Origin of the sequence: Aquimarina addita (assembly GCF_039539305.1) — a bacterium.
GTDB lineage: Bacteria > Bacteroidota > Bacteroidia > Flavobacteriales > Flavobacteriaceae > Aquimarina > Aquimarina addita.
On the sequence record NZ_BAABCW010000002.1, the window covers coordinates 346,029 to 403,699 of the forward strand.

46 protein-coding genes (1 of these 46 only partly in view) are annotated in these 57,671 nt (G+C 32.6%); 20 read left to right on the top strand and 26 right to left on the bottom strand.

The features are described from left to right. Positions 1-58, bottom strand: the 5' end (the start) of a protein-coding gene (locus tag ABD816_RS04225; RefSeq protein ID WP_344925034.1) for a hypothetical protein. 1,094 nt of this gene lie to the left of the window's left edge; the window shows 58 of its 1,152 coding nt (coding positions 1-58); it begins with the start codon at positions 56-58; its stop codon lies off the left edge, out of view. Between the two features lie 280 nt (positions 59-338). On the opposite strand from ABD816_RS04225, the gene ABD816_RS04230 reads away from it, so the two are divergent. Then, positions 339-2,147, top strand: a complete 1,809-nt coding sequence (locus ABD816_RS04230) for a helix-turn-helix domain-containing protein (RefSeq protein ID WP_344925036.1) — start codon at positions 339-341, stop codon at positions 2,145-2,147. Positions 2,148-2,440: 293 nt separating this feature from the next. Here ABD816_RS04230 and ABD816_RS04235 read toward each other — a convergent pair whose 3' ends face one another. From ABD816_RS04235 to ABD816_RS04265, 7 genes are all read right to left on the bottom strand, one after another. Next, positions 2,441-2,617 carry a hypothetical protein gene (locus ABD816_RS04235; protein WP_344925038.1) on the bottom strand — a complete coding sequence of 59 codons (177 nt, stop codon included), beginning with the start codon at positions 2,615-2,617 and terminating at the stop codon, positions 2,441-2,443. A gap of 86 nt (positions 2,618-2,703) precedes the next feature. After that, on the bottom strand, positions 2,704-3,993 hold the full coding sequence (locus ABD816_RS04240; protein ID WP_344925039.1) for an HlyD family secretion protein: 1,290 nt from the start codon (positions 3,991-3,993) through the stop codon (positions 2,704-2,706). A gap of 94 nt (positions 3,994-4,087) precedes the next feature. Continuing rightward, a complete protein-coding gene (locus ABD816_RS04245; RefSeq protein WP_344925040.1) occupies positions 4,088-4,279 on the bottom strand; it encodes a hypothetical protein in 192 nt (63 codons plus the stop codon). Between the two features lie 69 nt (positions 4,280-4,348). Beyond that, complete coding sequence (locus ABD816_RS04250; RefSeq protein WP_344925041.1) at positions 4,349-4,534, bottom strand: hypothetical protein; 186 nt, start codon at positions 4,532-4,534, stop codon at positions 4,349-4,351. A gap of 155 nt (positions 4,535-4,689) precedes the next feature. Continuing rightward, positions 4,690-6,876: a peptidase domain-containing ABC transporter gene (locus ABD816_RS04255; protein ID WP_344925042.1), complete on the bottom strand. Its 2,187-nt coding sequence runs from the start codon at positions 6,874-6,876 to the stop codon at positions 4,690-4,692. A 205-nt stretch (positions 6,877-7,081) separates the two neighbouring features. Then, complete coding sequence (locus ABD816_RS04260; RefSeq protein ID WP_344925044.1) at positions 7,082-7,240, bottom strand: hypothetical protein; 159 nt, start codon at positions 7,238-7,240, stop codon at positions 7,082-7,084. A 100-nt stretch (positions 7,241-7,340) separates the two neighbouring features. Continuing rightward, on the bottom strand, positions 7,341-9,005 hold the full coding sequence (locus ABD816_RS04265; protein WP_344925045.1) for a vitamin K epoxide reductase family protein: 1,665 nt from the start codon (positions 9,003-9,005) through the stop codon (positions 7,341-7,343). Between the two features lie 639 nt (positions 9,006-9,644). Here ABD816_RS04265 and ABD816_RS04270 point away from each other — a divergent pair. Then, complete coding sequence (locus ABD816_RS04270) at positions 9,645-15,167, top strand: alpha-2-macroglobulin family protein (protein ID WP_344925046.1); 5,523 nt, start codon at positions 9,645-9,647, stop codon at positions 15,165-15,167. Positions 15,168-15,301: 134 nt separating this feature from the next. After that, positions 15,302-17,692, top strand: coding sequence for a penicillin-binding protein 1C (gene pbpC / locus ABD816_RS04275; RefSeq protein WP_344925048.1), 2,391 nt, complete (start codon positions 15,302-15,304; stop codon positions 17,690-17,692). Here pbpC and ABD816_RS04280 read toward each other — a convergent pair. From ABD816_RS04280 to ABD816_RS04300, 5 genes are all read right to left on the bottom strand, one after another. Continuing rightward, entirely contained in the window at positions 17,689-18,012 is a 324-nt protein-coding gene (locus ABD816_RS04280) for a hypothetical protein (RefSeq protein ID WP_344925049.1), read from the bottom strand. The two genes, pbpC and ABD816_RS04280, sit on opposite strands and share 4 nt — an antisense overlap. Positions 18,013-18,612: 600 nt before the next feature. Beyond that, positions 18,613-19,515: a transporter gene (locus ABD816_RS04285; RefSeq protein ID WP_344925052.1), complete on the bottom strand. Its 903-nt coding sequence runs from the start codon at positions 19,513-19,515 to the stop codon at positions 18,613-18,615. Positions 19,516-19,646: 131 nt separating this feature from the next. Continuing rightward, a complete protein-coding gene (locus tag ABD816_RS04290) occupies positions 19,647-20,114 on the bottom strand; it encodes a CYTH domain-containing protein (protein WP_344925054.1) in 468 nt (155 codons plus the stop codon). Between the two features lie 74 nt (positions 20,115-20,188). Continuing rightward, a complete protein-coding gene (locus ABD816_RS04295) occupies positions 20,189-20,851 on the bottom strand; it encodes a Rossmann-fold NAD(P)-binding domain-containing protein (RefSeq protein WP_344925055.1) in 663 nt (220 codons plus the stop codon). Positions 20,852-21,264: 413 nt separating this feature from the next. Further along, positions 21,265-22,320 (bottom strand): T9SS type A sorting domain-containing protein, encoded by a 1,056-nt coding sequence (locus ABD816_RS04300; RefSeq protein ID WP_344925056.1) that lies wholly within the window; start codon positions 22,318-22,320, stop codon positions 21,265-21,267. Positions 22,321-22,529: 209 nt separating this feature from the next. On the opposite strand from ABD816_RS04300, the gene dinB reads away from it, so the two are divergent. The 4 genes from dinB to ABD816_RS04320 all read left to right on the top strand — a co-directional run bounded on the left by dinB (position 22,530) and on the right by ABD816_RS04320 (position 27,461). After that, positions 22,530-23,615: a DNA polymerase IV gene (gene dinB, locus ABD816_RS04305; RefSeq protein WP_425549107.1), complete on the top strand. Its 1,086-nt coding sequence runs from the start codon at positions 22,530-22,532 to the stop codon at positions 23,613-23,615. Between the two features lie 327 nt (positions 23,616-23,942). Then, positions 23,943-24,611 carry a succinate dehydrogenase cytochrome b subunit gene (locus ABD816_RS04310; RefSeq protein WP_344925058.1) on the top strand — a complete coding sequence of 223 codons (669 nt, stop codon included), beginning with the start codon at positions 23,943-23,945 and terminating at the stop codon, positions 24,609-24,611. A gap of 12 nt (positions 24,612-24,623) precedes the next feature. Continuing rightward, positions 24,624-26,639 (top strand): fumarate reductase/succinate dehydrogenase flavoprotein subunit, encoded by a 2,016-nt coding sequence (locus tag ABD816_RS04315; RefSeq protein WP_344925060.1) that lies wholly within the window; start codon positions 24,624-24,626, stop codon positions 26,637-26,639. 75 nt (positions 26,640-26,714) lie between these two features. Beyond that, positions 26,715-27,461 (top strand): succinate dehydrogenase/fumarate reductase iron-sulfur subunit, encoded by a 747-nt coding sequence (locus tag ABD816_RS04320; RefSeq protein WP_344925062.1) that lies wholly within the window; start codon positions 26,715-26,717, stop codon positions 27,459-27,461. A 168-nt stretch (positions 27,462-27,629) separates the two neighbouring features. Here the strand turns inward: ABD816_RS04320 and ABD816_RS04325 are convergent, their stop codons facing one another. Together ABD816_RS04325 and ABD816_RS04330 are read right to left on the bottom strand one after the other, a co-directional pair. After that, the gene (locus ABD816_RS04325; protein ID WP_344925063.1) at positions 27,630-28,448 is read right to left on the bottom strand and encodes a Rossmann-fold NAD(P)-binding domain-containing protein; all 819 of its coding nucleotides are present in this window, start codon (positions 28,446-28,448) and stop codon (positions 27,630-27,632) included. Beyond that, positions 28,441-30,834, bottom strand: a complete 2,394-nt coding sequence (locus ABD816_RS04330) for a M28 family peptidase (RefSeq protein WP_344925065.1) — start codon at positions 30,832-30,834, stop codon at positions 28,441-28,443. The genes ABD816_RS04325 and ABD816_RS04330 overlap by 8 nt, the downstream gene beginning before the upstream one ends. A gap of 259 nt (positions 30,835-31,093) precedes the next feature. On the opposite strand from ABD816_RS04330, the gene ABD816_RS04335 reads away from it, so the two are divergent. Then, complete coding sequence (locus ABD816_RS04335) at positions 31,094-31,564, top strand: CBS domain-containing protein (protein WP_344925067.1); 471 nt, start codon at positions 31,094-31,096, stop codon at positions 31,562-31,564. A 203-nt stretch (positions 31,565-31,767) separates the two neighbouring features. Here ABD816_RS04335 and ABD816_RS04340 read toward each other — a convergent pair whose 3' ends face one another. The 6 genes from ABD816_RS04340 to ABD816_RS04365 all read right to left on the bottom strand — a co-directional run bounded on the left by ABD816_RS04340 (position 31,768) and on the right by ABD816_RS04365 (position 40,355). Then, complete coding sequence (locus ABD816_RS04340; protein WP_344925069.1) at positions 31,768-32,118, bottom strand: hypothetical protein; 351 nt, start codon at positions 32,116-32,118, stop codon at positions 31,768-31,770. 132 nt (positions 32,119-32,250) lie between these two features. Next, positions 32,251-33,153, bottom strand: a complete 903-nt coding sequence (locus ABD816_RS04345; RefSeq protein WP_344925070.1) for a histone deacetylase family protein — start codon at positions 33,151-33,153, stop codon at positions 32,251-32,253. 6 nt (positions 33,154-33,159) lie between these two features. Next, a complete protein-coding gene (locus ABD816_RS04350) occupies positions 33,160-34,680 on the bottom strand; it encodes a hypothetical protein (protein ID WP_344925071.1) in 1,521 nt (506 codons plus the stop codon). A gap of 72 nt (positions 34,681-34,752) precedes the next feature. Further along, positions 34,753-36,819, bottom strand: coding sequence for a methionine--tRNA ligase (gene metG / locus ABD816_RS04355; RefSeq protein WP_344925074.1), 2,067 nt, complete (start codon positions 36,817-36,819; stop codon positions 34,753-34,755). A 350-nt stretch (positions 36,820-37,169) separates the two neighbouring features. Further along, on the bottom strand, positions 37,170-38,819 hold the full coding sequence (locus ABD816_RS04360; RefSeq protein WP_344925076.1) for a DUF1501 domain-containing protein: 1,650 nt from the start codon (positions 38,817-38,819) through the stop codon (positions 37,170-37,172). Between the two features lie 6 nt (positions 38,820-38,825). Next, on the bottom strand, positions 38,826-40,355 hold the full coding sequence (locus ABD816_RS04365; RefSeq protein ID WP_344925078.1) for a DUF1800 domain-containing protein: 1,530 nt from the start codon (positions 40,353-40,355) through the stop codon (positions 38,826-38,828). Positions 40,356-40,519: 164 nt separating this feature from the next. On the opposite strand from ABD816_RS04365, the gene ABD816_RS04370 reads away from it, so the two are divergent. The 8 genes from ABD816_RS04370 to ABD816_RS04405 all read left to right on the top strand — a co-directional run bounded on the left by ABD816_RS04370 (position 40,520) and on the right by ABD816_RS04405 (position 47,843). Continuing rightward, positions 40,520-41,434 (top strand): S66 peptidase family protein, encoded by a 915-nt coding sequence (locus ABD816_RS04370; RefSeq protein WP_344925080.1) that lies wholly within the window; start codon positions 40,520-40,522, stop codon positions 41,432-41,434. Positions 41,435-41,470: 36 nt separating this feature from the next. Next, entirely contained in the window at positions 41,471-41,830 is a 360-nt protein-coding gene (locus ABD816_RS04375) for a YraN family protein (RefSeq protein ID WP_344925081.1), read from the top strand. Positions 41,831-41,835: 5 nt separating this feature from the next. Then, positions 41,836-42,732, top strand: a complete 897-nt coding sequence (locus ABD816_RS04380) for an aldo/keto reductase (RefSeq protein WP_344925082.1) — start codon at positions 41,836-41,838, stop codon at positions 42,730-42,732. 292 nt (positions 42,733-43,024) lie between these two features. Beyond that, a complete protein-coding gene (locus tag ABD816_RS04385) occupies positions 43,025-43,978 on the top strand; it encodes a helix-turn-helix domain-containing protein (RefSeq protein WP_344925083.1) in 954 nt (317 codons plus the stop codon). A gap of 77 nt (positions 43,979-44,055) precedes the next feature. Continuing rightward, on the top strand, positions 44,056-45,039 hold the full coding sequence (locus ABD816_RS04390; protein WP_344925085.1) for a Vgb family protein: 984 nt from the start codon (positions 44,056-44,058) through the stop codon (positions 45,037-45,039). An 89-nt stretch (positions 45,040-45,128) separates the two neighbouring features. Then, positions 45,129-46,253 carry a helix-turn-helix domain-containing protein gene (locus ABD816_RS04395; protein ID WP_344925087.1) on the top strand — a complete coding sequence of 375 codons (1,125 nt, stop codon included), beginning with the start codon at positions 45,129-45,131 and terminating at the stop codon, positions 46,251-46,253. Positions 46,254-46,345: 92 nt separating this feature from the next. After that, positions 46,346-47,275, top strand: a complete 930-nt coding sequence (locus ABD816_RS04400) for a hypothetical protein (RefSeq protein ID WP_344925090.1) — start codon at positions 46,346-46,348, stop codon at positions 47,273-47,275. Between the two features lie 274 nt (positions 47,276-47,549). Continuing rightward, on the top strand, positions 47,550-47,843 hold the full coding sequence (locus ABD816_RS04405; protein WP_344925092.1) for a hypothetical protein: 294 nt from the start codon (positions 47,550-47,552) through the stop codon (positions 47,841-47,843). Positions 47,844-47,997: 154 nt separating this feature from the next. On the opposite strand, the gene mfd is transcribed toward ABD816_RS04405, so the two are convergent. Beyond that, the gene (mfd, locus tag ABD816_RS04410) at positions 47,998-51,375 is read right to left on the bottom strand and encodes a transcription-repair coupling factor (RefSeq protein WP_344925094.1); all 3,378 of its coding nucleotides are present in this window, start codon (positions 51,373-51,375) and stop codon (positions 47,998-48,000) included. A 134-nt stretch (positions 51,376-51,509) separates the two neighbouring features. Here mfd and ABD816_RS04415 point away from each other — a divergent pair, with 134 nt between their 5' ends. After that, complete coding sequence (locus ABD816_RS04415; RefSeq protein ID WP_344925095.1) at positions 51,510-51,935, top strand: DoxX family protein; 426 nt, start codon at positions 51,510-51,512, stop codon at positions 51,933-51,935. Positions 51,936-52,158: 223 nt separating this feature from the next. After that, a complete protein-coding gene (locus tag ABD816_RS04420; RefSeq protein WP_344925097.1) occupies positions 52,159-52,590 on the top strand; it encodes a tellurite resistance TerB family protein in 432 nt (143 codons plus the stop codon). A 31-nt stretch (positions 52,591-52,621) separates the two neighbouring features. On the opposite strand, the gene ABD816_RS04425 is transcribed toward ABD816_RS04420, so the two are convergent. The 4 genes from ABD816_RS04425 to ABD816_RS04440 are packed head-to-tail and all read right to left on the bottom strand — an operon-like array spanning position 52,622 to position 55,854. Continuing rightward, positions 52,622-54,160, bottom strand: coding sequence for an ATP-binding protein (locus ABD816_RS04425; protein ID WP_344925099.1), 1,539 nt, complete (start codon positions 54,158-54,160; stop codon positions 52,622-52,624). Between the two features lie 4 nt (positions 54,161-54,164). Continuing rightward, complete coding sequence (locus ABD816_RS04430) at positions 54,165-54,656, bottom strand: Rab family GTPase (RefSeq protein WP_344925101.1); 492 nt, start codon at positions 54,654-54,656, stop codon at positions 54,165-54,167. Further along, positions 54,643-55,467 carry a cell envelope biogenesis protein OmpA gene (locus tag ABD816_RS04435; protein ID WP_344925103.1) on the bottom strand — a complete coding sequence of 275 codons (825 nt, stop codon included), beginning with the start codon at positions 55,465-55,467 and terminating at the stop codon, positions 54,643-54,645. Before ABD816_RS04435 ends, ABD816_RS04430 begins: the two co-directional genes overlap by 14 nt. 24 nt (positions 55,468-55,491) lie before the next feature. Further along, positions 55,492-55,854, bottom strand: a complete 363-nt coding sequence (locus tag ABD816_RS04440; RefSeq protein WP_344925104.1) for a fructose 1,6-bisphosphatase — start codon at positions 55,852-55,854, stop codon at positions 55,492-55,494. A 446-nt stretch (positions 55,855-56,300) separates the two neighbouring features. Between ABD816_RS04440 and ABD816_RS04445 the strand changes: the two genes are divergently transcribed. Together ABD816_RS04445 and ABD816_RS04450 are read left to right on the top strand one after the other, a co-directional pair. Further along, positions 56,301-56,654 (top strand): DUF3887 domain-containing protein, encoded by a 354-nt coding sequence (locus ABD816_RS04445; protein ID WP_344925105.1) that lies wholly within the window; start codon positions 56,301-56,303, stop codon positions 56,652-56,654. A 27-nt stretch (positions 56,655-56,681) separates the two neighbouring features. Continuing rightward, the gene (locus ABD816_RS04450) at positions 56,682-57,551 is read left to right on the top strand and encodes a type IV pili methyl-accepting chemotaxis transducer N-terminal domain-containing protein (protein WP_344925107.1); all 870 of its coding nucleotides are present in this window, start codon (positions 56,682-56,684) and stop codon (positions 57,549-57,551) included. The last annotated feature ends 120 nt before the right edge of the window (positions 57,552-57,671 follow it).

The following is a 57,671-nucleotide window of genomic DNA, read 5'->3' on the forward strand; positions in this document are numbered from 1 at the left end:
ATATAACACATATTAAAAAATAGTAATAAAAATGTTTTTTTGTAATTTTTTTGTTCATATTCTAGGGTTTAATTATAAAAAAAGTCGTTGAGGATGGTTACAATCTATTTTTGATTATCGAAATAATATTCAAAAGTAAAAAATGGCAGTTCTTATTAGTCTCATCCTATCGGCTGAGACCTATTTGTTAAGTTTTTAGAGACTAAATCCAGATATACAACCGTAGATAATTTGTTTAATAAGAAAGGATTAATGAATAATAGCAATAGAATACATACAAACAACCAATATTTTATTTGTAATTTGTCTTTCTTTAATTAACTAAAAGACTATTGATCTTGAATTATAAACATCTACGATCTCTTACAAATATTTCAATACATAAAATACATTATAGTGCATTTATTTTTTTATTCCTTTTCTTCTTTAAGACACACTCACAATTTCCACCCAAGGAGATAAATTATAAGGAACTTGTTAAGCAATCTAATGGAGTTGATCAGGCATCCTTAACAGCTCAACTTCAATTAGGATATTACTTTGTATATAGAGGAAGAAATATAGATTCTACTTTATACTTTATTAAACAGATACAAAACTATCAAGCTCAACTTGATATGAAACAAAAAGCTACTTTGTTAAACCTACAAGGGAAGTATTATCTGGATAAATCAGAATTAGATAGTGCTGGGATATATTTTGATAAAAGTTTGAATATTGCAAATACCGTTCAGTATAAAGAAGTAATGTCAGATAGTCGTAATGGTAAAGCAGCTATTGCGATTTACAGTTCTAATTATGAAGAAGCGATCTCGTGGTTACTTGAAAGTATTGATATTTTAGAAGGATATGGTGACGAAATAGAAATTGCCGGATATGAATACAATATTGGAATGTTTTATGTTTTTACGAAAAACTACGAAAAGGCAAAATACTACCATTTTAAGAGTTTGAAACGATTAGAAAAAGCAAATGGAGATGTTACTCAAAGTGCTATGAGATACGGTGCTTTGTGCAATATTTATCTTAAAGAAAAAAAAGTTGATTCAGCACAATTTTGTCTTTCTAAAATCAGAAATAATGGTGACGAAAAGTACAATAATTACTTTTTTTTCAAAGGAGAAATAGCATTATCAAAAAACGAAAATCAAGAAGCAATTATAAATTTTAAAAAATCGCTGGACTTACTAGGTACTTATAGGCAAAAGGAGACAGCTATAAGGCATAATAGAATTGCATGGGCATATTTAAATTTAAAACAATCTGATGAAGCTTTACTTAGCCTAAATATAGCTGATAGTTTATTAAAAGATCATACATTTCCATCTCTAAAAAGAAAGCAAGATTCACTATACTTTGAGGTATATCAACTTCTAGGTGATTCAGAAAATTCTCTTCGATATCTCAAAAAATATCAAGAATCAGTAAATAAAAGCTTACCAATCACAAAAATACAGTCAGCCAATAATACAGAAAACAAATATCAAATTAATAAAAAAGAAAAAATAATCACTGAACAAAGTGATATTATGAATACATATCTGTCAAAAAATAAAATTTTGTATGCTGTCATTATAGTTGTTAGCATAGGATTTGGATTCCTCTTTATTAGTGCATATCAGAAAAAAAAGAAATTAAAAAAAGAAAAGAATTTTATAGAACTTCAATATCAGGAATTAAATAAATCGAATCTAGCATTGATTGAAAAACTGAAGAAGATTTCAGAAAATCTAAACTCAACTAATACACAAATTAAGTCATCCAGATATAAACGTTCTTCCCTTTCTGATCAGCAAAGAAGAGAATACATGGATTTGATTTTAAATTTTATGAATACAGAAAAACCATATCTTAATTCTGAATTAACGCAAAAGGAGCTTGCTGATCAACTTAATATCTCTACACATTATTTATCAGAGGTATTGAATAGTAATTTTGGTAAGAACTTTTACAGTTTTATCAATTTGTATAGAGTAGAAGAGGCAAAAAGAAGTTTAGAGAATGATTCAGAAAACCTTACGATGCTGGCAATTGCCTATGATGCAGGGTTTAATAGTAAAGCTTCTTTTAATCGAGTTTTTAAAGATGTAACAGGGGTTACACCTTCCTCATATAAAAATGAAAATATAGGAACGCCTGATCCATAAGTAATGATTCTCTTTTGTGAATTCAACTTGATTTTGAGGAACTTTTTATTGTAAAATATGCAGTTTTACTTTTGCGAAATTAATTCTAAGTAATCTTATTTCAAAATTAGCTCTAATTCTTAATCATGATTTGAAAAGTATATAGCTCTATGATTACTTTTCTTTATTAATGATTTCAAAATACAAGTGGGATTATATCTAGGTTAATATGTCACTAAAAAGCTCAGTTCATTTTAATAGAGGAGAGAAATTTCTCTCCTCTATTTCTTGGTTTTAGCCTATTAGGTAATCAATTACCACTGTATTGGATAATCATTATTTTGGCAAACTCCCCCTTGGTCAAAAACCATAATACATGTAAAATAAGGATCACAATCTCTTGTTGACTGGCATCTTTGATACCCTCCATTAATCGTCTTTTGTTCTGCTTTATTTAAAGCCTTTCCTAAATTTAAAATTGATTTTTTCATAATAAATGATTTATTAAAAATGATTAAATCCTTGAACATTTTAAAGACACTCAAGGAGTGTGTCTTTTCTTCGCGAGAGAATGTTTTTAATCGATAATGTTTTTTATTTGGTAAAAGAAACGTTCTATGAGTCTAAGATCTTCGGTAATGATCGCTGCAGTCCCTTTCATTTCCTGTTTAAATTCAATGTCTTTTCCGTAAGTAGTTTTTAATTTTTCAGGTAATTCAACATCTATTAAATAATTACCTTCTTCATCTGGTGTTAAAGAAATTGATTTTATAATGCCATTGAGTTCCCCAAACTCATCTGGAGGATAATTTGATAGCTTTATTTGAACTTTTTGATCAGTTTGTATTTTGCCAGAATTAGCAGTAGGTGCTTTTATTTTTCCAATAAAATTTTCACTATTTGCAGGAATTATGGTAAAGATTAAGTCATCATTTTTTACGGTTTGATTTTTATTCCAAAAAGAAAGGAAGGATACTTTTCCGTTTATGGAACTGGTTAAGGCGTAGGCCTTCTCCCAATCTTTTATCGATTTTTTTAGATATAAGAAAGATTGAATGGCTTTTTTTTGGAGTCTTATATCGTCTTGTGTTTTTTTGATCGAAGTTTCTTCCAGGTTTTTATTAGAGTTAGTTATCAATTCCCGAATTTGAGAAATAGAATTTTCAATGCTTTGATAGGATCTTTCTGCCTGTAAAAATTCAATCTCTTTTTGTCCTTTTTCTTTAGCAGAAATGACACCTTTTTCAAACATTAGCCTATTTCTTTCTAAGTCTTTTTTATTAAAATCTAATTCTTTTTTATTGAGCTTTTTTTGGGAAAATAAAATTTGTAAACGCCTTTTTGCTTCAATGACAGACATTTTATTGGCAAGAGACTCTGATTTATAAGGGGTCAATTTTTTGTTAAGCACATACTCCGAATAATCATTTTCAAACTGAGAAAAACTTGTAGTGATATCTCCTAATAATAAAGGAGGAAGCTCATCTATTGGAAAAGAGAAATTGGTCATATTAAAAGGAATAGTATCTACCACGCTTTTTAGTAATAAAACATCTTTATAAGAAGCACTGTTTTCTATAACAGCTAATACTTCTTTGTCGGTAACCTGTTGCCCATCATTCGTTAGGAATACTTCAAACTGTCCAGAAGATTTTGCGTATATTTTTTCAGGAGGAAAAGAGGTGGTTACCATTATTTCAGTAGCAATAACATCAGGATATTTTATAAACCAACTGATGAAAAGTAACATTAAAATAAGGGCAAAAATTAAAGTATTGCCATAGCGAATCATCCAATTAGGTACTTTAGTAAGTATTTCTTGTACTTCTTCGCTTCTAATTTCTATATCTTGAGGTGTTTGTGGCATTTTAATGACTAGTGTAATAAATATGATATAAGCTACAGAGGGAGATGTAAAGTCCCTCTGTACTATTTTTAGACTTTAAAATTAGTTTTCAGACTTAAAAGGGAACAAAACCACCATTTCCATCACAAGCAGCTAATCCCGCTTCAGTAGAGAAACAACGAGTACCTCTTTCGGCAGTCCTACATCGAATTTCACAAGAAAGACTAGTAAAATTAAAACCTCCGTTAATTGATTTTTGTTCAGCTTTATTTAAAGCTTTACCTAAGTTTAAAATTGATTTTTTCATAATTATATTTTTATAATTTAATTATTATTTATTTTCTAAAAGTTTGCTAAAAACTATTCGAAGTTTTTATTATCTACCAAAGCATTCAAAGTCAACCATTACTCTTGATTGGCAACTAGATGGTAAGGCACGATAGTCACTACACGTACCACAATGAGTAGCGGGTCCAGAGTTTGTAGTATCCGCATAATAACAGCCAAATGGTGGGCAAGCAAAATCACCTCCATTAATTGATTTTTGTTCAGCTTTATTCAAAGCTTTACCCAAGTTCAAAATTGATTTTTTCATATTATTTATATTAAAAAAATTATAAACTCCTTGAACAGTTTACAGACACTCAAGGTTTGTGTCTATTCTTCGCGAAAAATATTGTTAGGGTTAGTTTCGACTGAATTCAACTCCCTGTTTTTTTATTTGCCTAAGTCTAGTTGGTTCTTAACTAGATGATAATAGCTTCCTTTTAATTGTATAAGTTCTTGATGATTTCCTTTTTCTACTATTTTGCCTTTGTCTAAGACTACTATTTGGTGGGCATTTTTTACCGTACTTAATCTGTGAGCGATAACGACAGCTGTTTTATCAGAGAAAAACTCATTAAGTTTGCCCATAATCGTTTTTTCATTATGAGCGTCTAAAGCAGAGGTGGCTTCATCAAAAAACAGGAATTTAGGGTCTTTATAAACAGCACGTGCAATAAGTAAACGTTGTTTTTGCCCTGTGCTTAATCCATTACCTTCACTACCAATTTTGGTGTTATAACCTAAAGGTAAGTTTTCTATGTAGTCTGAAATGTTGGCTACATTAATAGCATGCATAAGTTTTTCTTTGTCTACATAATCTTCACCCACTGCTATATTTTTAGCTATAGTATCATTAAAAATATACCCTTCTTGCATCACCACACCACAATTTTTTCTCCACTCTTTTTGAGAAATATTGGTAAAATTGAAATTACCTATAATGATATCTCCTTTTTCTACTTGATAAAAGCCTAATAATAGTTTCATTAAGGTAGTTTTTCCGCTACCACTTGCACCAACAATAGCCGTGGTTTTATTTGGTGGAATCTCTAAGGTTAAATCTTTTATAACAGATTCTAAACCTCCGGTATATCTAAAAGAAATATTGTTTAGTTTTACGGCAGTATCAGTAGGGATATCTACTATTTTTTCATCTTCTGGGTTTTCTTCATTTTCCATACTATGTATTTCTCCTAATCTGTCTAGAGAGATTTGAGCATCTTGCACATCTCTCATAAAATTGATAAGTTGAGAAACAGGACCATTTAATTGCCCAACGATATAACTAATAGCCATCATCATTCCTAATGTGATATCTCCATCAATTACTAGTTTTGCAGAAAGTACGGTAACGAACATATTTTTAAGTTCATTAATTAAATTAGAACCTACAGTTTGTGTTTGTTCTAGTGCCAGATTTTTGCTAGCTACTTTAAATAAACGTGCTTGTACATATTCCCAATTCCAACGCATCCTTCTTTCTGCGTTATGCAATTTTATTTCTTGCATTCCATTGATCAGTTCAATTACCTTGCTTTGTTCTTGACTTACTTCTGAGAAACGTTTATAATCCAGCTCTTTTCTTTTTTTGAAGAAGAATAATATCCAAGTAAAATATAAAATACTTCCGATCACAAACACTCCAAAAATTTGCAAACTATAATAGCCTAAAACCAAACTGAAAATAATAAGATTTATAAATGAAAATAGTACGTTTAAAGAAGAGGTTGTTAAAATCCTTTCTATTCTTTTATGATCGTTAATCCTTTGTAACAGATCACCTGTCATCCGTACATCAAAATAAGAAATGGGTAATTTCATTAGTTTGATAAAGAAATCAGAAAGTAAAGAAATATTTATCCGTGTACTTAGATGAAGAAGTATCCAACTCCTTATGATTTCTAGTGAAGCTTTTCCTAGGAACAAAAAAAGCTGAGCAAAAAGAATAAGATATACAAAATTAAGATCTTGATTTTTAATACCAACATCTACGATACTTTGTGTTAAAAATGGTAAAATAAGTTGTAATAAACTACCTGCTAACAGTCCAATAATTAACTGAACAATGAATTTTTTATACTTAAAAAGGTATTTAAAGATAAAAGAGAAACCAAATTTTTCATCTTCTTCGAATTCTTCTTGATAAAATTTAGGAGTAGGATCAATGAGTAAAGCAATACCTTCTTCTGTATTTTCATTAGCATTATTACCTATCCAATGTTTTATGAATTCTTTTTTGGTCAATGTTATAAGTCCGTGAGCAGGATCGGAAATATAAATGGTATCATTTTTTATTTTATACAATACCACATAGTGGTTTTTGTTCCAATGTAAAATACAGGGGAGTGGTGCTTCTAATAATTTAGAATAAGACAATTGTATGCCCAAAGACTTAAAACCTACAGATTCTACAGCATCACTTAAGCCTAATAAACTACTGCCTTCTCGAGTGGTTTCACTGAGGCTACGTAACTGTTGGGTATTCATTGTTTTACCATAGTGTTTAGCTATGATTTTTATACAAGTAGGACCACAGTCTTTTGCTTCTGTTTGTTTATAGTTTGGAAATTTTTTCAAAGAATACAGTAATTATTTTTGCTTAAAGTTTGTATTTAAAAGAACCATGATTTTTTAGAACTTTAAAAAATCATGGTATTTTAATAAAAATTACTTATTGTAATTAATAAGGTGAATACACTTTATTGAAGCATAGCTCACTAAAAAGTATAATTCGTTTTTCAGTATTAAAATTTTTTTAAAAAAGGTGTATTTGTAATTAAAATTAATCACAGTATCCACCGTAAGAGCATGACCATTCGTAGGTTTCTGGATTTAAACATGCTACTTCAGGGTAATTACATACAGGGGCTCTTCCTCCATTAATAAATTTTTGTTCAGCTCTGTTTAGAGCTTTTCCTAAACCTAAAATTTGTTGTTTCATAATTGAAATTTTTAAAGTGTTTATTAATAGTGAACATTTATAGACACTCACTAAGTATGTCTACTCTTCGCGAAAAATATTTTGAAAAAATAAAAACCTTTTAAGCTTGTACCTCTTGTAATTCTAAGGCTTGATATGACTCTTCTAAATCTTCTATAAAAAACAATAAATCTTCTCTTTTATATTCTTTTGGGAAAGATTGACCATTGATTAAAATTTCAGGTGTGAAATTGATAGCATTAGCAGTACACCAATCTTTTTCAATTTGAATAGTTTCTAGGTATGACTGATCTAATGATTTGCCCCATTTAGAAATCCATTTTTCATAGCTCATGCCGCTATAAATTTCGTCCATAGCTTTTTTACATACTTGTTCACCTTTTTTGTTAAAGATTGCAAGAAGTCTAGTAGCTACAATAGCTCCGTTCGTTTCTGGATTATTTGTATCAACATTAAATCGAGGGATTATTTTTATAGAATTACCGTGCTTTTCAAGTATTCGATTCATTAAATGATGCACAGGCTTACAATGACCACAAAAAGGATTGGTAATCATTATAAGCTCAAGAGTAGTATTTTGACAACCAAAACTAATTTCTTTAGTTGCTTTAATTCTTGTGTCTATTTTGGGTGATTTTGAAAGTAAACTATGAAATAAGTTGAAATTTCTTTTAAATTTCACAAACTCAATTTTTTCTTTTTGTAGGTTAAGTACATTTTCTGCTAGAGGTTTCATAAAACTCCAAGCCAAGTAAATGGTAACAAAACTAATTATAGTAATAAGTATATCATTTCTATTCAATAGAAAAGGGTGATTATCAAAATGGAAATAAGAGATTAGGGCTTGTATCCATAAAATACCAACAATAGTTAAGCATAAACTGCACCAAGATTTTACTGTTTTATATTGATAGTATATTGAGTATAGCGTGATTGGAAGCGCTAAAAAACTTATGGTATATATAAGAGTTAACTCGTTAGAAAGCAAAGAAGCTAAAAGTAAGCTAGAAAAGTAGATGATACTGATGTCACTTAACTTATGATTTTTAATAATTTCAGCCCCTTTAGATGTCAGTACAGCGTTACAATCTTTTTTTTCACTTTGACCAGAGCAAAAGGCATTACCGATAAAAGAATTTTCTCCAAATTCTTGTTTTAAAATACTGTAACTAGTTATAATGCCCAGTACTGTAAAAAGTATGAAAGGAAAACCGCTGAGTTGGATATTCTTATCAATAAATAGGAAACCAATGGCAAAAATTAGAATAGAAAATAAAAGTATTCTTTTTAAGATGCTCTTACGTGGTGAATATTTTTCGTTTTCATCTTTTTCTACTGCGACAATAATTCCTGTGAATTTTAGTAAAAACTCCTCGATCGAAATAGTTTCCTCTTTTTTTATTCCTGAAAATATTTTGTACTCATTTTTACTCTTACTTATGGTGACTAAATCATTACCTCTGTCAGTATGTATTTGAGCAATAAAAATATTAGGTAACTGAGCTAAAGTGTCTATGTCAACAGGAACTTTAGCAGCTACATTTTCAATATTAAAATGATCCAATACGCCTGTTATAGCATGTAAGCTTGGGTATGATGGATGACTTTTTATTTGAAAAGTTAATTCCTTTTTATCATATGCGATCTGGTTTTTGGATAACAACTTTTCTACTAAGAGTATCTGATTTTCAGTATTAGAACTGCCAGCCTTATAAGATTGTGTGGTATTTTGTTTATTTGAGTTTGTGAAAAAATTAAAAGTCATTTTTATTTACAATATTTAGTTGCCTTATTACTGTGCATAGAAATTCTCAGGAATAAATCAACATATTAATAAATTGGTAAAAGGAAATTCGCATAACTACAGGCTATAAACTTTTCCCTTTTATGGTTAAGATTACTTATTTAATTCCTCGAAAGGGTACCATTCTATTTGTCTTGAGTGATTGATTTGATAATTTTTATTTCTTGATTTATGTTGTTAAATAGTGGATTCTATGATTAATGTTTTGGCAAATAAAAATGTTACATTGGTAATTAGAAATTAACAATATATTAGTATAAATGATTCTTTAAATATATCTGGAAAGTAATCACTAATAGCTATCTATTCTATAGGAGAAGGCAAAGTTGTTTTCTGCATTTATTACAAAATGGAAGAAAGCGGTTACGAAGGTATAGGTCTATTTGATCAGTAGGTAAGAGTTATAAGTGATAATAGTATTTTAAGAAAGATCTACAAAAGAGAAAGCAAAACATAAATAAACAATTATTGATCACTTTTTAGTCAATCCTCTGCGAATATATATATTGCTTTTATATAAGATAGTACATTCATTATTTTTGACAAGTTACTACCTGTAAAAAATGTAGTACATTTATAATGTAACCAAAAAAAAGTAACATGCGATTAACACGTCTTCTGTATGCTATAATCTGCATACTATTTATTTTTTCTTGTAACAAGAAAGATCCTGCTGCTATAGCGGCTGCAAATGCCTTAGAAATGCAGAAATATCAGGACTATATTTCGGATGTCTCAGCAGGAATGATTTCTGTATATGATAATGTATATGTAGTGCTGCAAACTCCGGTAGGAGGTTGGAGTGACAATCAGGAATTAGCTCCGGATGTGTTTTCTGTTTCTCCTAGTATTAAAGGAAAAGTAATAGCCGTTAATAATCAAACAATCTCTTTTCAGCCGGAAGATGCTTTTGATCAGGATACCGAATATAAATTTACCCTAAATCTAAAAGGATTAGTAGATGAGCTACCAGATGAACTGGATCATACATTTACATTTAGTGTACAAACACTTAAGCAACAGTTTTCTGTAATTACAGAAAACATGCAAGCATATAGCAAGGACTGGCAATATGTAGATGGAACCTTAACCACTAGTGATCAATTGGATTATGAGGTAGCGAAACAATTAATAACAGCGACACAAAAGGGGAAAAATGTATCAATAAAGTTTGGGCAATCCATTGCCAGAAGTCGTCAGTTTATTTTTAGAATTGATAGCATACAACGATTTGAAGAAGATTCTGAGGTAGAAATTGAATGGTCGGGAGATGATTTTGATATCGATTCTGAAGGAGAATATATGTTACAAATACCAGGCAAAAATAATTTTGCAATTATTGGTTTATCCGTAGCAAACTCAGGTAGTCAGTATTTAGAAATTAACTTTTCTGATCCAATAGAGAAAAACCAAAATTTTGATGGATTAGTGACTATAAAAGGAGTAGAAAACTTGAAATATTCTATAGATGGAAACGTTCTTAAAGTGTATCCTCCAAACGAACTTACTGGCTCTCAGGATATAACTGTTTTTCAGGGAATCAGAAGTATAGATAATTTTAGACTTAAAAACACATATACTAATAGTATTTCTTTTCAGCAGCCTAAACCAGAGGTTCGATTACTTAAGAGTGGTGTTATTTTACCAACTTCAAAAAATTTGAAATTCAATTTTGAAGCTATTAACTTAAGAGCTGTTGAAATTAGAGTATTAAAGATATATGAAAATAATGTTCTTCAATTTTTACAAAATAACGAGTTAGAAGGATCCAATAGTCTTAGAAATGTAGCTAGACCAATTGCTAAAAAAGTAATGGACCTTACAGAAAACGGATCTTTAAATCTTAGTAAGTGGAATGCATTTGCTATTGATCTTACTACATTGATTTCTCCGGATCCGGGTGCTATTTATAGAGTAGAGATAAGTTATAATAAAGCATTTTCGTTGTACAAATGCGAGGGGCAAACGGATGATTCCCCAATCCGGGAAATAGAAGAAAATTTTGATGGTGAAGAAGAGATAGAAAGTAGTTCCTGGGATAGTTATGGTGAAGATGAAAGTTATTACTATGATTGGGAGCAAAGTGATAATCCATGTACAAACTCCTATTTTTATAATAAAAAAGTAGCAGCAAATATTTTAGCTTCTAACTTGGGGATTGTAGTCAAAAAAGGATTGAATAATTCATATGCAATAGCAGTTAGTGATATTATAACCACAAATTCAGTAGCAAACGCGACCGTTATTTTTTATAATTTCCAACAACAGGAGGTAGGTAGAGCCACCACAGATGCTCGAGGAATGACTATGTTTGATGCAGACGCTTCTGTGTATTTTGCTATCGTAAAATCTGGAAAACAGCAAACCTATATCAAGTTAAATGATGGCAACGTATTATCCGTAAGTAAGTTTGACGTATCGGGAGTAAAACTACAGAAAGGAATCAAAGGATACCTTTATGGCGAAAGAGGTGTTTGGAGACCAGGCGACACCTTGTTTTTATCCTTTATGTTGAATGATAATGCGAATAAATTACCGTCTAACCATCCTGTAAAATTTGAGTTACGAGATCCGTACGGTAGAGTAACGTATCAGAAAATAAAGAGGAAGGGAGTTAATAATTTCTACAATTTTACAGTAAGTACCACAGATGATGCGCCTACAGGAAATTATCAGGCGAGTGTACATGTAGGTGGAGTGAGTTTTCATAAAGAAATTAAAATAGAAACAATTAAACCAAACCGACTCAAAATCAAAACTACCTTTGGTGATGAGGTGTTAAACGCTAATAAGAACATACAGGGAGAAATGGAGGTATTGTGGCTGCACGGTGCTGTTGCCAGAAACTTAAAAGCCGATGTCAATGTTCGTTTTAATCCAAAACGTACCAGTTTTAAAACCTTTTCTGATTACGTATTTGATGATCCATCGAGAAAATTTGGTGTAGACGAGCAGCAAGTATATGATGGCACCATTTCATCAGAAGGAAAAGCAACATTTAATTTTAAACCTAGCCTTGATAATCAAGCAGCAGGAATGCTGCGCGCCTCTTTTATTACAAAAGTATATGAAAACGGAGGGGATTTTAGCACCGATGTGATTTCTAAAGATTTTTCTCCATACGAAACCTATATTGGGTTAAAAGTGCCTAAAGGAGATAAAGCACGCGGTATGTTGTTAACAGATGTAGCGCATACTTTTGAAGTAGCATCTTTAGACGAGAAAGGGAAACCAAAATCTGTCAAAGATTTAGAAGTTACAATTTATAAGGTAAATTGGAGATGGTGGTGGGACACCTCAGAAGATAATTTATCTTCCTATAATGGAGACTCTTATCGTGATCAGGTATTCTCCACAAAAGTAACGACTAATAGTAAGGGACAAGCTACTTTTAAATTTGAGCTTGCATATCCTGATTGGGGTCGCTATCTCATCAGGGTTGTAGATCCTAAAGGAGGACACGCTACAGGAAAAGCTGTTTATATTGATTGGCCGGGATGGGCTGGCAGAGCACAAGAAGGTGATTCTTCTGCCGCTACCATGCTACTGTTTTCTACAGATAAAAGAAATTATACTGTTGGAGAAAAAGCGGCAGTAACGTTTCCGTCCAGTGAAGCTGGTAGAGCATTGATAACGGTAGAGAATGGTACAGAAGTATTACATTCGCAATGGGTGGTAGCAGAAAAAGGAGAAACAAGATTTGAACTGCCAATAGAAGAAACCTATACACCAAACGTCTATATCCATGTAACCTTATTACAACCTCATGGGTCTACAGCTAATGATTTGCCAATTCGATTGTATGGTGTGGTTCCTATCTCCGTAGAAAACCCTGCGACAAGGGTGCTGCCAAAAATTGATATGCCTGATGTATTACGACCAGAAGAAACCATGACGCTCAAAGTTAGCGAAACAGCTGGTAAACCAATGACATATTCAGTCGCAATAGTAGATGATGGATTGCTGGATCTCACTCGTTTTAAAACACCAAATCCTTGGAATACTTTTTATGCCAGAGAAGCACTAGGAGTGAGAACCTGGGATATGTATGATGATGTGATTGGTGCCTATGGCGGAAGTATAAATCAGGTATTTAGTATTGGAGGAGATGACGAAGCCGGAGCAAGTAAGTCTAAAAAAGCGAATCGTTTTAAACCAATGGTTGTGTATTTGGGACCTTTTGAATTAAAAAAGGGAGAAACAAAAGCACATCAGATAAAAATGCCTAAATATATTGGTTCTGTACGTACAATGGTTGTAGCGTCTGATATAGATAATGAAGCCTATGGTAGTGCTGCTAAAACAACACCTGTTCGTAAACCATTGATGGTATTGACATCCATCCCGCGTAAAATTACTCCTGGTGAAAAAGTAACCATCCCAGTGACAGTTTTTGCTATGGAGGAAAAGGTTAAGAATGTAAATGTAACAATAAAACCACAAGCAGGATTTACAGTAATTGGAGAAGCTACTAAAAAAGTGGTATTTCCTTCACCTGATGAAAAAATGGTGTATTTTGATATTGAAATATTACCTGGAACTACGATTACAATCATAGAAGTAGTTGCAAGTGGTCATGGAGAAAAAGCATCTTATGAGGTGCCAATTGATATTACCAATCCTAACCCAATGACAACCGCTGTAACTTCTGTTATTTTAGAACCTAATAGTGAAAAAGAAATAGATTTTGCTGCTTTTGGTATTAATGGAAGCAATACCTCTACAATAGAATTATCATCGTTACCAGCTATGAATTTTGAAAGTAGACTACAGAGTTTGATTCAATATCCTCATGGATGTGTAGAACAAACTACTTCTGCTGCATTCCCTCAGTTATACTTAGGTACTGTCTTCAATCTTTCATCTGCAGAAAAGCAAAAGATTCAACAACACGTAGAAGCTGCGATTACCAGATTGAAACGTTTTATACGCCCTAGCGGTGGTCTTTCTTATTGGCCAGGCAATAGTGACACTAATGATTGGGGAACCAGTTATGCTGGTCATTTTTTATTAGAGGCAGCTAAAATGGGCTATACCTTACCGATTGGTTTCAAAAGTAATTGGGTTACATATCAACAACAGCAGTCCAAGCAATGGAGAAGTGGAGGAGATGATCTGGCGCAGGCATATCGTTTATATACACTGGCATTAGCAGATAGTCCTGACTTGTCGTCTATGAACCGATTAAGAGAAACATCAGGGATCTCTAATGATGCAAAGTTGAGGTTGGCGGCTACTTATGGACTGATTGGACAGAAAAACGCGGCAAAACAAGTATTGAATAGTGCTACTATTGATTTTCAACCCAAAAATAATAATCTCTACACCTATGGCTCTATAAATCGTAACAGAGCAATGGCTTTAGAAACATTAGTACTATTAGAGGATAAATTTAAAGCACAAAAAGTAGCTGTAGTACTTGCTGGTCAGTTGTCATCAAAAGAGTGGATGAGTACTCAAACGACCTCTTATGCGTTACAATCTATGGCTAAATATGCCGCATATGTAGGTGGAAAAGGAGTAGCAGTTACCTACATACTCAATGGGAAAACAGCCAAAATAACATCAGATAAAACATTAGCAACTTCTGGTGCATTAGTCATCAATAAAGAGAATAAGCTGATGCTTAAGAATACTAAAGATAATACCATCTTTGTGCAATTGGCTACTAGTGGAATTTTACCGGTTGGCGAGGAGAAAGTGTTCCAAAGTAATTTTAGAGCAATTGTAGATTATAAAAATAAAACAGGAAAAATAATAGATGTTTCCAAATTAACTCAAGGAACAGATTTTGTAGCAGAAGTAACGATCACTAATACTACCAGTAATTCTTTAAAGGATATTGCCCTGACAGAGATTTTCCCATCAGGGTGGGAAATAGTAAACACCAGATTTACTGATTTTGGAGATTTTAAAGCTAATAATGTCACTTACTCGGATATTCGTGATGATCGGGTGAATTTTTATTTTGATTTAAAGCCAAAAGAAAGTAAAACAGTAACTATCTTACTCAACTCTTCTTACTTAGGAAGATATTATTTGCCAGGAGTACAATGTGAAGCCATGTATGATAATGAGTACGCAGTGCGAACCAAAGGGAAATGGGTAGAGATCGTTAAGTAGCAGAAAGCTGTTTTAAGGAATAAGTTTTAATTGATTCTTCCCTGGCGGATTTTATCTATCAGGGAAGAAAAAATAAATCTTTTGTCACTTTTTAATTCATATTAGCACTACAGAACTCTAGAAGTCTCTCATTTATGAGTGTAATAGCAAATAACATTTTTATAAAAAACAGATTCTTAAGTAGGATCATCAATTGGATCAAAAAGTATCCTAAACTTCTTGTTATTATAGGGTTATTGTTAACTTGGTATTATTTTTCATTACCAAAACCGCTTTTCAATGATCCTACTGCGACGGTGGTAGAAACAAGAAGAGGAGAATTATTAGGTGCTAAAATTGCAGTGGATGGGCAATGGAGATTTCCGGCAACTGATAGTGTTCCAGAAAAATTTAAACAGAGTATTATTGCTTTTGAGGATCAACAATTTTATTGGCATCCCGGATTTAATCCCGTAGCAATTGCTCAAGCAATACGAAAAAATATCAGTGCTGGTAAAACGGTTCAGGGAGGGAGCACGATTACACAACAGGTAATACGATTATCTCGAAAGGGAAAGAAACGTACCTATTGGGAAAAGTTAAAAGAACTGCTATTAGCAACACGATTGGAGCTAGGAACTTCTAAAGATGATATCCTAAAACTATATGCTTCTCATGCACCTTTTGGAGGAAATGTAGTAGGTATTGATATGGCAGCATGGAGATATTATGGAGTCCCAGCATATCAATTATCCTGGGCAGAAAGTGCAACCCTTGCTGTGCTGCCTAATGCACCTTCTCTGATTTATCCGGGTAAAAATCAAACACGATTGTTAGAAAAACGGAATAGATTGCTTAAAACACTTCTGGAAGAACAGACAATAGATTCATTAACTTATGAGCTGTCTATTAGTGAACGATTGCCTCAGAAGCCTTATCAATTGCCACAAACTTCTCCTCATATGGTAGATAGGTTGGCTAATAAATATAATGGTCAACGTTTACAATCTACTATTGATCTTATATTACAGAAACAGGTAAATCAGATTGTAAAAAAACACTACACAATCTTAAAACAGAATGAAGTTCATAATATGGCGGTATTGGTTTTAGATATCAAAACCAGAGAAGTAGTAAGTTATGTAGGCAATACTCCAACAGATGTATCACATCAAAAGGATGTAGATATTGTACAGGCGGCAAGAAGCACAGGAAGTACACTAAAACCATTATTGTATGCTAGCATGATGGACAAAGGAGAATTGTTGCCTGCGCAGTTGGTGTCTGATATACCTACTACAATTGCAGGATATAAACCTAAAAACTTTGATGAACAATATAGCGGTGTAGTCCCTGCAAATCAGGCATTAGCAAGATCTCTCAATATACCAGCAGTACGATTATTACAGCAATATGGTCTGGCACGTTTTCGTGATGAATTAAATGCATTTAAAATTAAGGATTTAAAATATAGTTCAGAGCATTATGGATTATCATTGATTTTGGGAGGAGCAGAAAGTAATCTGTGGGATTTATGTAAAACGTATGCTGGTTTGACAGGGATTCTTAATCATTATGAAAAAGATCCAGGGCACTATTATACAAACGAGTTTGCAGAGCCCATTATGTTAACTAATAAAAAGGTGAATTTCGGAAAAAAAACGACCCAGAAACCAATATATAGTGCTGGAAGTGTTTGGCTTACTTTTGAAGCTCTGAAAACTGTCAATCGTCCTGAGGGTCAGGAGTCCTGGGAGTATTACGATTCTTCAAGAGAAATTGCATGGAAAACGGGTACTAGTTTTGGAAATCGTGATGCCTGGGCAATAGGTACTAGTAAAGATTATGTAGTTGGGGTGTGGATAGGAAATGCAGATGGAGAAGGGAGACCAAAACTGACAGGTCTCAATGCTGCAGCACCTGTTTTATTTGATGTATTTAATTTGGTCCCTAATTCTAATTGGTTTCCTACACCTATTAGTGATCTCATAGGAGTAGATGTTTGTGAAGATAGTGGGTATCTGGCCAGCTCAATTTGTAATTCTAAAAAGGAGTATGTCACAGTACTTGCGGATTATTCAAAACCATGCCCATTTCATAGATTGGTACATCTGGATGCAGAAAAGAAATATCAAGTTAACTCCTCATGCGAGTCCGTAGCTGATATTATCAATCAACCTTGGTTTGTTTTACCACCATTACAGTCTTATTATTATAAAAACAAAGATGCGACTTATAAATCACTACCACCATTTCGCTCTGATTGTTCCAATGCAGCTCAGAGCAGTATGGGCTTTATTTTTCCTAAAACTAACGGAAGGGTTCATTTGCCTAAAGGATTTAATGGAGAAACCAATGAAGTTATTCTAAAAATTGCACATACACATCCTGAAACTTCTGTGTTTTGGTACATTGATGATACGTTTATTGGCACTACAAAAAAGTTTCACGAAATGCCTATTAAACCCATTTCCGGGACTCATATAATCACTGTATTAGATGAAAAAGGGAATGAGCTAAAGCGTACTATTACTATTTTAGATTAAACTAATCCAGCTATAGAAGCTACTAGTCCCACTATAAAAAGGAGTATAAATACACTAAATGCAATTGCATAGATAACCAATATTTGGGCAATTGTTGAAGATTTTGTGCTAAAATAGGTGTGTAAAAATGGAATTGCTAGCACCGCTCCAAAAAATAGAACTAATGTAAATGGTAATGCATTTAAAAAAGAAGATGGTTGGTTATTTCGTTTTACAATAGCTGCTCTTGCTATATAATGACATATTGTAGGGTAAGCAATGAGTAGACCACCAAAGGCTATAAACTCATTTAATGGATAAAATATATCTTGATAAATCATAGGGACATTTTTCATATAGGAAAAACAAACACTGTACAACAGGTAGATAACGAATAGTGCTATGGCTATACGAAACCATCGAAGGGATAAACCTAAATCTTTTTTTGATACAGAGGTAACAGTACTCCAAGACCAACATAATAATAAAATAAAAAATACAGCTAAACATAGTAAACCCATACCCAAAACTATATCGAGAATTGCTTGTTGTGTCAAATGATCTTCTGAAAACCTTTGAATTCCAAGGGTCGCTATAGTGTAAATTAAAAATAGAAGGAGAGGTGCTAAAATTAAGTAAATTGTTAATTTTTTTGGAGAAAGGTTGAGAATGTAATTTGAACTTTGTTGCATAAGTCAAATGTGCTTAATTTATTATAGAATACTACAATATTACTTTAATTTATTTAGTAAAATTCTTTATCGTATATAATTTCCATATAGGGTTTGATGTAATAAGTTGTTTATTAGAATAATAGTTAGGTGTCACTTTACGTATTTTTAGAAAAACCCATAAAAAGTACAGCATAAAAAAGACCCGTTAAGCGCAAGGATTAACAGGTCTGTAATTAATTTAAATAAAAATTACTTAGTAGGATATGGCTAGTTGCTGTTATATACCAATCCAATTCCAATACCTGATTCCTTACTGTAATTTCTTCCGTCTATGGTAAATCCATAGGTAAGAGAAACACCAAAATTATTTTTATAAACAGGGGCGTATAATGTAAAAGAGAGGTTAGTAAAGTCTACATCTGTTTCTGGTAATATAGTTGCAGCACCGGCTTCTGTAAATTCGGGAGTTCCTATATCTAGTCCAGATGCAGAGTTCTGGACATCAACAGCCGTATGAAAATAGAAATTTTTATGTAGGTATCCAATTTTTGCACTGTACAAAACTGCATTAGGAATATCAAAATCACTACTATTTCTTATGCTATATCCTGCTTGTAATTCTGTAAAAATTTTAAAACTGGTGGTGTAATGAAAAATGGCAGTTCCGTTATAAGTTGTAGCTTGATTACCAAGAGATAGCACACCAGCACCTTCATAATCGCCTATTGGTAATGTGATTCCCAGTGCACCACCCAGGGTTACCCCAGAAGTGTTTTCATAATTTTTTTCCAGAATTCTTGCTTTTATAAAAAGCCCCAAATCCTGAAGACCATCTACTTGATCTACCTGCTGTACCGGATCCAGTACTCCATCGTCACTTTTGACACTAATATACGGCAAGGTAACGGTAGCTGATAATCCATCTAGTATTGCATATTTAGCATACAAAGAAACGATGGAAGATGAAATCTCACCAAGACCTGCTGGATTCCCTTCTGATAACGTAGACCCCATATAAAATTGATCATAATTTTTGTAGTGATAACCAGTAGCCACGGTTAAGGTATTTTTCTTAGCATAGAATCCATCTACGGGAACCTGCCCAAAGATTGTGAGGAGTGGACATAAAAGTAATGCCGTTAAGAGTGAAGATTTTTTTGTGTGTAACATATCTTTTTTTTTAAAGTAAGTGCTGTTAGACGACACTTTTTTGAGGCACTTACACTGCAGATATGTTATCTTTTTGTTAATACATTTAATGTGTTGTTAAATTAGACTAAAACACTATAAATACTGTGTTTTTACCATAATGTATAGGGATTTTTGCTAATAAATGAGTTGTAATAACGAGGGTCGCCCGTGACCTCTTTTCCTATCCAATCAGGTTTTAAAAAAGATTCATTTTCATCATTCAGTTCTATCTCAGCCAATAATAACCCTTCATTATTTCCAAAGAATTCATCAACTTCGATAATATGAGTCCCAGAAGTAATTTCATAACGAATTTTTTCGATTACTTCTTTTTCGCAGAGTTTGATGAGTTCTTTGGCTTCAGAAAAATCGATTTCTTTCTCCCATTCAAAACGAGAGATACCGGTCTCATTACTCTTTCCTTTAATGGTTAAAAAACCCTTCTTGTCTGTTATACGAACTCTTACTGTGCGATTGGGATCAGCATTAAGGTATCCCTGAATAATATGAGTGCTGTTTTCAGCAACTTGTTTAAAAGCTTCTGATGTTAATAAGAATTTACGTTCTATTTCGATCATGAGTTTTTATTTGTTTTACTATTAATTTTAGGTATAAAGAATATCCTGTTTTTATTTTAAATCAGTTGATTACATTAACTATTCCTCGCAATTTCTTTTATTTCATCAGATATAACTTTTTCATTATAGTATTTGTTATTTGCTATCCAAATCATTGCATACACTATGGTATCAGGATGTATAGAACGATACTTTTTAAGAGAAGCTACTAATAATGGATTCACAATTTTCATGAATTGTTTAAAGAGATATTCACCCATTCTTTTTTCTGAGCGCGTTCCACCAATTAAAGAAGGTTGTAAAAAATGTGTTTTGTCAATCGCTAAGGATAGTATGGTATCCTCCATTTCACCTTTTATTTTATTATAAGATATATTGCTCTTTGCATTGGCGCCTAAAGCAGAAATGATTACAATAGTTTTAATGTTATTTTGTAAACAAAGATGTGCTGCTGCAACGGGAATTCCATAATCTATTTCTCTATATAATTTCTTATCGGGTGTTTTAGAGGCAGTAGTGCCGATACAGCAAAATACTTCGTCTCCGGTAAAACAAGCTGAATACTTTTCTAATTTTAGCAAGTCGATAAGATATTCTTCGATTTTTGGGTGAGAATTAGCAACACTATTTCTAGAAAAAAGTTTGATTTTACTATAGCGATCATCATTTAGTAATCGCTGTAAAAGAATTTCTCCTGTTAATCCTGTTGCTCCAAGTATAATTGCGATTTTAGACATTATTACATCGTTTTTGTAAAGGTATAAAAGTAGGATATTAACTGCATTTGATGTAACTTGTTCACTAAAAAAAAAGTAACAATACCAGTTGTTTTTTGAATTAATCGGAAAAGAAGAGTTAGATTTTTTATCTCAGCGAATAATAAAAAATCAGTTATAGCAGCACTACGGTTTATTTTTATTCTGAAGCTGAGGTGGAAAAAAGATTATTTTATTCCAGTAAATTCAATTGACAAATGATATAAAGTAAGAATACAAATATCCCGACATATCTAATGTAAAAACATATTTAGAGTGTCGGGATTGGTTTAATTTATTTGAAAAACGATTTTAATTCTAATGCTGCCTTAACACGAATTGATAAATACCCATAGTTTTATACACTTTAATTCATTGATTGACAGTATTTAATTTTATTTTGTAATCATCATTTTTGATTGGAGTTGAATCTTTTCTCCTTTAAATACTACCAGATACATACCTGCAACAAATGATTCGGCCGTAAAATTAATAATAGACTGACCCTCGGTATTAGTGCTGGCCACTTTTTTTCCGGTCACTGTATAAATGTTTAGTACACCTTTTTGTGCCTCATGAAGATCAATGGTGAATTGTTCTGATGCAGGATTAGGGTACATAGCTATCGAAGCTACGCTAAAATCTTCTACAGAAAGACTATTACACTCACCAATTAACTCATTGGTGTCTTCCCATCTGTTGCAAGAAAACACTACTCCTTCATCTAAGAAATGAGTTCCAAATTCATGATTTCTGCCAAAAAAATTGTTGATTAAAGATACATTAGTAGGAATTCCAAAACCGGTATTTTTATCTCTTACATGTACGCTAAAACCTCCTCCATTGATCCAGTTCTCTTCTAATAAAATATTATCAATTGGAGCGATATTGGTTAACATAATAATACACTGGCTATTTTTATAGGTAGGATTATCATGAGGCATATCAAAATTATTTCTTCTTATAATTCCATTACTACCACCAACCATTTGTAAACCATCTGCATGAGACGTTTCTATGTAGCCTAGGTCATGAATATAACAATCTTCAATTATGAAATTGTTGAATGGTTTTAATGCATCAGCCCCACTATCCCATATATTACAGCGTCTAGCTATAAAATTATCACCTATTATACCGGCACTTTGCATACCTCTGATTTCACAATCCTCTATCAATAGAGATTCAAAATCGTAGGTTGCACGTATACCATAGGTACCATCTGTAATAATCAAACAGTTTTTTATAGTAACATTATTAGCTCTAACATTGATGCTACCGTTAATAATAAAATTTTCAAGAACCGTTCCCTCAGTTGTAATATTTGTCTCGCCAGTGTACTCTGTTAAATTACCTTTTGGCCCTGTATTTTCTGCTGTTGGTTTTTCTTGAGCATTTGTACTAAAGATGGTTAGGAGCACCAATAGCACACATAAACTATTGTTTTTCATAATGATTAGATTTATAGAATGTCGATAAAAGTAGATAATGTTCTGCTTCTTTTTTTCACGGTATTCAGTGAAATTTGATAACTTTTATGGTTGTTAGACTCCTATTTTTATAAATTTCTGTTTAAATAGTGCATTTTTTTAATCAAAAAATGTATCAGATTGAAAATGTAATACGCTTAAAAATCTATTATTTTTGTAAAGTGAATACCATATCTTCTAATAGAAAAATTATACATGTAGACATGGATGCATTTTATGCTTCTGTAGAGCAATTAGACAATCCTGATTTACGGGGAAAACCAATTGCAGTAGGAGGCAGTGAGAAAAGAGGAGTGGTGAGCGCTGCTAGTTATGAAGCACGTGTTTTTGGAGTAAGATCGGCTATGAGTGGGGTTCTGGCCAAAAAATTATGTCCAGATCTTATTTTTGCAAAGACTCGTTTTGATCGATATAAAGAGATCTCGGCTCGGATTCGTAGTATATTTTTTGAGTATACCGATTTGGTAGAACCTTTATCATTAGATGAAGCATATCTGGACGTTACTGAAAATAAAAAAGGTAATCCGAGTGCATCCTTAATCGCCCAAGAGATTCGGCAACGAATTTATGATGAGGTAGGGTTAACTGCGTCTGCGGGAATATCTATCAATAAGTTTGTAGCTAAAGTCGCTAGTGATTATAATAAGCCCAATGGACAAAAAACGGTAAATCCAGAAAAAGTCATTGAATTTTTAGAAAATCTGGATGTCAAAAAGTTTTATGGTGTAGGAAAAGTGACAAAGGCAAAAATGTATGGATTAGGCATATATACAGGAAAAGATCTCAAAACAAAATCTGAAGACTATTTGATACAGCATTTCGGAAAATCAGGTGGATATTATTATAACATCGTAAGAGGAATTCATAATAGTCCTGTAAAACCTAATCGTGTGCGGAAATCTCTTGCAGCAGAGCGAACCTTTAGTGAAAATATTGCTTCAGAAATATATATGTTAGAGCGATTAGAAAGTATTGCAGAAGAATTACAAAAACGTTTAAAAAAAAGTAAAGCAGCGGGAAAAACTATAACTCTAAAGATTAAGTACAGCGATTTCTCTGTACAAACCCGTAGTAAAACATTACCCTACTATGTACATGACGCCTCTATATTATTAGAAACGGCTAAGGAATTATTGTATCAGGAAAAAATGAAAAACTCCGTACGGTTATTAGGAATATCATTATCTAACCTAAATACAGGAACAAAAAAAGAGAAAGAAGTAATAGAAATTATACAGTTACGTTTTGATTTTTAGTTAAGAGATTCAATTCTTAATCAATATAATTGTTATCGATTCTGCTTTGAAGTAGTTTTAAACTTTTGGAACTATTAGATTGCTTTTAGCAGATTAAAATCTTTTCTTCTTTAGGCTGGTATTAAACCAAAACTAACGGATACTTACTGGTGTGATTATTTTTTGTTTAAAGTTTGTCTCATTTTGCAAACGATTTCGCAATCATTATTAAACAAATTCAGAATTCTATTTTAATTCATTATAAATACTGTAATAAGATAGTAAAGTCTTGTTAAAAACAAGTTTGAAGCTTATTTTTGTTGCTCAAAATTTTAAATGATTTAAATAATGAGTGGATTGATAAAATCTTCAATAGCCAGAAAGGTAGCGATGGCACTTTCGGGACTTTTCTTAGTATTCTTCTTGTTACAACACTTCAGTATTAATTTTACTTCGATTTTTAGCCCTGATCTATTTAATGAGTTATCTCATTTTATGGGTACAAATCCGATCGTTCAATTTGCATTGCAACCGGTACTAATTTTTGGAGTAGTTTTTCATTTTGTGATGGGATTCATTTTAGAAATTAAGAACAGAAATGCTAGAGCTGTAAAGTATGCTAAGTATAATGGAGGCGCTAATGCTTCCTGGATGTCTAGAAATATGATTCTATCGGGATTAGTGATTTTAGCATTTTTAGGATTACACTTTTACGATTTTTGGGTTCCGGAATTGGTACATAAGTATGTAGAAGCACATCCAGAAGATCCTACTCGTTATTATCATGAATTACAAGATAAATTTATAAGCCCGGTGAGAACAGGTTTATACATTATTTCTTTTGTATTTCTTGCCTTGCATTTATGGCATGGATTCGCATCTTCGTTTCAGTCAGTTGGTTTTAATAATAAATTTTCTGTAGCTGCAACTAAATTTGCAAAAGCATTTGCTATTGTGATTCCATTAGGATTTATCATTATTTCTATTGTATTACATTTATCTAAACATAGTCACTAAAACCACTTTATTATGTCAATTTTAGACTCTAAAATACCCGAAGGTCCACTGGCTGATAAGTGGACAAATTATAAGAATAAAATTAATCTGGTAAATCCGGCGAATAAACGTAATATAGATATTATTGTCGTTGGTACTGGATTAGCAGGAGGAAGTGCTGCCGCAACTTTGGCAGAACTTGGATATAACGTAAAAACATTTTGTTATCAGGATTCTCCACGTCGTGCGCATTCTATTGCGGCACAAGGGGGAATTAATGCAGCAAAGAATTATCAAGGAGATGGGGATTCTAATTACCGTCTTTTTTATGATACTGTAAAAGGGGGGGATTATCGCTCCCGAGAAGCAAATGTGTATAGATTAGCAGAAGTTTCCAGTAATATTATTGATCAATGTGTTGCTCAGGGAGTACCTTTTGCCAGAGAATACGGTGGGTTATTAGATAACCGTTCCTTTGGTGGGGTATTAGTTTCCAGAACTTTTTATGCTAAAGGGCAAACAGGACAACAATTATTGTTAGGAGCGTATTCGGCAATGAATCGTCAAATTAATAGAGGGAAGATACAAGCTTTTAACCGTCACGAAATGCTGGATTTAGTGAAGGTAGATGGTAAAGCAAGAGGGATTATCGCCCGAGATATGGTAACTGGAGAAATTGAGCGTCACGCTGCTCATGCAGTAGTATTAGCCACGGGTGGTTATGGAAATGTATTTTTCTTAAGTACCAATGCAATGGGAAGTAATGTGATGGCTTCTTGGAGAGCACACAGAAGAGGTGCTTTCTTTGCGAATCCTTGTTACACACAGATTCATCCTACGTGTATTCCAGTATCCGGAGATCATCAGTCTAAGCTGACTTTAATGTCAGAATCTTTGCGTAATGATGGTCGTATCTGGGTGCCAAAGCGACTTGAAGATGCAGAAGCAATACGTGCGGGTAAATTAAAACCAACACAATTAGCAGAAGAAGAAAGAGATTATTATTTAGAACGTCGTTATCCGGCATTTGGTAATCTGGTGCCACGTGATGTTGCATCCCGAGCAGCGAAAGAATGCTGTGATGCTGGTTTTGGAGTAAATAAAACAGGTGAAGCAGTGTATCTTGATTTTGCAGCAGCAATTCAACGATATGGTAAAGAAAAAGCATTGACTTCTGGAATTCATGATCCTTCTGCTGCGCAAATATTAGAATTAGGAGAAAAAGTTATCGAAGATAAGTATGGTAACTTATTCCAGATGTACGAAAAGATTGTGGATGAGAACCCATATAAAACACCTATGATGATTTATCCTGCTGTGCATTACACAATGGGAGGTATCTGGGTCGATTACAATTTACAAACCACCATCCCTGGATGTTATGCTGTAGGAGAGGCGAATTTCTCGGATCACGGAGCAAATAGATTAGGAGCTTCAGCATTGATGCAAGGATTGGCAGATGGGTATTTTGTATTGCCATATACAATAGGAGATTATTTGTCTGATGATATCAGAACAGGAAAAATACCTACAGATACTCCAGAATTTGAGCAAGCAGAAAAAGACGTAAATGATCGCATTAAAAAATTAATGAGTGGATCTGGAGAACATTCTGTTGATTATTACCACAAAAAATTAGGTAAAATCATGTGGAATAAATGTGGGATGTCACGTAATGCGAAAGAATTACAAGAGGCAATCGATGAGATTTCAGCATTGAGAGCTGATTTCTGGAAGAGCGTAAAAGTTCCTGGAACCGCAAATGGGCTAAATCAAGAGTTAGAAAAGGCAGGTAGAGTAGCTGATTTCTTAGAGTTAGGAGAGTTATTTGCTAAAGATGCATTAAATCGTAACGAATCTTGTGGAGGTCACTTTAGAGAAGAATCTGTAGAGTTAGATGGTGAACAGAAAGGAGAAGCATTGAGGGATGATGAGAATTATAAGTATGTAGCTGCCTGGGAGTATAAAGGAGAGCCAAAGGATGCAGTACTTCATAAGGAGGAGTTAGTTTATGATAATATTGAATTGAAAACACGTAGTTATAAATAGTTGATGGTTGATCGTTGTTAGCTTACGGATATTCCTAACTAGCAACCAACAACTGACAACCAAAAACTAAGATATATGAATCTTACATTAAAAATATGGCGTCAAAGTGATGCTAAGTCACAAGGGAAGATAGTAGATTACCCAGTAAAGGGTATCGAAGGAGACATGTCTTTTTTAGAAATGTTAGACGTGTTGAATGAAGAATTAATTAATAAAGGAGAGGAGCCGGTTGTTTTTGATCATGACTGTAGAGAAGGTATTTGCGGTTCTTGTTCATTACAAATTAATGGAGAGCCTCACGGACCAGATCGTTTAGTTACTACCTGTCAATTGCATATGCGTAAGTTTAATGATGGTGATACCATTTTTATAGAGCCATTTAGAGCAAAAGCATTCCCTGTAGTAAAGGATTTAATGGTAGACAGAAGTGCTTTTGATAGAATTCAGCACGCAGGAGGATACATTTCTGTAAATACATCGGGTAATACGATTGACGCTAATGCGATTCCGGTTAATAAAGAAGACGCTGATGACGCTTTTGCTGCCGCTACTTGTATTGGTTGTGGTGCTTGCGTTGCTGCCTGTAAAAATGCATCTGCAATGTTATTTACATCTGCAAAAGTTTCGCAGTATGCACTATTACCACAAGGACAAGTAGAAGCTACTGATCGTGTTTTAGCCATGGTGAATCAGATGGATGAGGAAGGTTTTGGTAACTGTACGAATACAGGTGCTTGTGAGATCGAATGCCCTAAAGGAATTTCTTTAGAAAATATTGCACGTATGAATCGCGAATACTTATCCGCTAGTCTAAAAGGATAATTTATTTCTATAGAATATTATAGAAACTCCAAATCTGAAAAGGTTTGGAGTTTTTTTATGAAAATTTTAAAAAAAATTATGAGAGATTGGAATGATTAAATTATCAATATTCCATTTCAGAGAAGTGGTTGGGTAATTAGTTTTAACGTGCACGGTTGTTTATTAGAATTATCTAGAAATCAAATCTTTTATAAACTTATATTCTAAAACTTTCTCCATTGTACTGGCATCTATAATTTTACCCTTAGAAATTGTATCATAATCATAATCAGGGATAGGTAACTCCATTTTTTTACAAACGGCACCATAATATGCTGCTTTTGCTGGGTGATTAGGTGAGGACGCATTAAAAATATGATTCCAACTATTAGTTGTTATGATTCTATTGATAATATGGATACAATCTTCTCGATGAATCAAATTCACAGGAGCTAATGGGTTTTTAATACCTTTTCTTTTAGATAACATAGTGGCAGGATGTCTGCGCTCATCAAATAATCCTGCAAAACGAAGAACCGTTGTTTTAAAACTAATAGTATTCTGTAAAAGTAGCTCTGCAGCTATTAATTGTTTTCCTGCATTATGAGATGCATCAGGAAGGCTTTCTGTGGTAATTACAGGATAATCCAGACGATCTGCGTACACTGAGGTAGAACTTATAAAAAGCACGTTCTTAATAGATGAGTTTTCAATATGAGGTATCAGGTTTTGAATTTTGGCTACAAAATTACTATCCGGGTTTCTTCGGAGTCCAGGAGGTACATTTATAATCAGAATTTCTGATTCTTCTAAAAATGCATTAATACTCCCTTTTGTTGCTGATTCGGTTAATGAAACTAGAAAAGGAGATATCCCTTCCTTTTGTAGACTATCTAATTTTGATATAGATGTGGTTGAGCCTTTTACCGTATAATTTTGATCTATGAATGCTTGTGCCAATGGTAATCCTAACCATCCGGTACCAAGTATGCTTATTTGTTTATTCATTGGCTGTAGTAGTCGTTTCTGGCGGTGTTACTAAAGTCATTGTAGTTGAATCGGTCTTTTTCTCCTGATAAACCAGTCGTATTGTTTTTTTAGTCATAATAGCATCATTTATAAAAAATGGTTTTGGAATCATAGCGGGACTGCGCTCTGGAATGGAAAATAAATCATGTGTAAGCAAATCATAGGAGGATTCATAAATTACCAGTTCAGGAACTGAATCTTTATGAAATTGCATGTTTAGTTCCAGTGGTTCCTTATTTCTGATGTGATACGTTAGTAAGCGGTTATCGTGTCTTTTTGTAAATACATTGTAAATCTTTCCATCCGTATGCATTTTATCTGTAGGGGTAACTCCATTTGCCCGAAGGGTTTCAAAATTAAATGATTTTTGCAGAAATAAATCCATCCGGTTAATTGCACGTTGTGGACGGATACAGATATCAAGGTGTCTGATGTTTCCTTGAATACTGTCAAAGGTAGTTTCAACAGTAACAGAGGTAAATTGTTTTACGGGGGCTTCATTTATATATTGAAACAGATTGCTGTATGCACTTTCGAGTGCATTCTGACCCCAACTTTCTCTTAGATTAGCCGTGGGGTTTATATAGTTTCTAGACCAGTGATCTAATGTGTAGTCATAAGAAGCCCAATATGCTTTGTTTTCATCATTATTCATTATATATACTAGACTATTGGGTTTTTGTCTCTCATCATTAAAGCCAGCTTTAAAATGAGCGATTAATAAACAAAGGAATGCCAAAATAAAAGCTGTAATCCCCAATATTTTTTTATGCTTGTAGAAACCTAACACTGGTAATAGAAATGAACATAGTAATACAGTCAATAATGAAGATAGAAATATAGCTCTAATTCCTAAGGCTACAGGAAAATTAGTAATAAAAGGTGTAAGTATATATATTGATGGAAGAGATAAGAGTACCATCAGTAATGAATATGGTTTTTTCTGGCGGATCAACACGAATAAACTAAGAAGGCTAAAAAATACAGGAATAATAAAATAACTGGCTCCTGGTAGAAAAAAAGCGGCAGCACCACAAATAACTATCCAAAATAACAAAGGAGCGATCATGATTGCAGGCAGTTGTTTTTCGGCATCCATTTTACGATATATAATAAAAAAAGTGGCTACGGATAAGAAAACTGTAGCCGCAATATAATAGTATCCATTATAAGGAAAGCCGTGTAAAATATCATTATAGTGAGGAAATATAAAAAAGATAATTTTCCATAAGCAAAACCCCAATATACTAGCAATAATATAGGAAAGACTACAACTGAAAAACCCGCGCTTAACAGCTGCAAAAGTAATACGATATGTAGCTCCACCATATATAATCAGACCTATATATAATAAAATTGCCATCACAAGTAAAGGAAATATCCAACTGAAAGGATATTTTATAATATTAAATACAGGTGAATTAAAGTAGATAAAGTCTTCTTTTGATGTGAGATTGGTAATGTCAGAATTAGAAAAATAATTAAGTAAGGGCATCAAATAACTGCCTTGGTGTTGTAATGTATTTAAATCCAGATTGTCCCAGGTATCGTTTGCCGAATGATAATCAAAAAAATCATCTATAAACGCAAAGTTATATCCGGATATATTTCCTTGTTTTCTAAAAACGGTTAAATCAGTATCATTAGGGAGTAATTTATAGATACTATATGCTAAAGAGTTAGTGACTGGATACGTTGGGTTAGCCCTGGAAAATTCTTCAATAAGTTTTCCATTCTTACTATTAGTCTCCATAAGCATATAGGATGTGCCTCCGCTACCTCTGGCTTCAAAATTAAGAACAAGTCCTATATCTTTTGCCCAGGGATGTTCTGAAACAAATAAACCAGCACCATTGAGACCTAATTCCTCTCCATCTGTAATACAAATAATAATATCATTTTTTGGAGTTTTATTTTGTGCAAGAAAAGCGCGCACACCTTCCAGAATTGTAGCTACACCACTGCCAGCGTCACTGGCACCATAAGAAGAGTGGGGACTACTATCGTAGTGAGATAGTAGCAGTAAAGCTTTACCCTTAGTAGTTCCTTTAATTTTAGCAATAATGTTTTGAGGTTTACTCATACTTCCTCGGTCACTTACTGCAAATCCTTCCTGAATTTCTGGAGATAATCCGATTTTTTTAAGTTGATCTATAATGTAGTTTTTGGTATCTTCATGAGCGTAACTACCTATATAATGCGGTGCTGTAGCAATTTTTTTAACATGTTCCAGAGCACGTATGGTAGAAAACTCCTGAGTAGGAGTATCTGATCCAGAAATTTGTTGAGGCATACTGCTATAAAATGTATACCAGATAAAACCCAGAATGAATATAAATGTAGGAACCGAAAGTTTATTTTTCATCAGATGTGGTTACTATACGTTGTATACATACAAAAATATGTAGGTCTAATTTACCAGAAACAATCAAGTTTTGCTAATTTAATGCACAAATGATTTCTTATTAGTGCATTAAAAAACATCTAATAATCACTTATCATTTCTCATTTTTTAAAAGTTAAAAGATACAGAATAAATGCTATCTAAATAAAAACCAGTTTGATAAGTACTAGGAAAGTATAAGAAAATGACTATATTTAAGATTCACTAAATCACTATTGTTATGGGAATAATAAGTTTTCAAGGTGCTCGTCCTAAGAGTAAAAAGCAGGATGGCACATTAATTAAGGTTTCAGATTACATGTCCAGAAAGTTAATCACGTTTACACCAAACCAGTCTGTTATGGAAGTCATGGAGACTTTAGTAAAGAATAAGATTTCTGGAGGGCCTGTAGTAAACGAACGTAATGAACTACTAGGAATCATTTCTGAGGGAGATTGTATTAAGCAATTAAATGAGAGTCGGTATTATAACATGCCAATTAATGATGCGAATGTAGAAAGGTTTATGGTTAAGGATGTGGATACCATAGACGGTAATGCCAGTATTTTTGATGCGGCCAATAAATTTTTAGAGAGTAAACGTAGAAGATTTCCTATTCTGGAAGAGGGTAAACTTGTAGGGCAAATTAGTCAGAAAGACGTTATGAAGGCTGCGCTAAAAATGAATAGTCAAAATTGGAGAGATGTATAATACAAGACTAGTTTTGATTGGTAAACCTCAGAATCATTTGTAGTAAAACCGATAATGTGGTTATAAATAAGGTTTTGGAAGAATATCGATCCGTAAGTTAGATCGAATTCTTTCCAATTTCTTGTAAAATACTTTATGAACTTATATCTAAATTTTTTTGTATAATTTTTCTATTGTACATAAATCTCAACTATCAACTTGTATTAGCTACTTCTTTTGACTAATGCATAGTATTCATTTTCTAGAGGAAGATACCCTTGATTATAAACAAAGTAATAGACGGTTCCCACCTTTGTAGTATAAATACTGGTAAAAAAATTAAAATCAAACCCTTTAGCTATCAATTTTGTTTTTGTAGTTTTTGTTTTTTCTTTAGGATTCAATTCCTCCAGAATTCTATAGTTTTTTCGCAGACGGTTATTAATATTCCGTACTAGATTTTTATCATTTTTATTGATCTTATTGTTATATGCATTTCTACAATAATCGCTACAGAATTTTTTATCAGCTCTACCTATGATTTTTCCTCCACATTCCGGACAATCTTTTTGCATATATTAGAAATTAGAAAACTAAGATACTATTTTTATTTATGAGCAAAATAGTTCGAGTATATCAAGTCGTTTTAGTAATTAGGGTGAGGATCACAAAAATAATACATCGATTTTAATTCAGAAAATAGATTTTTAAAAATAAATATGTTGAGCAGCTCTAAAAGTGTTCGAATGCGCTTCGATAATAGTTTTGATATCTGGAGAGTATCCGCCGCCCATAGAACACATGACAGGTATTTCTAAATCTTTACAAGTTTGTAATACAAAACGATCTCTTTCCTTACAACCACCAATCGTACACCCTAAGGTTCCTAGTTTGTCACTATCTAGAATATCAACTCCTGAAAGATAAAATATGAAATCGGGTTTTTCCTTATCGATGAGAGAAGGTAATGTGTCTTTTAATATTTTAAGATAATCCTGATCATTGGTGTCTTTAGGAAGTGGAATATCCAGGTCAGATTGTTCTTTTTTAAAAGGGTAATTGCTGGCTCCGTGCATAGAGAAAGTAAAGACTTGATCATCATGAGCAAAAATCTCTGCAGTTCCATTTCCTTGATGAACATCAAGATCTACAATCATTACTTTTTTTGCTAACCCTTGCTTAAGTAGGTGCCTAGCTGCAATTGCCTGATCATTTAATAAACAAAATGCTTCTCCGTGATCTGTATAGGCATGATGAGTGCCGCCAGCAATATTCATTGCAATTCCATATTGAATTGCATAGTTAGCGGCTTTAATGGTACCATCCGCGATCATAACCTCTCGTTTCACAAGTTCTTCTGATAGAGGAAAACCTATTTTTCGGACTTCTTTTGGAGATAGCCTTAGTGTAGTCAGCTCTTGATAATATTGGGAGGTATGAACGTCTAATATCGGCTCAGGAGATGGAATTTCCGGAGTAAATAAATTTGCTTCTGTACACGTCCCTTCATAAAGTAATTGATGGGGTAATAGGTCATATTTGATCATCGGAAACCGATGCCCTTCTGGTAATGAATGTTTATAGATGGGGTGATATGCGATTTTTAACATGAAATTTCAATCTTGAAATGTATAAATCTTATATGCTTTTGCATCCGCATCAAAAAAACCATAATGAATATTATTATAATGGATAAAAACATTGACAACCTTTATCCTTTTTCCTAGAGTGTCCTCAAAATCATTTATGTTATCATATACATTTCTTTGAACATCTCCTTCAAGATGTTCAAAATTTTCGTCAAATAAGCAATTTATATAGGTAGATTTAGTTGAACTATAGCCATTATAAGCATAGTATGTAGGATTGAAACCTACAGAGACCATTTGTGAGCCAGCGTTTCCTGTTGTTATAGTTATACCTCCTCCAAATCCTGGTGCAAAACCACCTCCTCCGGCATCTACTGAAACATTATTAATTTCTTTAGTTCCTCCCAGAATAATATTGTATTCATTATTTACTTTATATACTGAAATTCCTAAATTTGAAGAGGATATCTTTCTAAGATATTTTGCTGTTTTTTCCATTTCACGGATTCGGTTTTCAGTTAAAGCAGGAAACATTCCTCCACCTTCTTGAATAATTGGTGAGTTTTTAAAAGTAATAGAATCTTCTTTTGTAATAGCATATTGTTTAATGATTTCATGTGTGGAAATATCTGTTATGGTAAACTTCATTTTTTGATTAGAGCTGGCTACTTGAAAAATTTTATTCTCAAAAATATAGGAATTACTTTTCTTATACCCTTCCTCACGACTTGCTGGCTTATCAAAAGAGGTTAAATTTGTTTCAAAGGTTTCCAAATTGATAAAAGCTACTGTCGTTTTCTTATCATCTTTATCAAAACTAAATATCAATTGATTATCTATCAGATATAGTTTATTAACTTCAGAAGTAGTTTCAATAACATTAGGATTTTGAGGTTCAATTTTCTTTAGACTAATTTCTGATTCCTCGAAAAGATTAAAATCACTATTAAGTGGATCAGCTGCTGGCTGCAATTGCCGATAAATGTTCTTTGATTTTGGATGTTTTATTTTTGCTAAAGAAACTGTTTTCTTTTCCACATTATAATCTTTATCAAAGCTATAAAGATTAAGATTTGAAGTTTTTTTTGTTACCGTAAGCAAAAACATTTTATTCTTATAATTGACAGCTTCCAGGAAAACCTCACCTTTTAGCTTGAAATCCTTTAGAATTTTTATCGTAGATGACTTTTTTGAAAAGTCAAATTCTAAAACACCGAATTTAGATCTATTTGTATTGCTGAAAAAAATCGAATATACAGAGTTCTCAACATTATAGCCTAAAAGATTTTTATATTTAGAAGATAATGATTCAGTATTAAATTTAGATACTTCTTTATATGCAGCATCAAGATGTAAGCCTTTAATTTGATTCCCTTCTTGAAACAAAAGTACCAAATCATTAGTAACTTGATTGGATAACGAGTAGGATTCTTTTTTAGAGGAAAATCTATGAGAAAAACCATCAACTAATTCAAACACTTTTTTCTGTGCGATTAGGTTGTGTAAAAAGCATAGTGTAAGTATGGTGAAAGTGATCCGTATTTTCATATAGTTTCAGTTTATTAATAAGTGTCTCAAGATCAATAAATATTACCTTTTTTTGACACTATTTTTCAACAGTTAACTAATTACAGCTCCAGGATTCACCCCATCTGTATCAGGATTAAGAAAAACTAGTTTCCCATCAGGAGTTTCTGTCATTAAGATCATACCCTCGCTTTCTACCCCACGTAATGCTCTGGGTGCTAGGTTAACCAGAACTGTTACTTTCTTACCAATTACTTCTTCTGGAGTAAAATGTTCTGCAATCCCTGAAACAATGGTGCGTGTATTAATACCTGTGTCTACTTTTAAGATTAGTAATTTTTTTGTCTTAGTCATTTTTTCCGCCGATACGATCGTTCCAATTCGCATATCTAACTTGGTAAAATCATCAAACGTAGCAGTTTCTTTTTGTGGTTCTACTATCTTGTTTTCTGCCTCATTAGCTTTTTTAGTCGCTTCTAGTTTATCTAATTGTTTCTGTACATCAGCATCTTCTATCTTAGAGAACAAAAGTTGTGATTTTTTAACCTGATGTCCGGCAGGAAGGAGTACTTCTTTTGTTGAAATTTCGTTCCAATCTATTTTTAGTTCTTTTCCATTAGTACCTAGCATATTTTTTAATTTCTCTGAGGTAAATGGCAAAAAAGGTTCTGATACGATTGCTAATGCAGCAGTGATCTGTAAAGCGACATACATAATCGTTTTTACCCGCTCTTCATTTGTCTTTACTAATTTCCAGGGTTCTTCATCCTGAAGATATTTGTTGCCTAATCGAGAAATATTCATCAATTCCTGACCTGCTTCTCTAAATCGGTAGCGTTCTATAGAACTACTAATTACAGCGGGATATGCTTTAAGTTCTGCTAATGTTTGTAAATCTAGTTCTGAGAATGCATTAGGTGTAGGAACGATACCATCATAGTATTTATTAGTTAATACAACAACACGGTTCACAAAATTCCCAAAATTCCCAACTAATTCACTATTATTACGATCTTGAAAATCTTTCCAGGTAAAGTCGTTATCTTTAGTTTCAGGTGCATTTGCTGTTAACACATATCTCAATACGTCTTGTTTGTCAGGAAACTCTTCGAGATATTCGTGCAACCAGACTGCCCAATTTTTTGAGGTAGAAAGTTTATTTCCTTCCAGATTTAGGAATTCATTAGCTGGTACGTTTTCTGGTAATATATAGCTTCCTTCTGCTTTTAGCATACTAGGGAAAATTATACAGTGAAATACAATATTATCCTTACCAATAAAATGGATTAATTTGGTGTTTTTATCTTTCCAATAAGGTTCCCAATCTTTTCCTTCTCGTGTAGCCCATTCTTTTGTAGAAGAAATATATCCGATTGGCGCATCAAACCAAACATACAAAACTTTTCCTTCTGCTCCCTCTACAGGAACAGGAATTCCCCAGTCTAAATCTCTTGTTACTGCTCGAGGACGCAATCCATCATCTACCCATGATTTAATCTGACCATATACATTAGTTTTCCAATCTTTTTTATGTCCTTTTAATACCCATTCTCTTAAGAAATCTTCATATTGATCTAGAGGTAAATACCAGTGTTTTGTCTGTTTAAGCGTCGGTTTTGCACCAGAAATAGTGGATGTAGGATTGATAAGTTCTGTTGCATTAAGAGAACTTCCACATTTTTCACATTGATCTCCATAAGCCTCTTCATGTCCACATTTAGGGCATGTACCTACAACAAATCTATCTGCAAGAAATTGGTCAGCCTCTGCATCATATAATTGCTCAGATGTTTCTTCAATAAATTTTCCATCATCATATAATTTTCTGAAGAATTCTGAAGCTGTTTCGTGATGTACAGGAGCAGAGGTTCTAGAATAGTTATCAAATAAAATTCCAAAGTCTGCAAAGGATTTTTTTATGATCGCATGATACTTATCAATAATAACTTGTGGAGAAACTCCTTCTTTTCTAGCACGCATCGGTATAGCAGCGCCGTGCTCATCGCTACCGCATATAAATGCCACGTCTTTTCCTATCATTCTTAGATATCGGGAGTAAATATCTGCGGGTACGTAAACTCCTGCTAGATGCCCTATATGTATTGGTCCATTAGTATACGGTAATGCTGCTGTAATGGTATATCTTCCTGGTGTGCTCATAACGCTTATAAAAATAAGGCACAAAGGTATGAAATAAGCCATAACTATAAAGAGGTTGTTGTACTAAATGATATAGGATCGCTACATTTCTGGATTTTGATTTTTAGTAGGAGCATTATTCACAAAGGGTATCTGGTCGATATGAAAATCAACATGCTTATAAAAGGTTGATAGCAGGATTCATCAGATTTATATGATATTAATATCGTCTATGATGAGTGATAAGGTGGTCGTAACAGCACAAGTATACTTAATATTTATATTTCATATACTAAGATTGAAATTTGGTAAAAAAAATACTCCAACTGAAGGGTTAGAGCATTTTTCATGAATTTTTATAAAGGTACTTCTTATGAAATCATCAACGGCTTACTAAAACTGTCTTCTCCAACAAGAATCTGATATACATATTGACCTGTAGTTAATCTTTTCTGAATCGTTTCTTTTACATCGATTTCGATTCTGGTACCTTCTGTAAGTACTTCATTTCTTAGAGTTCCTACTTTTTGACCAATAATATTATATAAGACAACATCAAAATGGGCGGTTCTTGGAGTTGTAATTACAATTGTGGGAGCATTGCTATTCTGAGGATCGTAAGTGACTCCATGAGTAATGGAATTTTCATCGATAGGATTAGAAGAAGAGAGTCCATCACAACTAAATCCAAGATCCAGCGATTCAAACTCTTCTCCCAGTAGTGCGCTGGATACGGTATTAGGATCAATACACATCCACTCTTTCATCACTGTAGAGTATACTTGCCTAAAATCAGTTGTATTTACTACATTACCTCCAGGAGTAAGGTCATTATCAGTGATTCCGGGATGTTCACCTATAAAACCATTTCCATTAAGACCTGTTCCAAAAAACATCATCGGAGCAGCTGTACCGTGATCTGTACCTAGTGATCCATTTTCTGTGAACCTTCTTCCAAATTCTGAGATCGTCATAGATAATACCTTATCATCCCATCCGGATGCAGCAAGATCTGCATAAAAATTATTGAGACCTTCAGAAAATTGATTCATTAATTCCTGATGACGTTGTATCTGATTACTATGTGTGTCAAAACCTCCTAGAGTTACCATATATACTTTAGTACCCAGATTTCCTTTGATCAGTCTGGCAATCACATTGAATTGATTACCTAAACTATTGTCTAAGTACCCTCCAAAATCGGTAGAACTATTATATGCCGCAGAAATAACGTCTGCATAATTATAAGTTGTGTTCGTGACTTCTCTTAAATATTTTACTTTTTCTGCATATGTACAATCAGGATCTACACCTGGATCGTAGAATGCTTCACTTTCTCCAAGCTGTTCTAATCTGGATGCGCTCGAAAACGCAAAAGAAAAATCATTTTCAGGTCCTCTAAAAATAAGGTTCCCGATACTTCCTATTTGGATAGAAGGAGGACTAGCAGGTGGGTTAAACGTATAATCGGGATACAATTCCTGAAAATATCTACCCATAAACCCGGATCGTTCTCTTTCTAATAAATTAGTATTTGCCCAAATATCAGAGCCAGAAAAGTGAGATAAAGAGGAGTCCTCATATCCCACTCCTTGTACTACTTTCATCTGTCCATCACCCCATAGATTCTCTAATTTATTCATAGATTTTGGCATAGCAAACATATCTCGTTCCAAATTGATAAACTCACTGGGAGGAATTTTTATGAGAGGTCTTCTATTAGCATAGCTATCATAGTCATACACAGGGATTATGGTGTTAAAACCATCATTACCACCGCTTAATCTTACGATGACAAGAATATTATCATTCTCTGAGGCACTCAACGCTGCAGATAATGGAGAGGGACTGGATACAGAAAGCCTCGTATTTGCCATCACCATAGATCCACCACCAGCTAAACCGAGAGCTTGTAAAAAAGAACGTCTGTTCCAGGATTTATGATCATCTGGATTACAGACACCATCAGTAGCATTTGTTTTTTTCTTAAATTTTATATTATGGGAAGGATTTGTACTCATGGGGTCTTATTTAAGTTGAAATTCTGGGACATATACAATATAACGTAGTAGTGCGATAAATTGATCATTTAACAATGGATTATCCAGCGTCCATATATTAGGAGCAGTAGCACCTGCTTCAAAATAACTTTCAGGTAAATCTCCTTTAAACACAGCTAAAGCTTCTTCATATATAAGAGGATCCGATACCCCACGGCTAAAAAAGTAATCTAAAATAGCTTTCACTACAATTTCTACATCAGTACTTGCCATGGTGCCTTCTAAATTACCATCGGCAGCGGTGCCAATAGGTAATCCCAATACAAAATTTCTGAATTGATCCTGATTTTCGCTGGAGGCTTGTGTGATTAATGAAGTAGCATTATCCCATCTTAAAATAAGATAATCAGGACTGATCCAATCTTCATCTCCTTGCCAACCTGCTACATCAAAAGGGTTCAGCATATCTTGTCCTAAACGATCTGTAAAATCTCTTACTTCTTCTAAATAGCTAAAAGTAGCCGGGTAGGTAAAATCTGTTTCATTAGAAAAAGAAATTAGCAGATCACAAGGACTTTTAATGATTACACCAATAGCTTCTTGATCAAAAAAATGTTCACTTTTAAATAGTTGTCTTAATACAGGAGCTATTTCAAAATTATTATCTATAAATGTTTGTGCCATTTCGGCAACGATTGCATCACTACAGGTGGGACTTACAAAATAGGTGTAAAGCTTACCGCAAATAAAAGTAGCAATCTCCTGTGGTCGTTGTGCGAACAATACATCATCAATTAATTCATCGTATCCAAAGTTTCCACTTTGTCCAAAAATTGTTTTAGTATCGTTACTAAACTGCCCAGGGTTAAATACAATAGGTCCCCAGGGGATATCATTAGTTTCTACCCATCCCGTTAATGCTTTAGCAGTTTCAATAATATCAGTTTCAGTATAACCATTGTCTACACCCATGGTAAATAACTCATACAATTCCCTGGCATAATTTTCATTAGGTCTATCTCTGGTATTTCTGTCTCCATTAAGATATACTAACATAGGAGAGGAGATACCTATATCATAGACAAAATCTCTAAAATTCCCTAACCCGTGCAATTGTAAAAGATTATAATATTGATATTGATAGGCCGGGCTTCTGTACTCATCATCTTCTGTTACAAAATGATTACTCCAAAATAAAGTTAAGCGATCTCGTACTTTGTTTTGGACAAGGTCGTTAATCATTTGTAACTTTCCTTCTCTGCGATAGAAGCCAGTATCATTTTCTTCATTAGCCATCTCAGCAGCTTCAAACTGATCTCTATCCCAGAATCCGTAAACAGGTGCTGGATTAGGAGCCATCGCAAGAGCTTCGTCTATAAGCGCATCTACTAATGCTGATGGATTATTTTGATTTAATGCATCAATTACTTCGGCTTTTGTAGCTCCAAAAGCAATTCTACGATATAAATGATTAATTTTACTTACATTCCAAGGATTGGTACCAGATGGAACATAAGGCTCTAAAGTTGCTAAGTTGCAGGTAATATCAGAGGCCATAGGCAAGGTAATTAGTAAATTATGGGACGTTTTCAAGCGTAATATAATAATTTAGAACGAAAACAATTGTTAATTAGTGCCATGAATGCTATAATTTAGGAAAATAGTTCTTAAAAAAATAGAAAACAGGCACATTAGAATATACATCATTTCATTACATATATATGGCGGATATTATTTCAAAACCTGATTTTATTGTTAAAGGAGATCAAATAGCAATTATTTCTACAGCAAGAAAGATTTTGATAGAAGAGATCGAAAATGCTGTGACTTTACTTGAAAATTGGGGGTTACAACCAATTATCGGTACTACAATCGGATTAGAAAATAATCAATTTGCAGGAACTGATGATGAGCGTATCATTGATTTTCAACAGATGCTGGACAATCAACAAATTAAAGCGATCTGGTGTGCCCGTGGGGGATATGGTACCGTAAGAATTATTGATCAAATTGATTTTTCTGATTTTATACAACACCCAAAATGGATTATTGGGTATTCTGATATCACAGTTCTACATGCACATATCCATAATTTGGGGATTTCTACAATACATGGAGCAATGCCTGTAAATATTCATCAAAGTAGTACTGAAGCGATAGATTCCTTGAAAGATACTTTATTTGGAAGAAGGATTGTTTATACTATTCCTACTTCTGATATGAATAGGTTGGGTAATTGTACTGGAAAATTAGTGGGAGGTAACTTGTCTATTTTGTATTCAATTTGTGGTTCAGTTTCTTCTCTGGATACCCGAGGTAAGATATTATGCATAGAAGATCTTGATGAATACATATATCATATCGACAGAATGATTCAAAATTTAAAAAGGAATGGATATTTTGATCAATTATCAGGTTTGATCGTAGGAGGGATGACTAATATGCACGACAATACAGTTCCTTTTGGTAAAAATGCGAGAGAAATTATTATTGATTCAGTTAAGGAGTATGACTTTCCTGTAGTTTTTGATTTTCCATTGGGACATATATCGGATAATCGAGCAGTAGTTTTGGGAGCAGAGGTCTCCTTAGAAGTCACCAAAAATAACGTAAAATTAGACTATGTAGTACCATAGTAAAAAACCAATTTCCCTTTGTGGAATTATAAACGTATGGCAGAACATAATGTATTAGGTAAAGAAGGAGAGCAACTGACTATCAATTTGTTACAAAATAGTGGGTATTCAATTTTAGAAAAGAATTATAGATTTGGTAAAGCAGAGGTAGATATTATCGCGAGAAAAGGTGATATTGTTGCTGCTGTTGAAGTAAAAACACGAAGTACTCCTGACTTTGGAAATCCACAGGATTTTGTGAAACCAAAACAAATACAATTATTAATAAAAGCGGTGAACCATTATGTAATTATTAATGATCTGGATGTAGAAGTTCGTTTTGATATTGTTGCCATTATTAAAAATAAATCAGGAACCAAAATAGAGCATCTAGCGGATGCTTTTTATCATTTTTAGAAATTATGAACTATCATCAGCTCGGAAATTCAGATTTAAAAATTAGTGAGATATCTTTTGGATGTATGTCTTTAGAGCGAGAATTTGATACCTCCAGAAAATTGATACACCTCGCAATTAATAAGGGAATTAACTATTTTGATACTGCGGATATATATCAAAATGGAGAAAATGAAATTATACTTGGCAAGGCATTAAAAGAATATCGTAATCAGGTGATCATAGGAACTAAAGTAGGTAATCAACCCCGTCCGGATGGCAAGGGTTGGGATTGGAATCCGAAAAAGAAGTATATCATAAAAGCAGTAGAAAATAGTTTGTCCAGATTACAAACGGATTATATTGATTTGTATCAACTGCATGGTGGTACTATTGAAGATCCAATTGACGAAACAATTGATGCTTTTGAAACCTTGGTAACGCAAGGTAAAATAAGATATTATGGGATTTCATCTATACGACCCAATGTGATTAGAGAGTATACAAAACGTTCTAATATAATTAGTGTGATGATGCAATATAGCTTGCTAGATAGAAGACCAGAGGAATCTTGCCTGAATTTTCTATGTGAAAATAATATTGGTGTTATTGCCAGAGGTGCACTGGCCAAAGGATTATTAGCTGGAAAAACTGCTACAGATTATTTACAATATACTCCATCAGAAGTGACCCAAATAAGCACTATTGTAAAAGAGATCGCTGGTAAAAGAAATACGATGAGTAAAACAGCTATTAAATTTGTGTTGGAACATCCTGCCATTATTTCTGCGGCTGTCGGCATAAGATCAGAAGACCAATTGCTACAATCTATTGGAACAAGCACTAATGATCGATTGTCTAAAGAGGAATTCTTGAAAATGCAACAGGCAATCGAACCTAATTTTTATACAAGTCATAGATAAGATATTGATAAAATAAAATGGATCACTATTTTGATCAAGAATTCTTATTTTAGAAGTACGAATAGATCCATTCGGTCTTGATTTTAAACTAAGTTGGATAGTTTTGTACTTATTAATCAATTTTATGGAAGGTTCTCAATATATAGATCTCATACTTTTTTTAGGTGTGAGTCAGGGAATATTTTTAGCGGTTACCATTCAGTGTATTCAGAATAAAAACAAGCATACAAATAAAATACTTTCACTGATATTATTGATGTCTGCGTGTATGTTATTCGGTAGAATTTTGTTAATGAGATTTTATTCAACTCAATTATTACAATGGTCAATTATTGCAGACGCAATCATCTTTCTATTTGGACCTCTATGTTATTTGTATTTTCGAAGGCTAGCTTTTTTTGAGAATATTGACTACAAACTTTCCTGGAAACATTATGTGCCAGTTTTTCTTCATTTAGTTTTTTCCTGTTATATAGTTTCTTTTGCACATGTAGTATTTATTGAACGATTTTCATCAGGGTATTTTAAAACATCCTATTTTGTAATTGAGGCAATCGGTATCGTTTCTAATTTGTACTACTGGTTTTTAAATACTCAGCTTTTACATAGGTATCAAAATGAAGAAAAAAAATCTATTTCTTTTCAACAGAATCTAGTATCATTTTTAAAGCTGTTTCAGATAATAGTTGGCTTTTTTAGTAGTGTTTGGGTAATTAGTTTTATTACATTTCATTTCTTTAATCGTTCTATATATCTAATTAATTATGATACCATATGGATTGCAGTATCCATCTTAGTCTTTGTTGTAGGATATTATAGCCTAAAGTACCCAGCGCTTTTTAGAGTAAAATTTACAGAGAAAACACAAAAAAATATAAAAAAAAGACTTCCTCAACATCAAATAGATGTATTAGAGAAAGAATTAGAATATCTTATGAATCAAGAGAAAATATTTCTAAAACCAGATCTTACTTTACGCAACCTTTCAGAACGACTGGATACTTCTACACATAACATATCCTGGTATCTTAATAATGTTTTTGATAGTAATTTTTATGATTATATCAATCATTACAGAGTTAAAGAATTTTTATATAAAATTGAAAACAATGAGCATAGTCAGCATACAATTTTAGGACTTTCTATGGATGTAGGTTTTAATTCGAAATCTACTTTTAACAAAGCTTTCAAGTTAGAGATGAATGAGACTCCTAGTAATTATATAAAGCGATTAAAAGTTGTATAAATTGGTGCGAGTATATCCATAACGTCGATTTTTAGCATACTACAGTATACTTTTATGGAAACTTTAAAACTAAAAAAATGAAGATTTTCAACGAAAGCTTTTGTAAAAAAAGTGCTACTATTTTTGTGTCACTAGGGGTATTATTTATGTCAGTTTCTTGTCATAATGAAGATGTGGAGTTAGAATCATTGGATTCAAAAAACGCGAGTTATTCCTCAAAGATTAGAAACGGTCAGAAGGTAGAAACCGTTACTGGAGATTTACCCGGGTTTGGATTTGATGCAGTAACCGTAGATAAGAGGGGGAATATATTTGTATCAGAATTCGGACGATTTACCAGTTCTGGTCCTGATGGAACTTCAATTTTTAAAATAACTAAAAAAGGGGAAGTAAAAGAGTTTGCATCAGATTTATCGGGTCCCTTAGGTAATGCTACAGATCAGAGAGGAAATTTTTATGTTGTAAATGGAAGCAATGGAGAAGATGGAGATGTACTTAAGATAACTCCTGATGGAACCCAAATTAAACTTGCTACCATTGATGGTTTTCCGTCAGGTTTAACTTTAGATAAACGTAATAATATTTACGTGTCTAACTTTACCAGTCCGACTGTTCATAAAATAACTCAGACCGGAGAGGTTTCTGTGTATGCGACTGATCCCAGATTAGCAGGAGGAGTAGGGATAGACTTTGATAATAGAGGAAACCTTATAGTTGGTAATTATACTACTGCGGATATTTTATCTATTAACAGAAGAGGTAATATCTCTCTAATAGCCACTATTCCTGATATTGTCATCAATGGTGCAGGAATAGGATATATTACAGTTGCTAATAATACAATTTTTGCAACAGGTATATCAGTACATAAAATTTTTAGTGTATCACTGGATGGAAAGATCGAAGTTTTTGCTGGTAATGGAGAAGCTGATTCTGTAGATGGGGAATTATTAGAAGCTTCTTTTAATTCTCCAAATGGTATAACCATAGATAAACGAACCAGAACCTTACACATATCAGAATATAGCAGAACTAGAATAAGAACAATCCAACTTTATTAAGACTATAATGGCATTTATGAAAAGACCGTCTCAAAAATGTTTGAACGGTTTTTTTATTTTGAATTAATGTTTACTTTTATTTGTTAATTATGCAATCATTAGAATTTATCGACTTAATTCTATTCCTGGGTATTAGTCAAGGCTTATTTTTGGCAATTACATTACAATTAATAAGGAATAAAAATAAAGAAGCTAATAAAGTTCTTTCATTATTATTAATTCTTGCTGTAGTGATGTTATCTGGAAGGATGTTTTATTTTAGATATTGGAGCGTTCACTTTTTTGAGAGGCTTGCTATATTGGTAGATGTAATTATTTTTCTTTTTGGTCCTCTGTCTTATTTATATCTTAGAAGACTTTCTGTTAGAGAATTTCCCAAGTTTCGATTATCTGCAATACATTTTGTTCCGGCTTTATTACATTTAATTTTTGTTTTCTGGTCTTATACTTTTTCCTTAAAAGAGTTAAATGCATTATGGCAAAAAGGATTTTTGAACATTCCTTTTATTGTGATCGAAACACTGGGCTTAATATCCAATATTTTCTATTTTCTTCTAAGTTTAGTAATTATAAAACAGTATATAAAAGAAGTAAAAAACAATCTTTCTTTTATCCAAAATGCAACATCTTTCTTTTATACATATTTAGTAGCTATTTTTCTCTTTATGCTGGCTTGGATATTGAGTTTTACAAATACATTTATTTGTAATCTTGGATTTGAACACCTTGATTACGATCTGATATGGATTATAATTCCGGTTTTTATATATGTTATTGGGTTTTATAGTTTAAAACAGCCGGCTATTTTCAGGATTCCGGTTGTAAAAAAAGAAAAAGATATACCCAGAGCAAGATTAAATAACGAAGCTTTACAAAAGCTACAAAACGATTTAGAAAAACTTATGATAGAAGAAAAAATATATCTGAATCATAAATTGACATTAAGAGATCTTTCTAAGCGATTAGATACATCAACAAATAATGTTTCCTGGTTGCTCAATAATGTTCATCAACATAGTTTTTATGATTACATCAATCATTATCGAGTAAAAGAATTTATTGAAAAAATTCAGGATGGAGAACATCATCGACATACGTTATTGGCTTTGTCAATGGATGTAGGGTTTAATTCTAAATCTACTTTTAATAAGGCATTTAAATCTGAAATGAATGATACCCCAAGTAATTATATAAAAAAGATAGAAATAATCTAGAAATATATTTGGACGGTTGTACACAAGCGGTCGATTGATACTCATATTGGTAGTTATTTTTGAGAACTATTAACTCTTTAAAATTATCAAGAATGAAAACGAGAATTAAAAAAATTAATGTAAGTACAATCTTTGTTTTAGCTATTTTGGGAATGTCAGTATTTCTAGTTTCTTGTCATGGGGACGGAATTAATCCTGATCCCGAAGTCGAAACATTGGTTGAGAATTTTGCAGCAAATGGTGCTGTTTCTGTAGATAGAAGTGGTATTATTTATGTATCTGAGTATGGTAGATTTGTGAATACCGGAGGGAGTGGAACCAGAGTGTTTAAAGTGTCTCCAAGTGGTAAAGTCTTTGATACGATCCAAGGATTATCCGGTCCTATGGGTACCGCAAAAGATTCTAAAGGAAATCTATATATAAATAATGCTAACAATACTATTAATGGGCAGGTTCTAAAAATAACTCCTGGTGATGAAAGAGAAGTAATAGCGACCATAGATGGATGGCCCAGTAGCATGGCAATAGACAGAAAGGATAATCTTTATATTTCTAATTACACCGCACCCACAGTTCATAAAATTACTCCAGAAGGAACATTAGAGGTATATGCAACTGACCCAAGATTAGCGGGAGGAGTTGGAATTGATATTGACAGTAAAGGAAATATAATCGTAGCTAATTTTTATACTGCGGATATTTTTTCTATCAATCAGCAAGGAGAGTTATCTCTAATCACCACGATTCCGGATATTGTAATTCAAAATTTTGGTATTGGATATCTTACCGTAATTAATGATGTTATTTTTGCTACAGGAATCGCAGTGAATTATATTTATAAAGTAACATTAGATGGAAAAATTGAGATCATTGCCGGTAATGGTCAAGCGGCGCAAATAGATGGCCCTTTATTAGAAGCATCTTTTAGTAACCCTAACGGCATATCAGCAAATAAACGAACCAAAGAATTGTACATTTCTGAATACACAGGTACAGGAGGATTGCGAAAAATCGAATTCTAAAAGTATGGAGTTACGAAAAGGAATTACAAATAAAGTTTTTTGATTTTTATAATTAATTTCGAAATTTAAAAACAGAAAAACCTGAGATTTCTCAGGTTTTTCTGTTTTTAAAAGTAGGATGTATTTCTTTTAAGATTTGATTTGAAATATCTGGAATCTGTTTGCCGTATCATTATTAAAAGTTAAATAAAACCTAATTTTTATTAGTGTATTAAACGTTACTGATGTTTCATTGTCAAAGAAAACTAAGAATAGAACTTAAAAGATTATTAGTATGAAAAAGAATGTAAAAACGTTATTGGCTATAGGTGCTATGGTATTTTCTTTCACCACAATCAGCGCGCAGGAAGAAACCACAAGAGATCGCAAACGACCGGATCCGGAAAAGATGATAGCAAAATTGGATACTGATCAGGATGGTAAGTTAAGTAAAGAAGAGGCCGAAGCTGCAGAAAAAGGAAAATTGGCAGAAAGATTTGATACTATCGATACCAATTCAGATGGTTTTCTTGAATTAGAAGAACTTGCTGCTGCACCTAAAAAAGGAGGTAGAAAACCTGAAGATTAGTCTTATAACTAATAATAGGTATACAAATTAATATACCGAAATAAGCTGTTCTTTAGTACAATGCTTAATTCGGTTTTTTTGTCGCTTTTTCTAGGGTTGAAATACTAGATATATCCGATAGCTAGTTGAAACTATTGATCTAAAAGGATTGCGTTTATATTTCAGCATTCACTTTGGGTTTGAGCTGTTGTATCGCTTTATAAGCTTTCTCTATTGTAAGAATATTTTCGAAAGTAATGAGTAGTCTCAATCCATTTCTAGTTTGTTTTTCTTTCATTTTACAGATTCCAGCATTTTTATGGACAAATTGTAATACACTACTAAAAACAAGACTTTGATAAAAAGGAGACTGTTGGTCACTAATAAAGTAACCGACAAGTTTATGTTGCTTCAGAATAATTTTTTCGATACCAATCGCTGTTGCAATCCATTTGATTCGAACAGAATTCATGAGATCTACAGCTTGTTCTGGTAGTTCCCCAAAACGATCAACTAATCGTTTCTCATATGCTTGTAATGCCTCTTCATCTTTAATGGTATTCAATTCTGTATAAAGATTCAATCGTTCGCTGATACTATTGATATAAGCATCGGGAAACAGTAATTCAAAATCGGTGTCAATTTGAGTATCTTTTAAGTATACTTTTTCTTCTGAAGAGTCTTCATAGAGTTCCTTGAATTCATTTTCCTTGAGTTCTTCAATTGCTTCATTTAAGATCTTTTGATAGGTATCAAAGCCAATTTCATTGATAAAACCACTTTGTTCTCCACCTAATAAATCTCCGGCACCTCTGATTTCTAAATCTTTCATTGCAATATTAAAACCACTACCCAGATCAGAATGTTGTTCCAGAGCAGTAATCCTTTTACGGGCATCATCGGTCATTGCAGAATAGGGAGGGGTAATAAAATAACAGAACGCTTTTTTATTACTTCGGCCTACCCGTCCACGCATCTGGTGAAGATCCGAAATCCCAAAGTTATTAGCATTATTGATAAAAATAGTATTAGCATTAGGTACATCTAATCCACTTTCTACAATTGTTGTAGAAATGAGTACATCAAAATCTCCATTCATAAAGGAAAGCATCAATTCTTCTAGTTTTTTGCCATCCATTTGCCCGTGACCTACAGCTACTTTAGCATCTGGTACTAAGCGTTGTACCATGCCGGCAACTTCCTTAATATTTTCAATACGATTATGTATAAAAAACACTTGTCCTCCACGCTGTATTTCATACATCACAGCGTCTCTGATACTTTCTTCACTAAAGCGAATCACATTTGTTTCTATAGGATATCGATTGGGTGGAGGTGTCGTAATTGTAGATAAGTCCCGCGCTGCCATTAAACTAAATTGTAGAGTTCTGGGGATAGGAGTAGCGGTTAATGTCAGGGTATCAACATTCTCTTTTATGGTCTTTAGTTTATCTTTTACAGATACTCCAAATTTTTGTTCTTCATCTATAATTAATAACCCCAGATTTTTAAACTTCACATTTTTGCTGACCAGTTGATGTGTTCCTATGATGATATCAACTTTTCCGTTTGCCAGATCTTCTAGTGTTTCTTTCTTTTGTTTTGCGGTTCTAAAGCGATTTACATAATCTACTACAACAGGAAAATCTCGCAATCGCTCTCTGAAAGTTTTAGCATGCTGAAATGCAAGGATTGTGGTAGGAACGAGCACAGCAACTTGTTTGCCATTATCAACAGCCTTGAAGGCTGCTCTGATAGCGACTTCTGTTTTTCCAAAACCAACATCTCCACAGATTAAGCGATCCATAGGACGTTCACTTTCCATATCCGCCTTGATAGCTTCAGTAGCAGTACTTTGGTCCGGAGTATCTTCATATATAAAAGAAGCCTCTAGTTCGTGTTGTAAATAACTGTCTGGAGCGTATTGAAAACCTTTTTGTAATTTTCTTTTAGCGTATAATTGGATTAGATTAAAAGCTATATGTTTTACTCGGGCCTTTGTTTTTTGTTTTAAGGTTTTCCAGGCTTTTGACCCTAGTTTATAAATTTGAGGCGCTTTGCCATCTTTACCATTAAATTTAGAAATTTTATGAAGAGAATGTATGCTTAGATACAAGACATCTCTTTCTCCATAAATTAACTTAATGGCTTCTTGCTTTTTACCTTCTACGTCAATCTTTTGTAGTCCTCCAAATTTACCAATTCCGTGATCTATATGAGTAACATAATCTCCAACCTCTAATGTTGTTAACTCTTTTAAAGTAATGGCTTGCTTTTTTGCATACCCGCTTTTTAGGTTGAACTTATGATACCTTTCAAAAATTTGATGATCTGTGTAACAAATTATTTTATGATCATGATCTACAAATCCTTTATAAGCAGAAAAGACAATTGTTTCATATTGTTTTACATCAAGATCAGCATCATCAAAAATATCATGAAATCGTTTTGCTTGTTGCTCACTGACGCAAAAAATGTAATTATGATATCCTTTTTCATGATTTTCATTAAGGTTACCAATCAATAAATCAAATTGTTTATTAAATGAAGGTTGAGGTTTCGTGTTACATTTTATGGTAACATCTGCCTTAGTTAATGGTTGATTACCTATTTCTACCAAAGTAAATCCCAGTAGTTTCTTTTTGATTAAAGTAGCATTTGTAAAAAGTTCGTCTGGAGTCCCATGTTTGATATCTTCTGAAAGAGTTTTGAAAGCTTCTGTTGCTTTTTCAAAATTTTTGTCAATTCTTGTTGAAAGCAGGTCAATATCCTTAACAAAGACAACGGTACTAGAAGAAATATAATCCAGAAAACTTTCTCGTACTTCTTTAATCGCTTTATTTTCTACATTAGGAATTATCGAAATCTTTTTGATCTGATTTGTTGATAATTGAGTTTCTACATCAAAGGTTCTAATACTGTCTACTTCATCCCCAAAAAATTCAATACGATAAGGCTCATCATTACTAAAAGAAAATACATCCACGATACCTCCACGAACAGAAAACTCTCCGGGTTCTGTTACAAAATCCACCCGTTTAAAATGATATTCAAATAGTATTTCATTTACAAATTCGAGTGACAAGGTATCATTAAGTGTAATTTTTAATGTGTTTTTTTCAAGTTCTTTTTTTGTGACTACTTTTTCAAATAAAGCGTCTGGATATGTAATGATTAATGCTGGTTTTTTTCTGGAATTGATGCGATTAAGAACTTCTGCACGTAGCAATACATTGGCATTATCTGTTTCTTCTATTTGGTAAGGTCTACGGTAACTTCCCGGGTAAAACAACACATTTTTATCACCTAATAATTGCTCTAAATCATTAAGGTAATAGGCTGCTTCTTCTTTATCATTAAAAACACAAAGAAAAGGTTTATCAGCCTCTTTAAAACAACTTTGTATTGTAAAAGATAATGCGGATCCAATAAGTCCCTGAAGATGTGTTTTTATACTGTCCTGAGATTTTTCAGGATCCTGGGCAACGGCTTTCCTCAGATTCTGTAATTGTACAGACTTTGCAAAGGTTTGCGTGATTAGGGTTTTACTCACGTAGCAATAATTTTATGACAAATATACTATTCTTATGTTTTATAGCGAAGTACAATTATAAAGCGAATGCTAAAGAATACTTAAAGTGTATGGTGTTTTCTTTTTTTGTTGATATTTTCAGTTAAAAACAAATTATGAATACGGATCAAGCAGCATTTTTTTTTGGACGGATTGCGATTGGAGTTAATTTTTTAGTACATGGAATCGTAAGAATTCCAAAACTCAGTCAATTTACAGAGGGAATGATCAAGGGGTTTTCAGAAACGTGGTTACCAGAGATTTTAGTTTATTCATTTGCTTTTAGTTTACCTTTTTTAGAATTGTTTATTGGAATCTTTTTATTTTTAGGATTAAAGACTAAAGAAAGCCTAATGACAGGAGGTTTTCTAATTATCATACTTATTTTTGGAACGGGGCTTAAGGAAGATTGGTCTTTAGTGAGTAGTCAGATGATTTATGTTATATTTTTCTTTCTAATGCTAAAAAATGTGAATTTCAATAGCTATTCATTAGATACATTTAAGAAGACAAGGATAGAAGGGTTTAGAAGTGCTAAATAGTCTGAAGAGGTCTTAAATATATCGTGTAGAAGAGAGTAATATAAAAGATTAGATGAAAGATATAAAGAGTTCTTTTTTATTTCTTGACAATTGAAACCAAAAATACTTTACGATATAAAACTTTATTTTCTTTTTGTGAATTTGGAGGATATAAAAAACAATGATATTAAATTTTAAAAGGATTATAGTTTATTTATATTTGCGCCAAATAAAAAAATAAAACATGTCAATATCTGATTTATTTGATAGTGGATTTCAGAAAAGAAATCAAGACCATTTTGCGGCCATTGTTAGGGTAGCGATGAGTGATGGAATAATTACTGATGAAGAGAGTGCTTTTTTAGATAGACTGGCTCGTAAACTTGAAATTTCTGATAATGATTATAAAGAAATATTAAAGGATTATGCATCTCATCCTATCAATCCGCCAACTAGTTATGATAAGAGGTTAGAGCGTCTTTATGATTTAACAAGAATGGTATATGCAGATCATATTAAAGGAGAAAAAGAAGTTTTATTATTAGAGAAATTAAGTGTTGGTTTAGGTTTTAGAACTGATAATGCAAAGTATGTCGTGGATAAAGCCATTAGATTAGTAAGTCAGGGTGTTGATGGAGATACGTTTGCAGAAGAGATTAAAAATATGAACAGATAGCAAATTTGTTTATTTGTGTAAAAAGCCGCTTTTATGATGCGGCTTTTTTTGCTATTTGCTTCACAATTTTATAAATGAAATCTTCCTGTTCGAATGGTTTCGCAATAAAGTCATCCATCCCGGACTTAAGACATTTATCACGTTCACTCTCTGTTGCACGGGCTGTAAAACCGATAATAGGCACTTCAGAAATTACTTTATCTCCATAGTTTTTTCTAATCATAGAAGTGATTTTGTAACCATCCTGATCCTTTAATTGTAAATCCATAAGCACAAGATCGTAATTCCTTCTTTCCAGATAGTTAATTGCATCCTTACCATTAATAGCTACGTCAATAAAAAAATTGCCCTGTCCTATTAATATTTTCATGATTAAAAATTGAGTGGATTCCTCATCTTCTACAGCTAATATGCGGTATCTTTTCTTAGTATCGGGTAGTTTGTATTGCTTTTTCTTTTTCTCTGGAGTCGTTTTTCTAACTTCAAAATTAAAAGGTAGTTTTATATCAAAGGTAGTTCCTTTTTCAGGAATGCTGCTTACCTTAATATCTCCATGCAACAAGTCTATTAAATTTTTTACAATAGCAAGTCCTAATCCTGTACCAGAGATGCTTTTATCATTATTATATCTGGTAAATCTATCAAATATATTTGTGAGATCTTCCTTTTGTATCCCAAACCCTGTATCTTCTATCTTAAAACTAATACTTAGCTTATTAGAACGTTGATAATTTTTAGAAACTGAAAGTTTTATGATTCCTTCTTCTGTAAATTTAAAAGCATTTGTGAGTACGTTGTTTAGAATTTGAAATATTCTGGTTCGGTCACCTATAAGATATTCCTGGATGTTAGGATCAATATAGGTTTCAAATTTTATTCCTTTTTCTTTTGCTAATGCAGTATACGTTTCTTTAAAACCTTCTATAAGTTTTGTAAATCGAAATCGTTCCTTGATAATCTTTAGATTTCCCGTTTCGATTTTGGAAATATCCAGCATATCATCTATTATAGCATTAAGATGCTTACTTTGCCTTTTGATAATGCGGGTCAGTTCTTCTTGCTCAAAATTAAGTTGGGTTTTTTGTAGTACTTCCACAAAACCTAATATTCCAGTGAGGGGAGTTCTGATTTCATGATTAATATTGGCAATAAAACTATTTTTGAACTTTTCTTTTTCAAGTAAGTATTTGTTTTTGAGTTTTAACTCCTTTGCTTTTAGTATAGATTGGTTTTTCTGTTGAGCTATTTTGTTTACTTCTTGATATTTTACTGTATAATCAAAAAGGATAATGACAACTTCCTGAAGACTTACTTTTATAGTAATGTCAAGGATTTTTTCTATGGCACCCTCTTCTAAATGAATACAGGGAAAATTATAAGTTACCTCCTCATGAGTAGCATCTTCTATAAAGTTTTTAATAATTTCAAAAAATGGATGGGCGTCATAAATAGAGGTTCCAATATCCCAACTGAATAGATTTTTATCAGTCTCTTTAATGACTCCATCCAAAGCCACTAGCAAAAATTGAGTTTTTTTATCAAATAGTAATTTGTCCTCTTGATATGTCATAATCCTATCTTGCTATTTCATTGGCAAGATCCAGAAAAAAATCTTGAACATTTTTGTTGGTCTTGGCGCTAGTTATACAGTTGTAATTAATATTTAGATTCTTCAGTTGAAGTAATGTTTCTTTTTCATTGATCAAATCACATTTGTTTCCTAATATTTTAATCACGACTTTAGGATAGTTTTTGGATAGATAATCAAGATCATTGGGTAAATTTTTATAGGTCTCTTCTCTCGTTAAATCAAATACATAGATAAAGGCATTTGATCCTAATAGATATGATTTTCTGGTATCTTCTATGTTCGTATGTCCTTCAGTATCCCAAATAATCATAGAAAGTTCTCTTCCGTCAGGCATTTCAATTATATTCTTTTTTATTTGAACACCCAGTGTAACTTTATAGTCTTCAGAAAATTCGTCGTCCATAAAACGTCTGAATAATGATGTTTTTCCAACACCAAAATGTCCTAGGAGTACTACTTTTTTAGACAATTTCATTTTCAAAGTATTTTTTTATTTTTTTAGTAAAAAGTTCGTTGCTTTCTAAGTCTTTCTTAGAAATGTACTTTTGAGCGAACTCAAGAATTTGATTTTCTAATCGTTCCTTAAAATTAATATTATAGGCACCAGCTACAACTGCAGCGATATAGTAGGAATAGAAATTCTGGATATGAATGGTAAAAAGTTCATATTCTATCGTTTCAAGATTTTGATTTCCTTCTTCAAAAGCATCTTCTACAAAACTTTTGATAGCCGTTAGCATACCAGCAACCATTTCTTTATCAATTGTGTTTTCTGATAAAGGACTGTAGTCTGCAATTAGTAATCCAGAGTTTTTCTCGATGACAAACATTTGAACCAGTTGTGGTTTGCCATATTCGGTTATTTCTAAATCCCCTGTGCTAATACCCTGCACTTTGGCTTTTTTTCTTTTAAACCAATTTTTAAAAGAAAAAGCACTTTTAGTTTTTCTACTTATGTTTTCACTAAGCAATTTCATTTCATGGGCAATATACTTCTTGATCATCTTACCGATGATAGGAAACAATGCTTCTACTACAGCATCCTGAGAGTTTTTAATTTCTTCTTTTAATGCTTCTGTAATCGTAGGACCTAGCGTTTTAGGGATTTCTTTTACAAAGATTTCTAATTTGTCATCTATTATCGGATCCACTTTATGAGAAAGTTCTTGTTTTTCATACACGATTTTACTTAAAATTTCTAATTTTTCAGCAATAGAATCCGTGTACTCTTTTTCTTCTGTAAAAAGGAGTTCTTTAAGAATTTTTAGTTTATCCGACTCTTCCATATGTTTGGATAGATGATGGTAGGATTACTTAGAGTTTATTTTTTCGCCCATTGCGATCAATAAATCTCCTAAGGTTTTTTTGTCTACTTTTTTAGTGTCTAACATTTCAACTTTATCAGCCAGATTATCTTCTAATTCTGTTATTCTGATACTTATGTCCGTACTAAGATTATCAATTGCTTGATTAAGTTCCTTACGTGTGTCTTCAATAAAATCCTCAAGTTCTTTCTTTTTAGCAGAAATATCCTTTTTTACAGTTTCAAATTCAGAATTGTAAGCGGCAATATTTTCTCCAAAGATAAGGTTCTTGATTGCTTCAATTTTAGAAGAAGGATCATTTACCGTTTGTCCATTTTGTTCTTCAACAATTGTTTTTTCTTTGGCCATTTTGGTTTTTTTAGAAGGTTGATCTTAGTGCTTTAGGTAAATTTAGTATAAAAACATTAAAAACTGGTGTCAATTGTAAATAATATCCACTTTAGTAATTTTCTATTTTCAATTAATTGTTTTTCTAAAATAAAATTAAGTATCAAACTACAAAATAGATAAGACCCTTTGGTCAATGAGTATATTATAAGAAAGCTTAAAATAATTTTTTTAGGTTATTGTAATCTAAAAATATACAATAATCACTTATTTATGAAATGTCAACCAGTATTTCTGGTATTTGAAATGAGGACGCTGGTAACATCAAAAATATGGTATAGTTTATGCATTTCATCGACATAATAGGTGGATTGACCATTATGTATGAGTTTTTGACCTAGGTTTTACTTCTAAACTAGAATATTAGCTATACTTTTATTATGGTTTAACCGTAAAAATTAAGTTTTATGAAAAAAATTACGTATTTATTATTATTATTTGTTTGTTGTAGTTTCTTACAGACTGAGGATAGTTATCAGTCAGCTATTACAGAAATAGCGGATGCTTATAATCAAAAAGATGCAGACAAAATTTTTAATTTATTCTCTTCAGAATTACAATCTTCATTTACCATTGATAAGGTCAAAGACTTTGTAAAAGATAATCAAGAAAGCAATGGATTAATGGGAGAATTTTCCTTTTTAATGGATGATGAAACCGGTAAACGGTATTTATTAGAATTCGAAAATTCAACTATGATTCTAGTACTTGAATTATCAACAGATAATAAGATTATAAGACTATCCCTTGAAGAATATTAATCAAAACAACAATTTAAATTTGAATACATGAAAAATAAAATTACACTTAAAACAATATTGATGTTATTTCTAGTAGGAATAATAGTAGCGAGCTCTTCTAATATAAATGCTCAACAAAATAATAAATATGGAATGTTAAGCTTTAATAAGGCGGTAAATATTTCTGGTAAACAACGTATGTTAAGTCAGAAAATGGCTAAAACGTATTTATACCTTATAGATAATCCAAGCGATGTTAAAGCTAAACGAGATCTCTTAACTAGTAAAATAATTTTTGAAAAACAAAACGAGATTATTCTACAAAACTCTAGTTATAAAGTGACTAAAGATAGAGTGGCAAAAGTAAAGAGTATATGGACAAGTTTTGAAAGTATTATAAGTACACCTGCAAATTTTGATAATGCAAAAAAGATAATCGAATTAAATACTGATTTATTAAAAGCTACTAATTCTGTAGTTTCTGCAATTATTGTTGAATCAAAAGGTGTGGTTCAAGGAGATATTTCATTACTAGAAGATGATGGTTATGGAGAATCAGATACAGAGCTTAAACAGATCATAAATATGGCGGGAAGACAACGTATGCTTGCTCAAAGATTAGGTTTGTATTATTTTGCAAATCAAAATACGCTTAAAGACAAAAATTCAGAGCAAATGCTTACTAATGTTTTTAACGAATTAGACGGTGCTATTACGGTTCTACTGATTTCTAATTTTAATAATTCTAAGATTGATGAGAAATTAGGATTAGCAATGACAAAATGGGAACAGGTAAAAATGAATAAGGAAAAATTAATGAACCAAGGTTTTAAAGCTAGTGAAATATATAGCATCAGTAATGATTTAACTAAAGCTTTTAATACAGTAACTGGTTTATATGAAAAAGTTAAAATGTAGATAGCCTATATTTAAGTAAGTTGTTATAAAAAATGCGTAGCTAACTACGCATTTTTTATACTTACTGAAAATCATAGTGAGGTTGATCAAAAGCTCTATCTGTCATGACTAACTATAGTG

Bases quoted from the DNA above. Each gene is read 5' to 3' on its own strand.
- ABD816_RS04235 (WP_344925038.1), bottom strand. From the start codon at position 2,617: ATGAAAAAATCAATTTTAAATTTAGGAAAGGCTTTAAATAAAGCAGAA.
- ABD816_RS04435 (WP_344925103.1), bottom strand. From the start codon at position 55,467: ATGGAAGAGTCGGATAAACTAAAAATTCTTAAAGAACTCCTTTTTACA.
- ABD816_RS04445 (WP_344925105.1), top strand. From the start codon at position 56,301: ATGAAAAAAATTACGTATTTATTATTATTATTTGTTTGTTGTAGTTTC.
- ABD816_RS04380 (WP_344925082.1), top strand. From the start codon at position 41,836: ATGAACTATCATCAGCTCGGAAATTCAGATTTAAAAATTAGTGAGATA.
- ABD816_RS04375 (WP_344925081.1), top strand. From the start codon at position 41,471: ATGGCAGAACATAATGTATTAGGTAAAGAAGGAGAGCAACTGACTATC.
- ABD816_RS04240 (WP_344925039.1), bottom strand. From the start codon at position 3,993: ATGCCACAAACACCTCAAGATATAGAAATTAGAAGCGAAGAAGTACAA.
- ABD816_RS04245 (WP_344925040.1), bottom strand. From the start codon at position 4,279: ATGAAAAAATCAATTTTAAACTTAGGTAAAGCTTTAAATAAAGCTGAA.
- ABD816_RS04315 (WP_344925060.1), top strand. From the start codon at position 24,624: ATGTCAATTTTAGACTCTAAAATACCCGAAGGTCCACTGGCTGATAAG.
- metG (WP_344925074.1), bottom strand. From the start codon at position 36,819: ATGAGCACACCAGGAAGATATACCATTACAGCAGCATTACCGTATACT.
- ABD816_RS04330 (WP_344925065.1), bottom strand. From the start codon at position 30,834: ATGAAAAATAAACTTTCGGTTCCTACATTTATATTCATTCTGGGTTTT.
- ABD816_RS04265 (WP_344925045.1), bottom strand. From the start codon at position 9,005: ATGACTTTTAATTTTTTCACAAACTCAAATAAACAAAATACCACACAA.
- pbpC (WP_344925048.1), top strand. From the start codon at position 15,302: ATGAGTGTAATAGCAAATAACATTTTTATAAAAAACAGATTCTTAAGT.
- ABD816_RS04290 (WP_344925054.1), bottom strand. From the start codon at position 20,114: ATGATCGAAATAGAACGTAAATTCTTATTAACATCAGAAGCTTTTAAA.
- ABD816_RS04295 (WP_344925055.1), bottom strand. From the start codon at position 20,851: ATGTCTAAAATCGCAATTATACTTGGAGCAACAGGATTAACAGGAGAA.
- ABD816_RS04310 (WP_344925058.1), top strand. From the start codon at position 23,943: ATGAGTGGATTGATAAAATCTTCAATAGCCAGAAAGGTAGCGATGGCA.
- ABD816_RS04425 (WP_344925099.1), bottom strand. From the start codon at position 54,160: ATGACATATCAAGAGGACAAATTACTATTTGATAAAAAAACTCAATTT.
- ABD816_RS04400 (WP_344925090.1), top strand. From the start codon at position 46,346: ATGAAAACGAGAATTAAAAAAATTAATGTAAGTACAATCTTTGTTTTA.
- ABD816_RS04280 (WP_344925049.1), bottom strand. From the start codon at position 18,012: ATGATTTATCAAGATATATTTTATCCATTAAATGAGTTTATAGCCTTT.
- ABD816_RS04365 (WP_344925078.1), bottom strand. From the start codon at position 40,355: ATGGCCTCTGATATTACCTGCAACTTAGCAACTTTAGAGCCTTATGTT.
- ABD816_RS04335 (WP_344925067.1), top strand. From the start codon at position 31,094: ATGGGAATAATAAGTTTTCAAGGTGCTCGTCCTAAGAGTAAAAAGCAG.
- ABD816_RS04415 (WP_344925095.1), top strand. From the start codon at position 51,510: ATGAATACGGATCAAGCAGCATTTTTTTTTGGACGGATTGCGATTGGA.
- ABD816_RS04320 (WP_344925062.1), top strand. From the start codon at position 26,715: ATGAATCTTACATTAAAAATATGGCGTCAAAGTGATGCTAAGTCACAA.
- ABD816_RS04390 (WP_344925085.1), top strand. From the start codon at position 44,056: ATGAAGATTTTCAACGAAAGCTTTTGTAAAAAAAGTGCTACTATTTTT.
- ABD816_RS04405 (WP_344925092.1), top strand. From the start codon at position 47,550: ATGAAAAAGAATGTAAAAACGTTATTGGCTATAGGTGCTATGGTATTT.
- ABD816_RS04395 (WP_344925087.1), top strand. From the start codon at position 45,129: ATGCAATCATTAGAATTTATCGACTTAATTCTATTCCTGGGTATTAGT.
- ABD816_RS04350 (WP_344925071.1), bottom strand. From the start codon at position 34,680: ATGAAAATACGGATCACTTTCACCATACTTACACTATGCTTTTTACAC.
- ABD816_RS04420 (WP_344925097.1), top strand. From the start codon at position 52,159: ATGTCAATATCTGATTTATTTGATAGTGGATTTCAGAAAAGAAATCAA.
- ABD816_RS04300 (WP_344925056.1), bottom strand. From the start codon at position 22,320: ATGAAAAACAATAGTTTATGTGTGCTATTGGTGCTCCTAACCATCTTT.
- ABD816_RS04430 (WP_344925101.1), bottom strand. From the start codon at position 54,656: ATGAAATTGTCTAAAAAAGTAGTACTCCTAGGACATTTTGGTGTTGGA.
- ABD816_RS04440 (WP_344925104.1), bottom strand. From the start codon at position 55,854: ATGGCCAAAGAAAAAACAATTGTTGAAGAACAAAATGGACAAACGGTA.
- ABD816_RS04360 (WP_344925076.1), bottom strand. From the start codon at position 38,819: ATGAGTACAAATCCTTCCCATAATATAAAATTTAAGAAAAAAACAAAT.
- ABD816_RS04370 (WP_344925080.1), top strand. From the start codon at position 40,520: ATGGCGGATATTATTTCAAAACCTGATTTTATTGTTAAAGGAGATCAA.
- ABD816_RS04345 (WP_344925070.1), bottom strand. From the start codon at position 33,153: ATGTTAAAAATCGCATATCACCCCATCTATAAACATTCATTACCAGAA.
- ABD816_RS04340 (WP_344925069.1), bottom strand. From the start codon at position 32,118: ATGCAAAAAGATTGTCCGGAATGTGGAGGAAAAATCATAGGTAGAGCT.
- ABD816_RS04450 (WP_344925107.1), top strand. From the start codon at position 56,682: ATGAAAAATAAAATTACACTTAAAACAATATTGATGTTATTTCTAGTA.
- ABD816_RS04270 (WP_344925046.1), top strand. From the start codon at position 9,645: ATGCGATTAACACGTCTTCTGTATGCTATAATCTGCATACTATTTATT.
- ABD816_RS04285 (WP_344925052.1), bottom strand. From the start codon at position 19,515: ATGTTACACACAAAAAAATCTTCACTCTTAACGGCATTACTTTTATGT.
- ABD816_RS04325 (WP_344925063.1), bottom strand. From the start codon at position 28,448: ATGAATAAACAAATAAGCATACTTGGTACCGGATGGTTAGGATTACCA.
- ABD816_RS04260 (WP_344925044.1), bottom strand. From the start codon at position 7,240: ATGAAACAACAAATTTTAGGTTTAGGAAAAGCTCTAAACAGAGCTGAA.
- ABD816_RS04385 (WP_344925083.1), top strand. From the start codon at position 43,025: ATGAGATTTTATTCAACTCAATTATTACAATGGTCAATTATTGCAGAC.